This is a genomic window from Stenotrophomonas sp. TWI602, from assembly GCF_039674045.1.
GTDB lineage: Bacteria > Pseudomonadota > Gammaproteobacteria > Xanthomonadales > Xanthomonadaceae > Stenotrophomonas.
Genome location: NZ_JBDJMT010000022.1, coordinates 1 through 56,216, shown reverse-complemented (window position 1 = coordinate 56,216; position 56,216 = coordinate 1). Strand labels below are relative to the sequence as shown.

At 66.5% G+C, this 56,216-nt stretch carries 43 protein-coding genes and 1 pseudogene; 19 read left to right on the top strand and 25 right to left on the bottom strand.

Translation table 11 applies throughout. The annotated features are described in order from the left end of the window. Positions 1 to 115 precede the first annotated feature (115 nt). A complete protein-coding gene (locus ABE483_RS16050; protein WP_346482019.1) occupies positions 116 to 2,248 on the top strand; it encodes a TonB-dependent receptor in 2,133 nt (710 codons plus the stop codon). 27 nt (positions 2,249 to 2,275) lie between these two features. Here the strand turns inward: ABE483_RS16050 and ABE483_RS16045 are convergent, their stop codons facing one another. The 5 genes from ABE483_RS16045 to ABE483_RS16025 all read right to left on the bottom strand — a co-directional run bounded on the left by ABE483_RS16045 (position 2,276) and on the right by ABE483_RS16025 (position 5,335). After that, positions 2,276 to 3,043, bottom strand: coding sequence for a cyclic nucleotide-binding domain-containing protein (locus tag ABE483_RS16045; RefSeq protein WP_346482018.1), 768 nt, complete (start codon positions 3,041 to 3,043; stop codon positions 2,276 to 2,278). A gap of 207 nt (positions 3,044 to 3,250) precedes the next feature. Next, on the bottom strand, positions 3,251 to 3,472 hold the full coding sequence (locus tag ABE483_RS16040; RefSeq protein ID WP_313210733.1) for a hypothetical protein: 222 nt from the start codon (positions 3,470 to 3,472) through the stop codon (positions 3,251 to 3,253). Between the two features lie 81 nt (positions 3,473 to 3,553). Further along, a complete protein-coding gene (locus tag ABE483_RS16035) occupies positions 3,554 to 3,937 on the bottom strand; it encodes a hypothetical protein (protein ID WP_313218769.1) in 384 nt (127 codons plus the stop codon). A gap of 2 nt (positions 3,938 to 3,939) precedes the next feature. Then, the gene (locus ABE483_RS16030; RefSeq protein ID WP_346482021.1) at positions 3,940 to 4,701 is read right to left on the bottom strand and encodes an SGNH/GDSL hydrolase family protein; all 762 of its coding nucleotides are present in this window, start codon (positions 4,699 to 4,701) and stop codon (positions 3,940 to 3,942) included. A gap of 58 nt (positions 4,702 to 4,759) precedes the next feature. Then, positions 4,760 to 5,335, bottom strand: coding sequence for a TetR/AcrR family transcriptional regulator (locus tag ABE483_RS16025; protein WP_346482017.1), 576 nt, complete (start codon positions 5,333 to 5,335; stop codon positions 4,760 to 4,762). Between the two features lie 82 nt (positions 5,336 to 5,417). Here ABE483_RS16025 and ABE483_RS16020 point away from each other — a divergent pair, with 82 nt between their 5' ends. Next, positions 5,418 to 5,957 (top strand): thioesterase family protein, encoded by a 540-nt coding sequence (locus ABE483_RS16020; RefSeq protein ID WP_313210727.1) that lies wholly within the window; start codon positions 5,418 to 5,420, stop codon positions 5,955 to 5,957. A gap of 32 nt (positions 5,958 to 5,989) precedes the next feature. Here ABE483_RS16020 and ABE483_RS16015 read toward each other — a convergent pair whose 3' ends face one another. The 4 genes from ABE483_RS16015 to ABE483_RS16000 form a co-directional block, all read right to left on the bottom strand. Beyond that, positions 5,990 to 6,646: an HAD family hydrolase gene (locus tag ABE483_RS16015; protein ID WP_346482016.1), complete on the bottom strand. Its 657-nt coding sequence runs from the start codon at positions 6,644 to 6,646 to the stop codon at positions 5,990 to 5,992. A 30-nt stretch (positions 6,647 to 6,676) separates the two neighbouring features. Then, entirely contained in the window at positions 6,677 to 7,009 is a 333-nt protein-coding gene (locus ABE483_RS16010; RefSeq protein WP_346482015.1) for a hypothetical protein, read from the bottom strand. 75 nt (positions 7,010 to 7,084) lie between these two features. Then, complete coding sequence (locus tag ABE483_RS16005) at positions 7,085 to 9,382, bottom strand: patatin-like phospholipase family protein (RefSeq protein ID WP_346482014.1); 2,298 nt, start codon at positions 9,380 to 9,382, stop codon at positions 7,085 to 7,087. A gap of 266 nt (positions 9,383 to 9,648) precedes the next feature. Then, on the bottom strand, positions 9,649 to 12,057 hold the full coding sequence (locus ABE483_RS16000; RefSeq protein ID WP_346482020.1) for a prolyl oligopeptidase family serine peptidase: 2,409 nt from the start codon (positions 12,055 to 12,057) through the stop codon (positions 9,649 to 9,651). A gap of 273 nt (positions 12,058 to 12,330) precedes the next feature. Between ABE483_RS16000 and ABE483_RS15995 the strand changes: the two genes are divergently transcribed. Beyond that, positions 12,331 to 13,107, top strand: a complete 777-nt coding sequence (locus ABE483_RS15995) for a HipA family kinase (protein ID WP_346482013.1) — start codon at positions 12,331 to 12,333, stop codon at positions 13,105 to 13,107. Next, positions 13,085 to 13,477 carry a DUF3037 domain-containing protein gene (locus ABE483_RS15990; protein WP_313210715.1) on the top strand — a complete coding sequence of 131 codons (393 nt, stop codon included), beginning with the start codon at positions 13,085 to 13,087 and terminating at the stop codon, positions 13,475 to 13,477. Before ABE483_RS15995 ends, ABE483_RS15990 begins: the two co-directional genes overlap by 23 nt. Positions 13,478 to 13,560: 83 nt before the next feature. On the opposite strand, the gene ABE483_RS15985 is transcribed toward ABE483_RS15990, so the two are convergent. From ABE483_RS15985 to ligA, 7 genes are all read right to left on the bottom strand, one after another. Then, the gene (locus ABE483_RS15985; RefSeq protein ID WP_346482012.1) at positions 13,561 to 16,053 is read right to left on the bottom strand and encodes a membrane-bound PQQ-dependent dehydrogenase, glucose/quinate/shikimate family; all 2,493 of its coding nucleotides are present in this window, start codon (positions 16,051 to 16,053) and stop codon (positions 13,561 to 13,563) included. Between the two features lie 201 nt (positions 16,054 to 16,254). Beyond that, positions 16,255 to 18,954: a DNA gyrase subunit A gene (gene gyrA / locus ABE483_RS15980; protein ID WP_313210711.1), complete on the bottom strand. Its 2,700-nt coding sequence runs from the start codon at positions 18,952 to 18,954 to the stop codon at positions 16,255 to 16,257. Between the two features lie 212 nt (positions 18,955 to 19,166). Then, positions 19,167 to 20,231 carry an S-methyl-5-thioribose-1-phosphate isomerase gene (gene mtnA, locus ABE483_RS15975; protein WP_313210709.1) on the bottom strand — a complete coding sequence of 355 codons (1,065 nt, stop codon included), beginning with the start codon at positions 20,229 to 20,231 and terminating at the stop codon, positions 19,167 to 19,169. Positions 20,232 to 20,274: 43 nt separating this feature from the next. Continuing rightward, entirely contained in the window at positions 20,275 to 20,997 is a 723-nt protein-coding gene (locus ABE483_RS15970; RefSeq protein WP_313210707.1) for a DUF3011 domain-containing protein, read from the bottom strand. A gap of 109 nt (positions 20,998 to 21,106) precedes the next feature. Next, the gene (gene epmA / locus ABE483_RS15965; protein WP_313218784.1) at positions 21,107 to 22,051 is read right to left on the bottom strand and encodes an EF-P lysine aminoacylase EpmA; all 945 of its coding nucleotides are present in this window, start codon (positions 22,049 to 22,051) and stop codon (positions 21,107 to 21,109) included. Further along, positions 22,048 to 22,533 carry a GNAT family N-acetyltransferase gene (locus tag ABE483_RS15960; RefSeq protein ID WP_313210703.1) on the bottom strand — a complete coding sequence of 162 codons (486 nt, stop codon included), beginning with the start codon at positions 22,531 to 22,533 and terminating at the stop codon, positions 22,048 to 22,050. Before ABE483_RS15960 ends, epmA begins: the two co-directional genes overlap by 4 nt. Positions 22,534 to 22,547: 14 nt before the next feature. After that, the gene (gene ligA / locus ABE483_RS15955) at positions 22,548 to 25,010 is read right to left on the bottom strand and encodes an NAD-dependent DNA ligase LigA (RefSeq protein WP_313218786.1); all 2,463 of its coding nucleotides are present in this window, start codon (positions 25,008 to 25,010) and stop codon (positions 22,548 to 22,550) included. 126 nt (positions 25,011 to 25,136) lie between these two features. Here ligA and ABE483_RS15950 point away from each other — a divergent pair, with 126 nt between their 5' ends. After that, on the top strand, positions 25,137 to 26,258 hold the full coding sequence (locus ABE483_RS15950; protein ID WP_346482011.1) for a pyridoxal phosphate-dependent aminotransferase: 1,122 nt from the start codon (positions 25,137 to 25,139) through the stop codon (positions 26,256 to 26,258). 33 nt (positions 26,259 to 26,291) lie between these two features. Here the strand turns inward: ABE483_RS15950 and zipA are convergent, their stop codons facing one another. From zipA to ABE483_RS15920, 6 genes are all read right to left on the bottom strand, one after another. Beyond that, complete coding sequence (gene zipA / locus ABE483_RS15945; RefSeq protein ID WP_313218788.1) at positions 26,292 to 27,029, bottom strand: cell division protein ZipA; 738 nt, start codon at positions 27,027 to 27,029, stop codon at positions 26,292 to 26,294. A 47-nt stretch (positions 27,030 to 27,076) separates the two neighbouring features. Then, the gene (gene smc / locus ABE483_RS15940; RefSeq protein ID WP_313210695.1) at positions 27,077 to 30,580 is read right to left on the bottom strand and encodes a chromosome segregation protein SMC; all 3,504 of its coding nucleotides are present in this window, start codon (positions 30,578 to 30,580) and stop codon (positions 27,077 to 27,079) included. Between the two features lie 852 nt (positions 30,581 to 31,432). Beyond that, positions 31,433 to 31,885, bottom strand: a complete 453-nt coding sequence (gene rplI / locus ABE483_RS15935; RefSeq protein WP_123729653.1) for a 50S ribosomal protein L9 — start codon at positions 31,883 to 31,885, stop codon at positions 31,433 to 31,435. 155 nt (positions 31,886 to 32,040) lie between these two features. Beyond that, positions 32,041 to 32,271: a 30S ribosomal protein S18 gene (rpsR, locus tag ABE483_RS15930; protein WP_002804494.1), complete on the bottom strand. Its 231-nt coding sequence runs from the start codon at positions 32,269 to 32,271 to the stop codon at positions 32,041 to 32,043. Between the two features lie 11 nt (positions 32,272 to 32,282). After that, a complete protein-coding gene (gene rpsF, locus ABE483_RS15925) occupies positions 32,283 to 32,723 on the bottom strand; it encodes a 30S ribosomal protein S6 (protein WP_088434172.1) in 441 nt (146 codons plus the stop codon). A gap of 167 nt (positions 32,724 to 32,890) precedes the next feature. After that, entirely contained in the window at positions 32,891 to 33,229 is a 339-nt protein-coding gene (locus ABE483_RS15920) for an iron-sulfur cluster assembly accessory protein (protein ID WP_313210692.1), read from the bottom strand. Positions 33,230 to 33,413: 184 nt separating this feature from the next. On the opposite strand from ABE483_RS15920, the gene asnS reads away from it, so the two are divergent. From asnS to ABE483_RS15865, 11 genes are all read left to right on the top strand, one after another. Next, positions 33,414 to 34,808 (top strand): asparagine--tRNA ligase, encoded by a 1,395-nt coding sequence (gene asnS, locus ABE483_RS15915; RefSeq protein WP_313210690.1) that lies wholly within the window; start codon positions 33,414 to 33,416, stop codon positions 34,806 to 34,808. 23 nt (positions 34,809 to 34,831) lie between these two features. Further along, positions 34,832 to 35,137 carry a hypothetical protein gene (locus ABE483_RS15910; RefSeq protein ID WP_102787980.1) on the top strand — a complete coding sequence of 102 codons (306 nt, stop codon included), beginning with the start codon at positions 34,832 to 34,834 and terminating at the stop codon, positions 35,135 to 35,137. Further along, a complete protein-coding gene (locus ABE483_RS15905) occupies positions 35,134 to 35,448 on the top strand; it encodes a hypothetical protein (RefSeq protein ID WP_046273331.1) in 315 nt (104 codons plus the stop codon). The genes ABE483_RS15910 and ABE483_RS15905 overlap by 4 nt, the downstream gene beginning before the upstream one ends. Before the next feature lie 6 nt (positions 35,449 to 35,454). After that, positions 35,455 to 36,093, top strand: coding sequence for an FMN-binding negative transcriptional regulator (locus tag ABE483_RS15900; RefSeq protein WP_346465914.1), 639 nt, complete (start codon positions 35,455 to 35,457; stop codon positions 36,091 to 36,093). A gap of 74 nt (positions 36,094 to 36,167) precedes the next feature. Then, positions 36,168 to 36,830, top strand: a complete 663-nt coding sequence (can, locus tag ABE483_RS15895; protein ID WP_346462673.1) for a carbonate dehydratase — start codon at positions 36,168 to 36,170, stop codon at positions 36,828 to 36,830. 24 nt (positions 36,831 to 36,854) lie between these two features. Continuing rightward, the gene (locus ABE483_RS15890) at positions 36,855 to 37,382 is read left to right on the top strand and encodes a 3-hydroxyanthranilate 3,4-dioxygenase (protein WP_346482010.1); all 528 of its coding nucleotides are present in this window, start codon (positions 36,855 to 36,857) and stop codon (positions 37,380 to 37,382) included. Positions 37,383 to 38,067: 685 nt separating this feature from the next. After that, complete coding sequence (kynU, locus tag ABE483_RS15885) at positions 38,068 to 39,345, top strand: kynureninase (protein ID WP_346482009.1); 1,278 nt, start codon at positions 38,068 to 38,070, stop codon at positions 39,343 to 39,345. Between the two features lie 34 nt (positions 39,346 to 39,379). Then, positions 39,380 to 40,747, top strand: a complete 1,368-nt coding sequence (locus ABE483_RS15880) for an NAD(P)/FAD-dependent oxidoreductase (RefSeq protein ID WP_313218794.1) — start codon at positions 39,380 to 39,382, stop codon at positions 40,745 to 40,747. Continuing rightward, positions 40,747 to 42,186 (top strand): exodeoxyribonuclease I, encoded by a 1,440-nt coding sequence (gene sbcB / locus ABE483_RS15875; RefSeq protein WP_346482008.1) that lies wholly within the window; start codon positions 40,747 to 40,749, stop codon positions 42,184 to 42,186. Before ABE483_RS15880 ends, sbcB begins: the two co-directional genes overlap by 1 nt. Continuing rightward, entirely contained in the window at positions 42,183 to 42,869 is a 687-nt protein-coding gene (locus tag ABE483_RS15870; RefSeq protein ID WP_313210673.1) for a DUF2461 domain-containing protein, read from the top strand. Before sbcB ends, ABE483_RS15870 begins: the two co-directional genes overlap by 4 nt. 61 nt (positions 42,870 to 42,930) lie before the next feature. Then, positions 42,931 to 43,512, top strand: coding sequence for a DUF2939 domain-containing protein (locus ABE483_RS15865; protein WP_346482007.1), 582 nt, complete (start codon positions 42,931 to 42,933; stop codon positions 43,510 to 43,512). A gap of 86 nt (positions 43,513 to 43,598) precedes the next feature. On the opposite strand, the gene ABE483_RS15860 is transcribed toward ABE483_RS15865, so the two are convergent. The 3 genes and pseudogenes from ABE483_RS15860 to ABE483_RS15850 form a co-directional block, all read right to left on the bottom strand. After that, the gene (locus ABE483_RS15860; RefSeq protein ID WP_088434636.1) at positions 43,599 to 44,546 is read right to left on the bottom strand and encodes a 5'-nucleotidase; all 948 of its coding nucleotides are present in this window, start codon (positions 44,544 to 44,546) and stop codon (positions 43,599 to 43,601) included. Positions 44,547 to 44,625: 79 nt separating this feature from the next. Then, the gene (locus tag ABE483_RS15855) at positions 44,626 to 45,396 is read right to left on the bottom strand and encodes an NAD kinase (protein ID WP_070470529.1); all 771 of its coding nucleotides are present in this window, start codon (positions 45,394 to 45,396) and stop codon (positions 44,626 to 44,628) included. Between the two features lie 275 nt (positions 45,397 to 45,671). Further along, positions 45,672 to 50,564 (bottom strand): annotated as a pseudogene (locus tag ABE483_RS15850) (NAD-glutamate dehydrogenase domain-containing protein); the annotation flags it as partial. Between the two features lie 347 nt (positions 50,565 to 50,911). Here ABE483_RS15850 and ABE483_RS15845 point away from each other — a divergent pair. Genes ABE483_RS15845 through ABE483_RS15835 form a run of 3 tightly spaced genes read left to right on the top strand, consistent with a single transcriptional unit; the run spans position 50,912 to position 56,037 of the window. Next, positions 50,912 to 51,571 (top strand): TetR/AcrR family transcriptional regulator, encoded by a 660-nt coding sequence (locus tag ABE483_RS15845; protein ID WP_313210664.1) that lies wholly within the window; start codon positions 50,912 to 50,914, stop codon positions 51,569 to 51,571. Next, positions 51,571 to 52,848: an efflux RND transporter periplasmic adaptor subunit gene (locus ABE483_RS15840; RefSeq protein ID WP_346465906.1), complete on the top strand. Its 1,278-nt coding sequence runs from the start codon at positions 51,571 to 51,573 to the stop codon at positions 52,846 to 52,848. The genes ABE483_RS15845 and ABE483_RS15840 overlap by 1 nt, the downstream gene beginning before the upstream one ends. A 15-nt stretch (positions 52,849 to 52,863) precedes the next feature. Further along, positions 52,864 to 56,037 carry a multidrug efflux RND transporter permease subunit gene (locus tag ABE483_RS15835; RefSeq protein ID WP_313210660.1) on the top strand — a complete coding sequence of 1,058 codons (3,174 nt, stop codon included), beginning with the start codon at positions 52,864 to 52,866 and terminating at the stop codon, positions 56,035 to 56,037. Positions 56,038 to 56,216 lie beyond the last annotated feature (179 nt).

The following is a 56,216-nucleotide window of genomic DNA, read 5'->3' as shown; positions in this document are numbered from 1 at the left end:
ATACGCCCCACAAGGGTGACGAACGCCCCCACATCCTGTTAACTTGCGCGCCCCACATGAAGTTGACAGGGTGCCGCGGCGACGTGGGCGCTGTCCGCACTGATACCGCGCACGAATGACTGCCCTCCCGAATCGCTCCACCGCCCCTGCCCTGTCCCTGCTCGCCGCTGCCTTGCTGGCCAGCCTTGCCGCCACCAACGTCGCCCATGCCGCGCCCGCCGGTCAGGCGGTCACCCTGGACGCGGTCAACGTCACTGCTGCCGATGCCACCGATGCTGCGCGCCGCGCGCTCGACCGGGTCCCCGGTGCGGGCAACGTGGTGGATCTGGCGCAGGTCGGCCAGGGCCGCGTCGCCGGCACCGCCGATGTGCTGGCCTACCAGCCCGGCATCAGTGCGCAGAGCGCCGGCAATGAAGGCGTCAAGGTCTCCATCCGCGGTTCGGGCCTCAACCGGGCGCCGGGTGCGCATGCCTCCGGCCTGTCGGTCTCGCTGGATGGCCTGCCGCTGACCGGCCCGGGTGGCACGCCGTACGAGCTGCTGGAGCCGCTGTGGCTGAGCCGCGTCGAGGTCCTGCGCGGTGCCAACGGGTTCGAGCACGGTGCCCTGGCGCTGGGCGGCGCGATCAACTACATCACCCGCAGCGGCCGCGATACGCCGGGGCTGGAGCTGCACTACGAAGCCGGCGCACGCGGGTACCAGAAGCGAGGCATCAGCGTCGGCGGCCTGCACGACGCTGTCGACTATTTCCTGGCCTACACCGACACCGAGTACGACGGCTATCAGCAGCACGCCGCCGGCAAGGGAAAGGGTGCGGTGGCCAACATCGGCTGGCAGCTCACGCCGCAACTGGAGACGCGATTCTTCCTGCGCTACCGCGAGACCGATCACGAAACCCCGGGGCGCCTGACCCGCGCGCAGATCCGCAACGATCCCCGCGCTGCCAATCCGGCCAACCTGGCGATCGACGCGCGCCGCCCGCAGCCGGGCAGCACCTGGATCGGCAACACCACCACCTACACCATCGATGAAGATGCGTCGCTGCAGACCGGCCTCGTCTATCACAAGTACCCGATGGACTTGAACGAGAGCCTGTACCGCCAGCAGCTGGACTACGCCAACCTCAACGGCACGCTCGACTACCGCCGCCGGCACGCGCTGTTCGGGCATGACAGCGTGACCACGATCGGACTGCGCGTGACCCACGATCTGGATGCCAACGTGCGCGAGACCCTGCGCTTCGCCAGCAACGGGTACGCGGCCGGCACGCACACCCGCGACTTTGAGCATTACGGCACCGACAGCGTGCTGCACGTCGGCAATGATCTGGCGCTGAGCGACACGCTGCGCCTGCAGACCGGGCTGGCGTTGATCCACACCCGCCGCGATGTGCAGGTCACCTGGCCGGCGACGGCGGAGAAACTGTCCGAGCGCCAGTGGGACTACGCTCCGCGGCTGGGCTTCACCTGGCAGCAGACCCCGCAGACGCAATGGTTCGGCAACCTCAGCCGCTCGCTGGAACCGGCGCATCCGTGGTCGATGATCTGGGGCTCGAACCAGTACTTCGCCGCCGGCAACGGTGCCTCCACGGGCCGCCAGCGCGCACCGGTGAACCTGGACAACCAGACAGCGACCACGCTGGAACTCGGCGCGCGCGGCGACAGCGCACTCGGCCGTTGGGAGCTGACCGGCTATTACTCACGCCTCAACCACGAACTGCTCACCGTGGAAGTGCAACCGGTGCCAAACCTGTTCATCGCCGAATCCAACGCCAGCCCGACCGTGCACCGCGGCATCGAAGCTGGTCTGGACAGTGCGCTGTGGCAAGGCGTCGGCGGGCGGCTGTCATTGCGCCAGGCCTACACCTTCAGCGATTTCCGCTACCGCGATGATGCGCGCTTCGGCAGCAATCGCCTGCCCGGCCTGCCACGCCACTACTACCAGGCCGAACTGCGCTACGACCACCCGGCCGGCTTCTACGCCGGGCTGAACACCGAGTACGCGTCGAAAATGTTCGTCGACTATGCCAACAGCATGGCCGCCGACAGCCACGTAATCTTCGGCACCCGCATCGGCTACGACGCCCCCGGTGGCCGCTGGCAGGCCTGGGCGGAACTGCGCAACCTGAGCGACCGCCACTATGCCGCCACGGTGACCCCGGGCTACGACGATGCGGGCAAGGATGTCGCGCGTTCCACGCCGGGTGATGGGCGCGGTGTGTATGCCGGGGTGCGCTGGCGCTTTGACTGAGCGCCTAGGGCCGTGCGGCATGCCGCGCTAGGCTGCCTGGTTGCGGACCTGCACGCCGACTGCAGCGCTCCGCCGCATGGGGTCGGCGGCCGCCATTGCCTGCAGACGGTCGCGGCCGCGGACTTCCACATCGCGCCCCTCTACAGTCACCAGCCCTTCGGCCTGGAAGCGACGCAGCAAGCGGCTGAGCGTCTCCGGTGCCAAGCGCAGGTAGCTGGCGATATCCATCCGCGACATGGTGAGCTGCCAGCGGTTCGCGGCGTACCCCCGCGCCGCCATGCGGTCGGCCATGTCGATCAGGAACGCGGCCAGCCGCTCGTCGGCCATGCTGTTGCAGGCCAGCTGCGTGGCGCGCGCGATATCCCGGCTCATCAACCGGAACAGTTTGGCCTGCAGCGCTGGCATGCGTGTGGCCAGTTCGGCAATCTCATGGAACGGCAATCGGCACAGGGTCACGGTGTCGAGTGCGATCGCATTGCAGGAATAGCGTTGCTCGTCGATGGCGCTGAGACCGATGAAATCCCCCGGCATATGGAAGCCGAGCGTCTGCTCGCGCCCGTCGCGATCGACGGCGTACGTCTTGACCATGCCGAGGCGGATGACCGTGATGTACTGGAACGGATCGCCCTGCCGGAACAGCAGACCGCCGGCATGCACCGGCGCGGTGTGTTCGACGCGCCGCTCCAGCTCCTGCAGGTGTGCAGCGGCGAGCACACCCGGGAAGCACTCCGGGGCCACTGGACAGGAACAACACGCCCAGCAACGCGCCGACGGCGTGCCAGCGATGATGCGCATGATCGTGGGTCTCCTGCGATGCTGCGATGGCCGATTCATACTGTTTTGAGTGGCCCGGTTGTGCAATATCCAGGGGCCAGTATTTCTACTGGTTTGTTCTGCTTGCCCCTGACCGCACCGCGCATCCGGACTGAAGCATTCAGTCTGCGCCCGATAGGACGCTGTCACGCGGCGCACGCCCCATATCGCCGCTGCGCCCGCAGCCGCCTAGGTGCCAGTAATGGCCCAGGTGATGAAACCGGTGGCGACCGCGCTGACCGCCAGGCCGATCAGGAACAGCCAATCCGCCAGGCCTTCCAGGAACTGGTTGCGCTTGCGCCGGCGGGTGCGCAGCGCCCAATACGCGCTCAGGCAGGCGCCGAGGTAGATCAGCGAATTGATGCTGAGCAGATCATCGCCGAGGGTGTCGACCTGGCGCAGCCCGGCCACATGACCTGGATCAAGCCGACGCGTATTGCCGGACCAGCCGACCGTATTCAGCGGTCTTGACCGGCCGGCCGCAGGCGGCTGTCAGACCACCGCACCGATCTGGAACATCGGCAGATACAGCCCGAACACAGTCACCAGCGCGCCAGCCAGCATCGACAGCACGCCCAGCACGGCCGCCAAGTGGGGGCGATACAGACCGCCTGGACCGCGAAACCACTGCAGCAGCACCAGCATCGGCGCGATCCAGGCCCAGCCATACCCGTGGATCAGCGCGCGCGTGAGCCACGGCAGCGCCACGCCGAAGCTGGTGAACACCTCCTGGAACTGCGGCACCACGAAGAACCCGATGGCGGTCATCACGATCGCGGTCAAGCCACTGCTCAGCACGCCCACCGCCAGCAGGCCGTAGCCGCGCGAGGCAGGCGGGAGCGCGGCTCGTGCCGCCACCGAGTAGGGATTGTTCATCGTCAACGCGCCTGCGCCCGCGCGATCGCCGCTTCGGCCAACGGCACCATCTTCGCGTAACCGGCCGGCGTGGGATGCACGCCATCGGCGGCCATTTCCGGGTCGAGCCCGCCGTCTTTGTTGGTCATGGCCGTGTGGTAATCCAGATAGACCAGACCCTGCTCCTCCGCGTAAGCACGCAGCGCCCGATTGAGCGCCGTCACTTTGCCCGCGGGCTGCACGCCGGGTTGCCACGGGTAATCGCTGACCGGCAGCACCGAGGCCAGCACGATGCGGATGTTGTGCGCCTGCGCCAGTTCCACCATCGCATGCAGGTTGTCTTCGATCATCGCCTGCGTGGTCGGCCCGGTATTGCCGGCGATATCGTTGGTGCCGGCGAGGATCACCACCAGCGCCGGTGTCAGCGCGATGACGTCCTGCTGGAAGCGCAGCAGCATCTGCGCCGTGGTCTGCCCGGAAATACCGCGGTTGACGTACGGCTTGCCCGGGAAGAAACGCTCGCTGCCGGTCGGTCCCCAGCCCTCGGTGATCGAGTCGCCGTAGAACACCACGCGCTTCGTCCCCGGCGCGACCGGTGCCAGCGCGGCGTTCTCGCCGCGGTAGCGCTGCAGCTGTGGCCAGTCCAGCAGGCGCTGCTGCATCTGCGTGATCTGCGCGGGCGTCGCCTGCTCGGCAGGCACCCGATACAGCGGATTGGTCGCAGGTGATTCCTGCGCGTGCGCACTCGGATGCAGGGCGCACGCGGCGAGCGTCGCGGCGAACATGGTGGAACGGATCAAGGCGGTCAAAGCGCGGCACTCCGGTGGCGGCAGGCCGACAGTCTCAGCGATCGGCGACCAGGGAAACAAGCTGCGCTGCGACGCGATCAAACGGGCCGATGTCGCGCGTGGCCCGGCTCATCGCCACCGCACCCTCGATGCTGGCGATGATCATGGTGGCAATGCCGTTGGCCTGCTCGGGCGAGCGGCCACCGCGGGCCAGCGCTTCGGTCAGACGGGCTTCCCAGCGCGCAAATACCTCGGCCGCGGCCCGTCGTGCATCGTCGGGGGCATCGTCGATCGGCTCTTCGACCGCCGCCGCAAGCACCGGGCACCCCACGTGGAAATCCGAACGGATCAAGCGTTCGCGCCACGCTGCCAGGAACAGGTACAGCCCGTCGGGGGCCGCTCCCTGCAGGCAGGTATCGAGCAGCGCATCCACCTTGGTGCCCGCCAAGGTCGTGGCTTCGGCCAGGACCTGCTGCTTGCCGCCGGGGAAGTGGTGGTAGGTGGAGCCGAACGGCGCCTGCGCGCGCTTGGCGACCTCACGGACGCTGGAGGCATTGAGTCCGTAGGTGGCCAGCATTTCCGCGGCCGCAGCCACGACGCGCTGCGGTGCATCGGAATGACGTGCACTCATGAGCCGGACTCCTTGCTAAGACGAGTGTCATAGATTAGCGTATTTCGATTATGACACCTGTTATAGATGAGCGTCCCTGCCCATGAATCTCTGGTTCCGCCTCCTGTTCCTGCTGCTGTCCTCGCCATTCCGCCCGAAGCTGAGCGCGCCGTTCGCGGTCTCGCGCTTGAACTTCCGGGTACTGCCCAACGACATCGACAGCAACCTGCACATGACCAACGGCCGCTATTGGACGATCTTCGACCTGGGCCGGCTGGATCTGGTGTTCCGGATGGGCCTGGGCCGGGTGGCATGGCGCTCCAAGTGGGCCCCGATCGTCAGCGGAGGCAGCATCCAGTTCCGGCGGGAGCTCAAGCCGTTCCAGCGCTTCGTGCTGGAAACCCGTCTGGCCGGCTGGGTCGGCACGCGCATCATCATGGAGCAGCGGGTGCTGATCGGCGAGGAGGAAAAGGTCGCCACGCGTGCCCTGCTGATCACCGGAATCTACGACCGCCGGCATCGCCGGTTCGTTTCCACCGATCAGATGATGGAGGCCATCGGCGCGCCCATCGTGCCCTCGCCGGAACTGAGCAAGGCCGCGCAGGCGTTGCTTGCGGCGGAAGTGGCGATGAAAGAGGACTGAGGCTCGCGCTGGTCGCGCAGTGACGGGAGCGCTCAGGCGTTGCGCCAGGGAAGGATCTGCGCCTTGGTCATCATCGTCTGTTCGATCAGGCGCAGGCACTTCTCCCCCGGGCTGACCAGATACCACTGCTCGCTGTTGCGCAGTAGCGGCAGGTCCGCGCGATGATCGGTGTAGGCCGTGCGCCACGGCGGCGGATACCCGCGCTCGGTCAGCATGGGAATCTTGTTCTCACCAATGCAGTGGTTTTCGCTGACCCAACCGCCGACACACGGCCGCAGGGTCGAGGCGACCAGCGGTACGTCCTTCAGACCTTCGCGTTCCAGCAACGCGCGCGCCAACGGCTCCCAGCAGCCGGTGGCGATGACAACCTCGTCGCCCTGGGCAAGATGGTGGCGCAGTCGCTCCACGCCCTGGGGCAGGAATACAGGGTCAGGCCCGGCGAACACCTCATCGGCATGTGCCACGGCGAGCCTGGCCAGTGTCTCGTGGCTGCGTCCGAACGTCGCCATCCACACCGCGAAACGTACCGGCCTCCGTCGCGTGCGCGGTAGTGCCCAGAGCGGCACCAGCACCGGCAGCGCGAGCATGACGCCGGCCATCCGCCATGGCTGGCGTCGCAGCAGACCTTTGAAGAACCGGCTTGCCGTTTCCCAGCGGGTCAGCGTCAAGTCGAAATCGAACACCACCACGTTTCGGTGCGACATCCGTATCAGCTCCTTTCAGAAGACGCCTTGCACCAGCAGTTTGTCGTCATCGGTCGGTGTGAGCACCAACCCGTAAGCCTCGTTTCCACGATGGAAGCCTGCCGAGCAGATCGCGTCCCAGCCCTGCCCGCAATCCACCTCGGGATGCGCGGCGAAGACGGGGTCACCCTCATTGTCCGGCGCACCGGCGATCCAGCCCGCTGTGAGCAGCAATGCCTTGGCCTGCGCGTACGGCATGCCGACGGTAATACCGATCTGCGTCCAGGCTGCGGGCAACGCCGGGGCATCAGCGGCATGCACGTGGCCGGCGAACAGCAGCAGCAACAATGACAGGAACATCGGTTTCATCGGCATCACATCATGGGTGCGGCTGCACAGGATAAAGCGCGGGGCGCGCTGCGGGACGTCACTGCGCCTGTCAGCTCAGAACCCATCCAGCGTCCGCAGCAATGAGCCGAAGGTCAAATAGAACGAGTCGTGTCCACCCTGCGCGCGCCCATACCCCAGGAACACCGGCCCAAGGAACGTATCGGCACCGACGAACACGCTGCCCGCGGTCTGCATGCCATCAAGGCTGACATCCTCACGGCGCTGCCAGAATCCGCCCCACTCCACGCTGCCGCCGACGTACAGCGGGATGGTGAGCAGAGAGTCGGCGTGCGCGACGCGACGGTAATACACCACCCGGGCCAGCGCGGTCTGCGGCGCGAAGATGGATTCTTCCGGGTACCCGGACAGATTGCCCAACCCGCCCAGGAAGCCGTAGGTGGCCAGCAGATCATCGCCGCCGTGTGCCGAGGAGGCGCGCAGGCCCCCCAGCCAGCGGTTGTGACCGTGCGCCCATGCCCCATCCCACTGCACCCGCGTCACCGCCGCCGAATTGTCGGTGCCGAGCGCATCGAGATAGTGCTGGCGCGTCAGTGACACGCGCTGGCCGCGACTGGGGAAGGCCGAGCTGTCGATCGAATCGTGGCGCAGCTGCCAGCCGACGCTGCCCATGTCCGCGCGGTAATTGCCCAGCTCGGTCGGGTTGCCGACGTCCAGGCGCAGGCGCTCACGGCCGCGCTCGCCGAACAGCGCGATTTCCCAGTCCGGATGTGGCGAATATGCCCAGCGCAGTCCACCCAGCCACTGGCTGTAACGGAACTCGGCGAGTGCGCCGCCGCGCATCAGCGCCAGGTCCAGATCGGTGGCGCGGTACTTGGCATAGGTGGACAGTGCATGCCGGCCACTACTGCCGAACGGCCGGTAGTACTCGGCGAACGCCTCTTCCACTTCGCCCAGCCCCAGGCGCAGCTTGAGCTCGGCGCCCTGCTCGCTGAGGCCGGTCCGGGTCAGCTCGGTGATCAGCTGGTAATTGCTGCTGCCGTCGAAGTCGTCGGACAGGCGCAGCGCGAAGTGCAGGAAATCCGGGCCCCAGCGTTTGTCCTGCGGTGCGAGCACCAGGCCCTGCTGCCCGTCGCGCTCCTCCAGCCGCCACTGCACCTGCTGGTAGCGACCTTCGCCGTAGGCCGTGGCCACCTTCTGCTCCACGCGGTCCGGCGCCAGCGGCTGGCCGACCTCCGGCTGCAGCCGCTGCTCGATATAGCGTGCGGTACGTGTCTTATCGCGCAGCACATCGATGAAGGCCACGATCGGCGTTTCATACGCCGGCGGCCGATGCTGGCGCTGGAAGGCGGCGTAGCGAGTATCGTCCACCTGGAAGCGACGAACCGCCGCGACCTCAGCCTGCGCCGCCTGCTCACCGACACCGACGGCCTGCGGCGAGCGGTTGAAATCCTGGCTGCCCATGTCGCCCAGCGGCGGCGTGATCAGCAGATCCTGCGGGCCGAGCGTGGCCAACTGCGCCAGTACTTCGCGCTGCATCAGTACGCTGGCCATCTGGTGACTGATCGCCAACGGTGAATCCAGCTGCGCCTCGGTCATCAGCGGCGAGCCGACCCGCGACACGATCAACCGCTGCGCTCCCAGCCGCCGCGCTTCATCGATCGGGACGTTGTCGACCACACCGCCATCGACCAGCAGATGATCCTCATAGCGGACCGGCGCGAACACGCCCGGCACCGACATGCTCGCGCGGATGGCCAACGCCAGGTCGCCCTGCGCGAACACCACCTTCTCGCCGCTGACGATATCGGTGGCGATGGCCCGGAACGGAATCGGCAAATGATCGAAGTCGCGCACCTGCCAGGTCGGCAGCAGCAGGCGGCGCAGCAGCATCTCCAGCTTCTGACCCTGGATCAGGCCCTGCGGGAACGCGATCTTGCCGTTGCTCAGGCCGACTTCGACGCCGCTCAGCAGGCGCAGGTCATCTTCCTTGCGGCGCATGCTGCGCTCATCGCGTGGCGGTTTGTCGCGCAGCACCTCGGCCCAGTCGATCCGGTCCAGCACCGCCTCGATCTCATCGGCGGTGTAGCCGGAGGCATACAGACCGCCGACCACCGCGCCCATCGAGGTGCCGACGATGCAGTCGATCGGTACGCGCTCGCGCTCGAGCACCTTGAGCACGCCGATGTGGGCCGCGCCGCGGGCACCGCCGCCGCCGAGCACCAGGCAGGTGCGGGGGCGGTCGGGATCCTGCGTTGCCGAATCAACGGATGCTGGAGCGGTCTGCGCCACCGCCATGAGCGGGGCGCACGCCAGCGCTGCCAGGACGAACAGCCAGCGGCTGCACTCACGCCGCGTGGCAGTACCGGTGGGTTGTAGTGGTGACTGCTGCATTCGATCCCTCATTCCCCGGTCCACGCCCCCTGGTAATCCCACGAAGAACAGGGCGTTGGCAGCCCGGATCGTGGTGCGGTGACGGCGCCGACGACACCGCTGCCCGCCGGTCCCCACGACTGGATATCCATGCCTGCGTCCTTGTGGTCTGCCCCGAGTGTAATTCCATCACCCGCCCGGAACGCAGAACGGCCGCCCATCGAGGGCGGCCGTGGGTCTGATGCGAAGCGCAGCTGACTGATGAACGGCGCTACCGATGCCTCACCTCAGTGCTTGGCCGGCGGCGCATTCTTCACATAGGTATCGAACCAGGTCAGCATTTCCGACACCAGCTGCTCATTGGATTCCAGCGCGGTGTACCAGTGCGGTTCGTGCGGCAGCATCACCAGGCGGGTGGTGCCCCCGTTGCCGCGGATCGCCTGGAACAGCTTGCGCGACTGGAACGGCTCGGTGCCCGGGTTGGCGTCATCCTCGCCGTGGACCAGCAGCAGCGGCAGCTTGATCTTGTCGGCATAGAAGAACGGCGAGGCCTTCAGGTACACGTCCTGCGCCTGCCAGACCGAACGGCGTTCGTTCTGGAAACCGAACGGGGTGAACGTCTTGTTGTACGAGCCGCTGGTGGCGACGCCGGCCTTGAACAGGTCGGTATGCGCGATCAGGTTGGCGGTCATCAGACCCCCATGGCTGTGACCGGTGACACCGATCCGGTTGCGGTCGACCACACCCAGGTCCACCGCCTTGTCCACTGCAGCCTTGGCATCGGCCTCAAGCTGTTCCAGATACGTGTTGTAAGCGGTTTTCGGGTCGCCCACGATCGGGAACGAGGCGTTGTCGATGATCGCGTAACCGGCCAGCAGCATCAGCCGGTACGGTGCCAGGCGGGTGAAGGTCTGCTGCGAACCGGACACCTGCCCCGCCTGCGCGGCGTTGGCGAAATCGGCCGGGTAGGCGTACAGGATGGCCGGCACGCGCTGGCCTTCCTTGTAGCCCGGCGGGGTGTACAGGGTGAACGACAGGTCCACGCCGTCGGCGCGCTTGTAGGTGACCAGGCGCTTCTTGATCTGGCGCACTTCCGGGGTTGGATCCACCAGGTGGGTCAGTGCGTCCGCTTTGGACACGAACTGCGCTTCGCCCGCCCTGGCGGCCGCGACCCGCTCGCCCAGCAGGCGCACGAACGCATTCGGCGCATCGGTCACCGATTGGTGCCACGTGATCAGGTGGCCCGGGAGGGCGCTGAAGCCGATGAACTGCTCATAGGCATCGGCATCGCTGCGGAACAGGCGCTCGGTTTTCAGGCTGTCGAGGTTGAGGGCATCCAGGAAGGGACGATCCCCCTGCGGCGAAGCGCCCTGCCCGCGCAGGAACACGCTATTGCCTTCCTGGCGCACCACGTAGGCGCCGGTGGGCAGGCGCTGGTACACGAAATTGCCCGGGTCCTCGTACAGCTCATCACTGGAGAGATCCCACAGCAGGCGACCTTCCTGCTTCGGGTTGTCCACGTTGACGATGCGGGTCTGGCGCCAGTGGCGGTTCTCGTCGTTCTCGTCCAGGAAAGCGACGTCCGGCTGCGCGGTCCACGCCAGGCCTTCGAAACGCTGCGTGGTACGGGCGATCTCGGTCGGTTTGGCAGTAAACGGCGCCTTGAGCATCAGCACCCGGTCACGCTGCGGCACGGTGACTTTCCAATCGCCCTTGTCCAAGGCTTCGGCATACACCAGCGTGGCCGGATCGGTCGCGCGCCAATCGAAATCGCGCGGGCCTTCCGGTACGCCGTGAACCGGGACGCGGTCGGCCAGCGGCAGGCTGGCGATCGGCGTGCTGCGGCCGCTGGCGATATCCAGCACCGCCACGTCATTGGCGAAACGCTGGTAGGTCACCGCATGCGAGAACGGCGCCTTGAGCGTCCTGGTGAGTACGTGCACGCCATCCGGCGCGGCCCCGATGCTGTCCAACAGCGCCGGGGCACCGACGGTACGCACCGTGTTGGAGGCGGTATCCACCACCGCCAGCTGCGATTGGCCGTAATAGGCGAACAGCGCTTCATCGTAGGCACTGGTCAGCGTATCGCGGGCCTCATAGGTGCTGCTCTCACCGGCAGTCCCCAGCGACTCCTGGATGTCCGGGCCGATCGCACCGTCCGCCGACGGTGCCGGGCCCTGCCTGGCGGGAACCAGCTTGACCAGCAACTGCTGGCTGCCACCGAGCCACTGCACGGTGCTGCCGAAGATCGGGTTGAGCGCCACGTTCGGCACCTGGCGGACCTGGCCGGTGGCCGCATCGCCAACCCACAGCTGCACGCTGTCATCGGCCACGTTCTGGAACGCGAAGCGCTGGCCATCGGCCGACCATTGCGCCATGCCGGCGCACCCGTTGGGCAGCGCCACCTTGGTGGAGCGGCCGGTGGCGGTCTCCACCACGGTGAAGTCGCCCACGCACGGTGGTATGCCGTAGCCACCCGGGGTGTCGTGGCGGCTGCGGTTTTTCGGCTCCAGGCGCACACCGGCCAGCTTCAGGTACGGCTGGGCAACGCGGGTGATCGAAGGATAGGTCTGCGTGGTGGTCAGCAGCAGGCGCTGGCCGGTCGGATCGACACTGGGGGTCGGCGGCGGCGGTGCCTTGAGCACCTTGAGCAGGCTCTCCGGTGGTGTGGCGTAGCCACTGGCATGGGCGGGCATCGTGCCCAGCGTGGCGAAGGCTGTCACGGTGAACGCCGTGGACCAGAACGTACGAGCAAGCATGCGTGTCCCCTTGGATATGGTGGGAGCCGGCACGGCAGGGTCGTCGGTCGGCACGTCTCGAATCTAGCACTGCCGTCCTTCCCGAAGATGGGCCAGAAGAAATGCCCGGCGGCTTTTCACCTGATCCGGCAAAGCCTGCCGCAGGCGGCCATCGAGACCGGTATCGCGGTGCGGTACCCTTGTCGTTCAACTGCTTCCAGGTGCCCTGCCGTGCGGACCGTGCACGCCCTCCGATATGTCACCCCGCTGCGCGAAGGCGGCTCCCTGCCCGCCGTGGTCGAGACCGACGACGACGGCATGGTGGTGCTCAAATTCCGCGGCGCCGGCCAAGGGCCCAAGGCCCTGATCGCCGAACTGATCGCAGGTGAAATCGCCCGGACGCTCGGCCTGCCGATTCCGGAGATCCTGTTCGTCGAACTGGACCGCGAGTTCGCGCGGACCGAGCCGGACCCGGAGATCCAGGACCTGATCCGCGCCAGCGAAGGCCTGAACCTGGGCAGTGATTACCTGCCCGGCGCGATCAACTACGACCCGGCCGCGATGCAACCCGACGCCGAGCTGGCCTCGAAGATCGTGTGGTTCGATGCGTTCACCAGCAACGTGGACCGCACCGCCCGCAATCCCAACCTGATGGTGTGGCATCGCAAGCTGTACCTGATCGACCATGGTGCAGCGATGTACTTCCATCACGATTGGGCCAGTGCCAGCGAGGCCTGCAAGAAGCCCTTCGTGCTGATCCGCGATCATGTACTGCTGCCCGTCGCCACGCAGATTGCCGAGGTCGATGCCGGTCTCGCGGTGATGCTGCCCGATGCGGAGATCGAGCGCATCGTCGGCCTGGTGCCGGACAGCTGGCTGGTGGACGAACCCGCCTTCGACAGCCCGACCGCCTACCGCCAGGCGTACATCGATTACCTGCAACACCGTCTTCGCGTCCGCGCCGCCTTTGTCCAGGAGGCCGTCCGTGCCCACACTGCACACGTATGACTATGCGGTGATCCGCGTGGTGCCCCGCGTCGAGCGCGAGGAGTTCATCAACGTCGGGGTGATCGTGTCCTGCCCGGGCGCCAAGCACCTGGAAGCGGCGATCGAGCTGGATCTGGAACGGCTGCGCGCCTTCGCGCCGGCCCTGGATATCGAAGGCCTGCAGCCGTGGCTGGATGCCATCGTGGCAATCTGCCGCGGCGACGCGAACGCAGGCCCCATTGCGCAGTTGCCGGCGCGCGCACGCTTCCATTTCCTGACCGCCAAGCGCAGCTCGGTGGTGCAGATGTCGAGTACGCATGTGGGCCGCACCGCCGATCCGTCAGGTGTGGTGGCGCATCTGATGCGGAAGATGGTGCGGGTACCGGCGTAGCGCGTCGATCCTGACCAGCCACCGGGCAGAGCCCGGTGCTGTGTCACTGGCATTGCGGGCCGCGCGAACCGCGGCCCTGCCCCTCACCCCTTCGGCAGCGCGTAGGCAATCACGTAATCGCCTGCCGGGGTTTCCATGAAGTGGTGGCCGCCGGCCATGATGACCACGTACTGGCGCCCAGCAAATTCATAGATCATCGGGTTGGCCTGGCCGCCCGCGGGAAGCTTGGCATGCCACAGTTCCTTGCCGGTCTTCAGATCGATCGCGCGCAGCAGATCATCGGTTGCCGCCGCAATGAAGATCAGTCCACTGGCCGTCACTACCGAACCCCCGTTGTTCGGCGTACCGATTTCGATCGGCAGGCCGGAGCGGATGCCGAAGGGCCCATTGCCGCGCGCACTACCGAACGGGCGGTCCCACAGCGTCTTGCCGGTGCGCAGGTCGACGGCGCGGATGCCGCCGTACGGCGGCTGCTTGCACAGCAGCTTGGTGAACGGCAGGCGCCAGCCGGCGTTGACGTCGATGGCGTACGGCGTGCCCACCTGCGGATCGCCCGCGCCTTCCGCGCCGCCCTTGTCCGCTTTGACGTCCTCGCGCGGCAGCCAGCCCAGCTTGTCCGCCTTTTCGCGCGGCACCAGCCGGTTGTAGTTGGGCATGTCGTTGTAGTTGGCCACGATCACGCCGCGGCGCGGATCCACGGCAACGCTGCCCCAGTCCGAGCCACCGTTGTAGCCGGGATATTCGATGGAATGACGGTCCACGGTCGGCGGGGTATAGAAGCCTTCGTAGCTGGCTTCACGGAACTGGATGCGGCACACCAGCTGATCGATCGGGGTCATGCCCCACATGTCGCGCTCGGTGAGGTCCGGCTTGCGCAGCGTGTGATACAGCGAGAACAGCTGGGTCGGCGAACGCTGTTCCGGCTCGACGCCACCGGTGGGCACCTTGCGCTCTTCGGCCGGGGTCAGCAGCTTGCCGGTGCGGCGGTCGAGGATGTACATATCGCCCTGCTTGGTGGGCAGCAGCAGCGCCGGGACCTTGCCGGCGGCGGTCGGGTAGTCGATCAGGGTCGCCTGCGAGCCCATGTCGTAATCCCAGACATCCTTGCGCACCGCCTGGAAGTGCCAGGCCGGCTTGCCGGTGTTGACGTCGATCGCCACCAGCGAGGTGGCGTACCTGTTTTCGTTTTCGGTGCGCGAACCACTCCAGTAATCGCCGGCCGAGTTGCCCATCGGCAGGTAGACCAGGCCGAGTGCGTCGTCGCCGGTCGCGGTGGTCCACATGTTGGGGGTGCCGCGGGTATAGGTCTCACCCGGCGGCGGTGCGCCGTTGCGCTCCGGGCGGACCATGTCCCAGGCCCAGCGCAACTTGCCGGTGACGGCATCGTAGGCCTGGATCACGCCGGACGGCGCGTCGCGGCGCTGGCCATCCAGCACCTGGTGGCCAGTCACGATCACGCCCTGCACGATCGCCGGCGGTGAGGTGATGGAGACATAGCCGGCGGGGCTGTCGCCCATGCCGACGGTGATGTCGACCTGGCCGTTGTTGCCGAAGCCCGTGCACGGCTTGCCGGTCGCGGCATCGACTGCGATCAATCGACCATCCAGGGTGCCTTCGATGATGCGGGCGGCGCAGGCGCCGCGCGGCACCTGGGTCAGCACCGGCACGCCACTGGGGACGGCAAGATCGGCGGCGACATCGTTCAGCGCGGTGTCCTGCGCGGTAGCCGGCACTTCGTAGTAGGAGACGCCACGGCAGGCCGCGGTGTAGGGAATGGACTTGTCCTTGACCTTGGGGTCATAGCGCCAGCGCTCGGTGCCATCGGCGGCGTTGAGCGCGACCAGCTGGTTGCGCGCGGTGCACAGGTACAGGCTGTCGCCGACTTTCAGCGGCGTCGTTTCCGCGCCCCAGCGCTTCTCCGGCAGATCTCCGGTGCGGAACAACCAGGCCTGTTCAAGCTTGCCGACGTTGTCCGGGGTGATCTGCTGCAGGGGCGAGAAGCGCGTGGCGGCATTGTTGCGGCCATAGGCGGCCCAGTCGCCATCGACCGGCCGGTCGGCCGGCTGCAGGGGCGCATCGGCGGTCGGGGTCAGGCCGGTGCTGGTCATCGGTTCGGGAAACGCGCCCTGCGCGGCCGTGACGCCGTGGGGCACGAAGGCCAGGGTGAAGGCGGCGACGAACACCAGCGCGAGCACGCCGGCGATACCACGCGAGACCTTGCGCGAAACCGGACGATCCAGCGTGGGCAACAGCAGCGACAGCACGAAGCCGATGACCACGATCAGGCCCAGGCGCGGCACCCAGCGCCAGTAATTGCTGCCCGACTCCCACCACGTCCACAACAACGTGCCGACGAACACCAGCGCGAACCACAGTGCGCCGCTATAACGGCCCCGCCACAGCTGTACGCCGGAGATCAACAGGCCGACACCGGCCAGCACGTAGTACCAGGAACCACCGAGGCTGGCGAGCCAGGCGCCCCCCGCGGTGAATACAACGCCCAGCAACAGAATGACAATTGCCAGCACAGCCACCCGCCAATGGCGGCGGTGGCGGGTCTGCGTCGTGGTGGACATCGGTTTCTCCTGAAGCGCGAAGATCGCCGACGTTGCTGCCGGCCCCGCGGCTCTTATCCCACCGGGGTCGTGAACGTTGCGCGTTCTTTGCAGCGGTCGCCAACGTCGGCACAGCCGACGATGAAACCCGGCAAGTCCCTGCCCTCCAACGAAAAACGCCGGCGTAAGCCGGCGTTCTCCGTGTGACTCCCACTGGCAGGCTTACGCCTCCGGCGGTGCCACCACCGGGCTGGCCTCGACGGCTGCCGGTGCCTCTTCTTCCACACCCTCGTCCAGCGAAGCGTCCATGCGTTCAACGGCCTGGAGCTTCTCTTCCTTGGACAGTCGGATCAGGGTCACGCCCTGGGTGTTGCGGCCGACGCGCGAGATTTCCGAACCACGGGTCCGCACCAGGGTGCCACCATCGGAAATCAGCAGCACTTCGTCGCGCGGCCCCATCAGCACCGCACGCACCAGCTTGCCGTTGCGCTCGGTGGTCTGGATGCCGATCACGCCTTGGGTGCCACGGCCCTTGCGCGGGTAATCCGGCAGCGGGGTACGCTTGCCGTAGCCGTTCTCGGTCGCGGTCAGGATGTACAGCGCATTGTCGTCGTCAGCCCCGTTCTCGATCACGGCATCACCGCTGTCGATCACGGTCTCGTCGACCTGGCTCTCATCCTCGTTCTCGTCTTCACTGCCGCCCGCACTCTCGGCCACGATCAGACTGACCACTTCCTCGCCCTTGGGCATCTTGATGCCGCGCACGCCGGTAGCGGTACGGCCCATCGAGCGGACCTTGTCCTCACCGAAGCGCACGGTCTTGCCGTTGGAGGCGAACAGCAGGATGTCGCGCTCACCGTCGGTCAGGCCGACGCCGACCAGTGCGTCCCCCTCATCGAGGTTGATCGCGATCTTGCCGCGTGCCAGACGGAACGCGAACTCGCTGAGTGGGGTCTTCTTGACGGTACCGTTGCGGGTAGCGAAGAACACGAACTGGCCTTCGGCATACTCACGCACCGGCAGCACGGCCTGCACCCGCTCACCGGCTTCCAGCGGAATCCAGTTGATGATCGGGCGGCCACGGGCGTTGGAACCGGCTTCCGGCAGCTGATGCACCGGCAGCCAGAACACCTTGCCTGCGCTGGTGAAGGTCAGCAACGTATCGTGCGTGTTGACCAGCCACAGCTGTTCGATGAAATCCTCTTCCTTGGTCGACGCCGCGCTGCGGCCACGGCCACCGCGGCGCTGGGCCCGGTAGGCACTGACCGGCTGGCGCTTGGCATAGCCGGCGTGCGACAGGGTGACCACCACGTCTTCCGGGGCGATCAGGTCGAGGATGTCCAGGTCTTCTTCGCTGTGGCGGATCTCGGTGCGGCGTTCGTCACCGAACTCGGTACGCACGTTGATCAGCTCTTCGCGGATGACCTGCAGCAGACGGTCGGGATCTTCCAGGATTTCGATCAGCCCGGCGATCACTTCCAGCAGCTGCTTGTACTCGTCGGTCAGGCGGTCCTGCTCCAGCCCGGTCAGGCGGTGCAGGCGCATTTCCAGGATCTGGGTCGCCTGGATCTCGGTCAGCTGGTAGCCGCCCTCGAGCAGGCCCACACCCTTGGGCAGATCATCCGGACGCGACGCTTCGGCACCGGCGGCGCCCAGCATCGAGCCGACCAGGCCCGGCTCCCACAGACGGGCGAGCATGCGTTCGCGCGCCTCGGTGGGGTTCGGCGAGGTCTTGATCAGTTCGATCATCTCGTCGATGTTGGCCAGCGCGACGGTCAGGCCTTCCAGCACGTGCGCACGGGCACGCGCCTTGCGCAGCTCGAACACGGTGCGGCGGGTGACCACTTCGCGACGGTGGCGCACGAAGGCCTCGAGCATCTGCTTGAGGTTCATCAACTGCGGGCGGCCATCGACCAGCGCCACCATGTTGATGCCGAACACCGACTCCATCTGGGTCTGCTGGTAGAGGTTGTTCAACACAACTTCCGCCGACTCGCCACGCTTGATCTCGATGAAGATGCGCATGCCGTCCTTGTCGGACTCATCGCGCAGTTCGCTGATGCCTTCGAGCTTCTTTTCCTTGACCAGCTCGGCGATCTTCTCGATCAACCGGGCCTTGTTCACCTGGTACGGGATCTCGGTCACGATGATCGATTCGCGGCCGTTGTCGGCCACTTCGACCTCGGCCTTGGCGCGGATGCGCACACGGCCACGACCGGTCCGGTACCCGGCAACGATGCCGGCGGTGCCGTTGATGATGCCTGCGGTCGGGAAGTCCGGGCCCGGGATGAACTCCATCAGGCCATCGACGTCGATCTCGGGATTGTCGATCAGCGCGATGCAGGCGTTGATCGATTCGGTCAGGTTGTGCGGCGGGATGTTGGTCGCCATACCCACCGCGATACCGGCCGAACCATTGACCAGCAGGTTCGGGAACCGGGTCGGCATGACCGTCGGTTCCAGTTCCTTCTCGTCGTAGTTGGGCTGGAAATCGACCGTTTCCTTCTCGATGTCCGCCATCAGCTCATGGGTGAGCTTGGACATGCGGGCTTCGGTGTATCGCATCGCGGCGGCGGAGTCGCCGTCGACCGAACCGAAGTTACCCTGGCCATCGACCAGCATGTAACGCAGCGAGAACGGCTGCGCCAGACGCACCAGCGTGTCGTACACCGACTGATCGCCATGCGGGTGGTACTTACCGATGACGTCACCGACGATACGCGCCGACTTGAAGTAAGGCTTGTTGGCGTGCGCGTTGAGTTCACTCATCGCGAACAGCACGCGGCGATGCACCGGCTTGAGGCCATCGCGCGCATCCGGGAGTGCGCGCCCCACGATCACGCTCATCGCGTAATCGAGGTAACTCTTGCGCATCTCGTCTTCCAGGTTGACCTGGATGATTTCCTTGGCGGTTTCTGCCATTCGGGTTCCGTTGTCTGGTAGCGGTCCAGTCCGTCACGACCGCCCTTTCGGGGCGGTTGCGCCGGAATCTCGATTAACCGTTGGATTCTACCACAGCAGGCCATTTCCCGCCCGCTTTTACGGGGGTTTTACCGGCAAGAATCAGGAACTTACGGGAGCGTTGCCGGCCGACGGGCGCCCGGGCCGGAGCCCTGCCGAGCCACGCCCGCCCATTACCCCCCGAACGCGGCCTGCATGTTCGCCGTGGTCGGGTTCAGGATCACCCCACGCTCGGTCACGATGGCATCGATCAGGCTGCCCGGGGTGACATCGAACACCGGGTTCCAGGCGGCGATGCCCTCGGCCACGGTGCGGGTGCCGCCCACGCCGTACAGCTCGCCCGGGTCACGCTGCTCGATCTCGATCTGCTCGCCGTCGGCGGTGTCCATATCCACCGTGGAGGACGGCGCCACCACCATGAACTTCACGCCGTGGTGGCGGGCGGCGATGGCCAGCTGGTAGGTGCCGATCTTGTTGGCGGTGTCGCCGTTGGCGCAGATGCGGTCGGCGCCAACGATCACCCACTGCACCGCGCCGGTCTTCATCAGGTGCGAGGCCGCCGAATCGGCGATCAGGGTGGCATCGATGCCATCCTGCTGCAGCTCCCAGACGGTCAGGCGCGCGCCCTGCAGCCACGGCCGGGTTTCCCCGGCGAAGACCTTGGCGATGCGGTGCTGGGCCATGCCGGCGCGGATCACGCCCAGCGCGGTGCCGAACCCGGCGGTGGCCAGCGAGCCGGTGTTGCAATGGGTCAGCACGCCGCTGCCCGCCTCGATCAAGCCAGCGCCCAGCGCGCCCATGTGACGGTTGGCGGCCAGGTCCTCCTCGGCGATCGCCTGGGCCTCGGCGGCCAGCAGCTCACGCCAGTCGGCACCGGCCGGGCCCAGCGCGCGGCGCATCCGGGCCAGCGCCCAGGCCAGATTCACGGCGGTCGGGCGGGAGGCATTGAGGCGCTGGAGGGCCGGTTCCAGCTTCAGCAGCGCCTGGGCGCCATCATCGGCCTGGACCTCGTTGGCCGCCAGCACCACGCCCCAGGCGGCGGCAATGCCGATGGCCGGCGCGCCGCGTACGGTGAGCGCGTGAATGGCCTCGGCCACGGCGTCACTGTCGCGGCATTCCACGTGCTCCACCACGAACGGCAGCTTGCGCTGGTCGAGCAGTTGCAGGGTATCGCCGGTCCACAGGATCGGGCGGATATGGTCGTAACGGGCGTAGTCGATGTCGGTGGATGCGTTCATCGGGCCATTGTAGCGGCGCGCCGATGCGGGCGGAATCGCGTGCTCAGTTGACCGCGAACTCGGCGCGGCAGCCCTTGTCCACCCACACCCCGCGGCTGTCCCAGCCCCAGCTGCTGCCCTGCTCGCAGGGCGTGCCGGAGAGCTGCTTGTTGAGCGTGGCACCGTGGGTGATCCCGGCACCACAGAAGCGGCGCTGACGGGATTTGGATTCGCAGACGAGAATGCGCGGCACGTTGAGGAAGCCGCTGCCATCGGCGGCACCGACCTCGAACTCACCCTGGCAACCGCGGGTCACCCAGATCTCGTTGCGGCGGTAGCCCCAGCTGTGGCCTTCGCGGCAGGGCAGCGAGGTGAGCTGGCGAAGCAGACGCACCGGCGCACCCTGCAACACCACCGGACAACTCTGCGGGCGGCCATTGGATTCGCAGCGCACGACGCGGCGCGTGCGACGCTCTCCATCGCTGCGGGTCGCCGCCACGGCCGTGCGTGCGCGGAACTCGGCGCGGCAGCCCAGCGTGACCCAGACGCCGGAGCGATCGGTGCCCCACTCCGAGCCACGCACACAACTGTTGTCGGAGAGCTGACGGATCAGATCCACGCCGCGCTCGGTGGGAATATCGCAGTGCACCCATCCCATATCGCGCGATTCGCAGCGCACCACTTCGCCGGCGTAGCCGCCCGCCTGCGCGAGGGCCGTCTCCGGCATCAGCGCAGTCCACAGCAACACCGGCCACAAGGGCATGCCCGCGCCTACCAACAGCTTCATCAACTCGATCCCTGCCACGCCTGAACGATCACCTGACCACCTTCGGACATCCGGTGTGATCAGAGCATCATCATGCAGGCCGCGCAAGACGCGAATGCGTCAAAACGCCTCAAGCGTGGGCGAAATCCAGGGCCAGTACATCGGCGATCCGGCCGGTGCGGTTCATCGCCATCAACAAGCGGTCCACACCGACCGCGACACCCGCGCAATCTGGCAGTTCCGGCAAGGCCGCGAGCAGGTGTTCATCCACCGGGGGCAGCACATCGCCACGTGCGGTGCGTATCGCATGGTCGCGCTCGAAGCGAGCGCGTTGTTCAGCCGCATCGTTCAGCTCGTGATAGCCGTTGGCCAGCTCCACATTGCCCAAGTAGAGCTCGAAACGCTCGGCCAACGCGGGCGTGCCGGGGCGGATCCTCGCCAGTGCCGCCTGGGTGGCCGGCCAGTCGTGCACCACCGTCATCGTGTCGTCACGGAAGTGCGGCTGGATGCAGTGGGTCATCAGTAGATCGAGCCAGTCGTCGCGGGTGAGCCCATCGGCATCGATGCGGATCTCGGCCAGCGGCGCCTGCAGCTGTTCCAGGCTGGCCTCGAACGGGTCCAGCCCGATATGCCGCTGGTAGAGACCGCGGTAATCGATGACCTCCAACGTGGCCTCGCGCTGGACCAGCTGCAGCGCGGCGCGCACCAGCTCGGCGGTCTCGCCCATCAAGCGGCGGTGATCCCAGCCGACCCGGTACCACTCCAGCATGGTGAACTCGGGGTTGTGGCGGCCACCGGCCTCGCCATTACGGAACACGCGGCCGAGTTCGTAACAGTCCCCCACCCCGGCGGCGAGCAGCCGTTTGAGGGGAAACTCCGGCGAGGTGCGCAGCCATCGCTGCGGCGTGCCTGCATCCACGTGCCCACTGAAACGGGTGTGGAAGCTGTCGATGTTCGGCTCGGTATTGCCGGCGGCGGAGAGGATCGGCGTTTCCACCTCCAGGACATCGCGCGCGGCGAAGAAGCTGCGGATCAGCGCGTTGAGCACGGCTCGCTGGCGCAGCGCGGCGATCATGCGCGCGCGTCCTTCAGGCGCTGGGCCAACGGCAGCGTCAGCAGATCGCGGGTGTCATCCACATAGCCGGTGGCCAGGTACAACCGGCGCGCCAGTTCGTTGTGGTGGTTCACTTCCAGGCGCATGCGTTCCACGCCCCGCGCATTGGCACGCTGCTCCAGAATCGCCAGCGCCTGCTTGCCGCGCCCGCGGCCGCGCGCGGCATGGGCCAGGTAGAGCTCGTCCAGCAGCGCGAAGTGACCGCCCTGCTCGAGGCTGAAGCCCATCGCCAGGGCACCGTAGCCCACCACCGTGCCCGCCTCGTCCAGCCACAACAACACTTCGCCATTGCGCGGATCTTCCAGCAGTGCGGCCAAGGCAGTGCGCACGCGGGTGTCGTCGAAATCGAGTTTGTCCTCGGCGTAGAAATCGCGCATCAGCCCGATCAACAACGCGGTGTCAGCCACGGTGGCCAGACGGAAATCAAGGGGAATGGTCTGCATGCGATCTCTCTTGTTCAATACTTCGCGAGGAAAGCGACCAGCTGGTCTTCATCCCAGACCGGCACGCCCAGTTCCTGTGCCTTGGTCAGCTTGGACCCGGCCTCGGCACCCGCCACCACGAACGAGGTCTTCTTGGAGACACTGCCGGCCACCTTGGCACCCAGTGCTTCCAGGCGCGCCTTGGCCTCATCGCGATTCATCTGCGACAACGTCCCGGTCAGCACAGCGGTCTGGCCCTCCAGCGGACCTGCTGCCTGCTCGGCCTGTTCCGGCGCCAGCGCCAGCAGTTTCTGGCGGTAATCCTCGGCCTTGAGCAGCATCGGCCCATGGCCCTCGCTGTCCAGCCAGTCGGCCAGGCCCATGGCCACCTCGTTGGGCAGGCCGGCGGCCACAAAGCGCACCGGCTCGGCATCCAGCACCGCGGCAGCGTCCGGCAGCATGGCGACCAGCTTCTCGGCGCGCAGGCGGGTGATGCCCGGAATCTCCGCCTCGACCAGCAACTGCGCGAAATCCAGACCCTCGCGCAGCTTGGCGATCGGCGGGTGCACATCGCTGATGCGTACCTGACCGACCTGCAGCAAGGCATCGATCGCCTCCTGGTTGCCGGCCTGCTCGAAGAAGTGGCCGAGCGAGCGCGCGACTTCGCCGCCAATATCGGGCACGCGCTTGAACAGCGGCCACGGCAGGTGGCGGATCAGCTGCAGATCGCCGAACCAGGTGGCCAGGGCCTTGGCGGTGCTTTCGCCTACGTGCTCGATGCCCAGCGCGAACAACAAGCGCTCCAGCGTGGTGGTGCGGCTGGCGTCGATGGCGGCGATCAGGTTGTCGGCCCACTTGGTGGCGATCTTTTTCGTGTTCCAGGTGAACGTGGTCGGCATCGCCAGCGCCTGCGCGCGCCATCCCGCATCGCTGCCATCCAGCTTGAGCAGACCGCGCAGATAGTCACCGCTGCCTTCCGGCGGCAGATGCAGGCCGATCTGGCTGGCCAGCGCCTCGGGCGACTCGGCATCCAGCACCAGCTTGAGCTGCAGCAGTTGATCGCGCTGCAGGCGGTACAGATCCGCCACGCCGCGCACGATGCCGGCATCGACCAGCGTCTCGATGTACTTCCCGCCCAACCCGTCGATATCCATCGCACGGCGCGAGGCGAAGTGCGCGATGGCTTCCTTGCGCTGCGCCGGGCAGCTCAACTCACCCGAGCAGCGCCAGGCGGCCTCGCCCTCTTCGCGGACGATCTCCGAACCGCATACGGGGCACTGCGAGGGCATCTGCCACGGCGTGGTACCGGCGGGGCGGCGATCGGCGATGACGCTGACCACTTCCGGGATCACATCGCCGGCGCGGCGCACGATCACCGTATCGCCGACACGTACATCCAGACGCGCGATCTGATCGGCGTTGTGCAGCGTCGCGTTGGACACGATCACGCCGGCCACGGCCACCGGTGCCAGCCGCGCCACCGGGGTCGCCGCGCCGGTCCGGCCGATCTGGATCTCGATCGCCTCCACCGTGGTGGTCTGCTCCTGTGCCGGGAACTTGTGTGCGATCGCCCAGCGCGGAGCACGCGCGACGAAGCCCATCTGTTCCTGGCCGGCACGGTCATCGAGCTTGTAGACCACACCGTCGATATCGAAGGCCAGGCCATCGCGGCGCTCGCCAATGTCACGGTAATAGGCGAGCAGCCCGTCCGCACCTTCCACCACCTGGCACAGGTCGCTGACCGGGAAGCCCCATGCACGCAGCTGGGCCAGCGTGGCCGAATGGGTGGGCGGCAGTTCACCGCCGTCGACCTGGCCGATGCCATAGGCGTAGAAACTGAGCTTGCGCCTGGCGCTCATCTTCGGATCCAGCTGGCGCAGCGAGCCGGCCGCGGCATTGCGTGGATTGGCCAGCACCTTGCCGTCATGCAGCCGGGCATCGGCGTTGTAGGCCTCGAAATCAGCGCGGGCCATGTAGACCTCGCCGCGTACTTCCAACACCTCGGGCCAGCCTTCGCCTGTGAGCGCCTGCGGGATCACGCTGATCTGGCGCAGGTTGGCACTGACATCCTCACCGGTGGCGCCATCACCCCGGGTTGCGCCTTGGACGAAGCGGCCATTCTCGTAGCGCAGGCTGATCGCCAGGCCGTCGAGCTTGGGTTCGGCAGAGAAGTAAAGCGTGCGCCGGCGCAGGCGCTCGCCGATGCGGCGCACGAAATCCTGGACTTCCTCATCGCTGAAGGCGTTGCCCAGCGACAGCATCGGCACCGCATGGCGGACCTCGGCGAAGCGCGAAGAGGCTTTGCCACCCACCTGCCGGGTGGGCGAGTCTGCGGTGATGAGCTCGGGGTGCGCCTGCTCGATCGCTTCCAGCTCGCGCACCAGCCGGTCGTACTCGACGTCGGGAATCAGCTGCTCGTCGCGCTCGTGGTATGCCTTGCCGGCATCCTCGATCTGGCGGCGCAGGACGTCGGCACGTGCGGCGGGGCTGGGGGTCATGCGGAAGGCGATCCTGGTGGGGCATTCAATTTTACCCCTCCCCCCGCTCCTGCGCGCAGTGAAGAATGCTTGCCGCCGATTCGCAGTGGCGCTAGGTTGCGTCGAACCCCTCTTTGCCGGTGCACCGTGAGCCCTGCCCTTGCCGCTTCCCGTCGCTCGTTTCTGCAACTGGCCGGTACCGGCCTGGCGTTGTCCGGCCTGGGCGTACTGCCTGCGTCGGCCACGCCGTCGCGCGCGCTCCCCGCCAGTGCGGGACCGGTGCTGCTGAACTTCAACGAGTGCCCCTATGGGCCATCGCCTGCCGCGCAGGCCGCGGCACGCGACATCGTCGCCAGCAGCGGGCGGTATCTGTTTGCTCTGGCCGGCGAGCTGCGCGATCTGTTCGCCCAGCAGGAAGGCATCGGCAAGGATCACGTGCGGCTGTATCCGGGCTCCAGCGAGCCACTGAACCGGGCGGCAGTGCTCTGGACCTCGCCTGGTGCGGGGCTGGTGGTCGCCGATCCCACCTTCGAGGCGCTGGGCGATCTTGCCGCTGCGCGTGGGGCCACGGTGGTCAAGGTGCCGCTGCGCGCCGACGGGGCACACGACGTGCGTGCGATGGCGGCGGCTGCCGCGACGGTCAATGCCGGCCTGCTGTACCTGTGCAACCCCAACAATCCCACCGGCTCGATCACCCCGACGGCCGACATCGCCTGGCTGCTGGCCAACACGCCTGCGCAGACCCGGGTGCTGGTCGATGAGGCCTACCTGCAGTACAGCGAACAACGCTCGGTGATCGCCCAGGTGATGCAGCGCGATGACGTGATCGTGCTGCGCACCTTCTCCAAGCTCTACGGGATGGCCGGACTGCGCCTGGGCGTGGCGGCTGCGCATCCGGATAGGCTGAAGGAACTGGCCAGCCTGGGCGACAACCCGTTGCCGGTCACGGCGGTGGCCGCCGGGCTGGCGAGCCTGCGCGATCCCGGGTTGATCGCGCAGCGCAACGCGGAGAATGCCCTGGTGCGGCAGGAGACCATCGGCTGGCTGGGCAAGCGCGGTTTTACCTGCATGCCTTCCGAAGCGAACTGTTTCGTGGTCGATGTGCAGCGTGACGGCGCAGCGTTTTCCGCAGCGATGGCCAAGCGCGGCGTGGTCATCGGCCGCAGCTGGCCGATCTGGCCGCAGCGGGTGCGGGTAACGGTCGGCACCGAGGCCGAGATGGCGCGGTTCCGCGAGGCGTTCGAGGCGGTGGTCAGCCGCAACGGGTAAATGGAGAGCCGACCGTTGGTCGGCTCTCCTTGATCACCAGCGCGGCGCTTTGGTGAGCGGCGGGGCCTGGTGCTGGCGGTCGTAGGCGCGCAGCTCGTCGCGGATGTGCGCGATGCGCTGGCGGCCCAGGGCGTTGCGGCTGTCATCGAGCACCACGCCGTCGAGCAGTTCGCCCATGCGCTGCACGGTCGGCAGCATCTTTTCCCAGGCGTCCAGCGCGGTCAGCGGCGCCGGCAGGGTCAGGAAGAAGGCGATCGCCGGCGTTTCCATCTCGCGGATGTTGGCCATGTCGAAACTGCCCGGCTTCATGATGCTGGCCATCGAGAAGATCGGGCCGCGCTCAGGATGGCCTTCGACCAGACGGTGGAAGACATTCATGTGGCCGAACACCAGGCCGGTCTTTTCCGCAGCGACGACGATGTCTTCGCCACGCAGCTGCTCACCAGCACGGGCGGCCACGAACAGCGAGACGATCTTGTCGAAATCCTGGGTGGTGCGCTTGCCAAGGTCACTGGCCGCACCGGCATCCACCTCGGGCAGGCCGAGTTCGGGCTGGGTCACGCCGTCTTCGCCCACCACGGGCGCGGCGCCGTCGGCCGGGCTCTCGCCCTCGCCCAGCACGGGCTCGCGGCGCTGGCCGTTGGCGCCTTCGGCACCCTCGACGCGGCGGCCTTGCACTTTCTTTTTCGGACGGCCAAACAGGAAGATCGCAGCGATCAACAGCAGGCCGGCGGCCAGGATGCCGATGCGGAGCAGTGCCATGTCGGACATTCGGGAGGTTCTCCGGCTAAATCATTCAGGTACTTAAGGATGGCACGTCACGCCGCGCCCGCCAATCGTGCGGCTTCCTCCAGGTCGACACTGACCAGTCGGCTGACGCCCGGTTCGCGCATGGTCACGCCGGAAAGCTGGTGCGCCGCCTCCATCGTGGCTTTGTTGTGGCTCACAAACAGGAACTGAACCTTCTCGCTCATTTCCTTGACCATGTTGGCCAGGCGGCCGACGTTGGCTTCGTCCAGTGGCGCGTCCACCTCGTCCAGCAGGCAGAACGGCGCCGGGTTGAGCTGGAAGATCGCAAACACCAACGCCACCGCGGTCATCGCCTTCTCGCCACCGGACAGCAGCGAGATGCTCGACACCCGCTTGCCCGGCGGCCGCGCCATGATCGCAACACCGGTGTCGAGCAGGTCTTCACCTGTCAATTCCAGATAGGCGTGACCACCCCCGAACAGACGCGGATAGAGCTGCTGCACGCCGGCGTTGACCCGGTCGAAGGTGTCCTTGAAGCGGCCGCGGGTCTCGCGGTCGATCTTGCGGATCGCGTCTTCCAGGGTTTCCAGCGCGGTGGTGAGGTCGGTGTTCTGCGCGTCCAGATACTCCGAACGCTGCGAGGCCTCGCCGTATTCCTGGATGGCGGCCAGGTTCACCGGCTCCAGGCGGCGCATGCGGCCGTCGATCTGATGGACCGTCTGCTCCCAGTCGGTGATGCGTGCATCCTCGGGCAGGCCGTTGATCACATCCTGCAGCACGAAGCCGGCCTTCTCCACCGAGGCCGACAGCTGGTCGGCGCTGAGCACCAGCGCCTGCTGGTCGAGCTTGCGCTGGGAAATCCGCTCGCGTTGGGCAAGCGCCTGTTCGTCGCGCTGATGGCGGGTCTGTTCAAACGTGCGCAGCTCGGCATCGATGCCATCCAGCAGCGTGCGCGCCTCGCCCAGCACCCGGTCGGCACGCACGCGCTCACCCAATGCGTTCTGGTGTTCGGCTTCGAGCGTCTTGACCGGCGAATCGCCTTCGTCGAGCTGCGAATGCAGTTCGCCCAGGCGCGTATCCAGCTGCCCGCGCTGCGTACTCATGCGCTCCAGTGCCTGGCTCAGCGAGGCGATCTGCGCCCGCTGTGATTCCAGGGTCAGTGCCAGCGAGTGCGCCGCTTCGCGTACGTTGCGGGCCTGGTCACGCGCCTGGTCGCGCGCATCGGTGAGCTGGCGGCGCTCGCCTTCCAGCGCCGCGCGAACCGATTCCAGATCCCCCATGCTGGTGACCGCATCGTCCAGGCGCGCGCGTGCTTCACGCACCTGCTCACGGCCGGCATCCAGCGTTTCCAGCAGCTGCACCAGTTCGCCTTCGATACGATCGATGCGGGTTCGGGCAGCTTCCACCTTGCCCTGCTGGCTCTGCAACTGCCCACCAAGTTCGGACACGCTGCGATGCGCCAGATACAACTGGCGCTGCGCGTCTTCGCGCTGCTGCTCACCGGCCAGCAACTGGTCACGGAAACCGGACAACTGCTGTTCCAGGGCCGCTTCGCGGTCCTGCAACGTTTCAATCTGCTCGCGCAGGGTGACGATCTCGCGTTCACGCAGCAGCGCGCCCTGCTTGGCCGCGCCGGAGCGCGACACGCGCACCCAGCCTTCACCCAGGCGCTCGCCACCTCGGGTAATGACCGAATCGCCCTCACCCAGCGTCGCCTGCAGTGCACGCGCGGCCTCGAGATCCTCGGCGGCATGCAGGCGCGCAAGCAGGCGACGGATCGCGGTGGGGCCCTGTACTTTCGCGGCCAACGAGGTCGGCGCGACGTCCAGCGCGTCCTGCTCGGCCGAGACCAGCGCGATGCGGCCTTCGCCGAGTTCGCCCAGCGCATCCACCAGCGTTTCCGGTGCATCGACCAGCACACCTTCGATCAGCTGACCGAGCGCGCTTTCCACGGCGTTTTCCCAGCCACTCTCCACGGTCAGGCGCTCACCGACGCGCGCGCCGGAGTCCAGCCCCCGCGCCTTCAGCCATGCCACCGCCGCGCCCTGCTCCTGGCCCAGCGCGGCCTGCTGCAGGGTTTCCAGCGAAGACAAACGGCCGCGTGCGGCCTGGGCCTGCTTGCGGATCTCAGCCAGCTCGGTCTGCCCGGTGCGCTGGCGATCCTGCAACCCGGCCACGGCGTGTTTGCGTTCTTCGACCTGCTCGTTGAGCGTGTCCAGCGAGGCCTTCTGGGTCTCGTGCTGGATGTGCAGCTCCTCGAACACCTCGGCCAATGCGTCCAGATCCAGCCCGGCACGTTCGGCCTGCAGCGACTCGCGGCGACGGTCGGCTTCCAGCACCTGGCGGTCCAGATAGTCCACGCGGGTGCGCTCGACTTCCCCGGCACGCGAGGCCTCGGAGGTGCTGCGGGTGTGGCTTTCCCAGCGCTGCTGCCAATCGGCCAGGCGCGCCTCGGCATCGCGCAGGGCTTCCTGTTTGATTTCGTTCTCTTCCTGCAGCTGCTCCAGGCGCGGCTCGGCGTCATCGACCGCCTCGCGCAGCACCATCAGCTTGGCCTCATCGCCACTGATGTGCTGGCCCAGATCGGCCAGCGCCTGCTGGGCTTCATCGCGCGCCTTGTTCAGTCGCTGCGACATCTCGCGCTGATGCTGGATCTGCTGCTCCAGGCGCGCCAGGGTGCTGCCGACCTGGTACACCTCGGCCTGCGCGGTGTTGAGCGCATCGGAGGCTTCTTCTCGGCGCAGCCGGCTGGTTTCGATGCGCGCTTCGGCGTCGCGCTGTTCGGCGATCAACTGCTGCAGGCGCGTTTCCTCGCGCGACAACGCTTCGCGCAGCCCGCCCAGGCGCCCATCCAGGCCGCGGTACTCCAGCGCCTTCCACTCGGCATCCTTGACCTTGCGCTCTTCCTGCAACGCCTGGTACTGCTCGGCCTGGCGCGCCTGGCGCTTGAGGTGCTCGAGCTGCTTGCCGATTTCCTCGCGCAGGTCGCCCAGGCGATCCAGGTTTTCGCGGGTATGCCGGATGCGGGTTTCGGTTTCCTTGCGGCGCTCCTTGTACTTGGAGATGCCGGCGGCTTCTTCCAGATACACACGCAGATCTTCGGGCCGGGCCTCGATGATCTTGCTGATCATGCCCTGCTCGATGATCGAATAGCTGCGCGGCCCCAGGCCGGTGCCGAGGAACAGATCGGTGATGTCGCGGCGGCGGCACTTGGTGCCGTTGAGGTAGTAGTTGCTGCTGCCGTCGCGGCTGACGGTGCGCTTGACCGAGATCTCGTTGAACGAGGCGTACTCACCGGTGATGGTGTGGTCGGTATTGTCGAAAATCAGTTCGACGGCGGCCTGCGAGACGGGCTTACGGGCGGAGGAGCCGGAGAAGATGACGTCGGTCAGCGAGTCGCCGCGCAGGCGGCTGGCGGAGCTTTCGCCCATGACCCAGCGCACGGCGTCGATGATGTTGGATTTGCCACAGCCATTGGGGCCCACCACGCCGGTCATGTTGGTCGGCAGGTGCAGCGTGGTCGGATCGACGAAGGATTTGAATCCGGACAGCTTGATCGTGGACAGACGCATGGCGTGATGGTTTTCCGGGCGAAGGCCTGAAGCGACCCCCACCATGGTGGATTACGGAGCGGATTTACCCTTCAAGCCATTGATGTTGCAAGGTTTCAATGGCCCCGGGGGCGACGCGATAGCCCGAGTATAACGGGGCGGGTGTTCGGCGGGCTGCGTGGCTGGTGTTGGCCGTGGCCGTGTAGCGGTAGGCAGAGCCAGAGCAGAACCGGCATTTCAGGTTGGTGCGTGGCGGGACGGCGTGGGTGGGGTCGCGGGACCCGCCGTGAACCCGTCCATGGGGGCTCGAAATGCGCCATCCATGGCGCATTACGGTCCCGCAACCCCACCCACGCCATCCCGTAGACACATGGCTGGTGTGCAGGCTGAGAGCCAAGGCATGGCAGCCTTGGATTGACCTGGCCTGGCCTGACCCGAGCGGAATGACTCAAATCGAGCTGAGCCGCCATCGTCTGTGCGTCGGAACGGCGCGGGAGAGCCACGCCATGCGTGGCTGGGGGACGGGGAAGCAAGAACATCCACGCATGTCGTGGATCTACCTGGGCCTGGACCCGGAGCATGCCGGCTTGGGTACCGCCCGCCCCAGCCGGCGGACGCCAGCTCTTCCAACCGCCCGGACCGGACATTTGGCTGGAGGGTGCCGGGTAGCGCCTGGGCCGGGACCGTAATGCGCCATGGATGGCGCATTTCGAGCCCCCATGGACGGGTTTACGGCGGGTCCCGGCCCAGGCTACCCGGCGCCCTCCCACCGATGTCATCAAGGCGCCAAGCCGTTGCCGTTGCCGTTGCCACAAACAAAAACGGGCACCCTCGCGGGCGCCCGTTTCAGTGACTCCCGCCTTTCGGCAGGGATCAGGCCTTTTCGGCTTCCACAACCACCTTGACGGTGGTTTCCACGTCGGCGTGCAGGTGAACAGTCACCTCGTACTCGCCCACGTTGCGGAAGGCGCCTTCGCCCAGGATCACTTCGCTCTTTTCCAGCGGCAGGCCGGCAGCGGTGAAGGCTTCGGCGATATCGCGCGGGCCAACCGAACCGTACAGCTTGCCTTCGGTCGAAGCGTTCGCAGCGATCGTGACGCTCTTGCCTTCCAGCTTCGCCTTGCGGGCTTCGGCGTCAGCGTGGATCGACTGGGCCTTGGCTTCGTAATCAGCGCGCTTGGCTTCGAACTCCGCCACGTTGGTCGCGGTGGCCGGAACGGCCTTGCCGGTCGGGACGAGGAAGTTGCGGCCGTAGCCCGGCTTCACGTCGACCAGATCGCCCAGACCGCCGAGGTTGGTGACCTTCTGAAGAAGAATCAGCTTCATGGTGTAGCTCCAAATATGTATTCGTTAGCGAGGCTCAGGCCCCGCAGCGGATGGCTGTCCGAATATCCGAACGGCGAATCCTGAAACCGCCCGACGCTTTACAGCGCGGGCGGCAGGATCCGCGAAAGCGGCGGCCGGAAGGCCGCCTGCCTTCATCAGACGTCGTGGTTGTCGGTGTACGGAATCAGGGCCAGGAAACGGGCGCGCTTGACGGCCGTTGCCAGCTGGCGCTGGTACTTCGACTTGGTACCGGTCACGCGGCTCGGCACGATCTTGCCGTTCTCGGTGAGGTACTGGCGCAGGGTGTTGAGATCCTTGTAATCGATCTCCTTGACACCTTCGGCCGTGAACTTGCAGAACTTGCGACGACGGAAGAACTTGGACATGTCAGTGCTCCTTAAGCGGCCGAAGCGGCGTCATCGCCGGCATCGGTGTCAGCGGCGGCGGGGGTGGTTTCACCTTCTTCGTCATCACGACGACGACGCTCGCCACGCTCGGGCTTGTCACCCTTCTCGTCCTTGCTCTTCATGATCAGCGACTGCTCGGTGTCAGCTTCGTCACGCTTGATGACGAGGTTGCGCAGCACGGCGTCGTTGAAGCGGAAGCTTTCCACCAGCTCGCTCAGCACGGCCTGGTCGCACTCGATGTTGAGCATGACGTAGTGGGCCTTCACCAGGTTCTGGATCGGGTAAGCCAGCTGACGACGGCCCCAATCTTCCAGACGGTGGATGGTGCCGTTGCCGTTCTCGACCAGCGCCTTGTAGCGCTCGATCATGGCCGGGACCTGTTCGCTCTGGTCCGGATGGACCAGGAACACGACTTCGTAATGACGACTCATGTGTTTTTACCTTTCGGATGTGGCCCTTTGAGGGCCGGACAGCCCCCCGCAGGTGAACGCGGTGGGGCAAGGGTCCTGCCCGGAATCAGGCAGGAAGCCGCGCATTGTGGCAGCAGAAGGGGTTGCAGGCAAGCCGGGCGGGCGGAACAGGCCCGGCTCGCGGGCGATCAGGCCTTGTCGGCCTCGGTCGTGAAGCTCTCGCCGCAGCCGCATTCGGCGGTCGCGTTCGGGTTCCTGAACGTGAAGGTCTCGCTCAGCCCGTGCTTGCCGAAGTCGATCTCGGTGCCGTCCACCAGCGCCAGGCTGGTGGCATCCACATAGATGCGGACCCCATCCTGCTCGAAAACGGTGTCGCCTTCGCGCTCATCGCGGGCCAGATCGGTGATGTGCCCCCAGCCGGAACAGCCGGTGCGGGTCACGCCGAAACGCAGGCCCAGCGCACCGGGGGTCTGTTCGACGAACTTCTGCACACGGGCAAAGGCAACAGGGGTAAGGCTTACGGCCATGACGGGCAACTCCAGCGGATCGTGATCATTATAGAGGGTATGGCGCGGCCGGGCCTCGGCGGCCGCAGCTGCGGTTCACACGGCGCGCAGCCCCGGGGGACGCGAGAAATGCCTCGCAAGCCGAACACCGCACCCGTTAAACTCCGTGTTCAGAGATCGAGTCGATCAATAGAGGATTCAAGTCATGACGGTGGTCAGCGTTGAACATGCGCTTGCCGGGAAGATCCCGGAAGGCGGCGAGGCAACAGTACGCGGATGGGTCCGCACGGTGCGCGGCTCTGCGGCGCTTGCCTTCGTCAATGTCACCGATGGCTCCTGCTTCGCCCCCATCCAGGTGGTGGCCAATGACACCCTGGCCAACTTCGACGACATCAAGAGCCTGACCCCGGGCTGCTCGGTGATCGCCCGCGGCACCCTGGTCAAATCCCAGGGCAAGGGCCAGTCCTTCGAGATCCAGGCCAGCGACATCGAGATCGTGGGCCTCGTCGAAGACCCGCTGACCTACCCGATCCAGCCCAAGCCGATGAGCCCGGAATTCCTGCGGGAAGTGGCGCACCTGCGCCCCCGCACGAACCTGTTCGGTGCGGTCACCCGCATCCGCAACTGCCTGGCCCAGGCCGTGCACCGCTTCTTCCACCAGAACGGCTTCAACTGGATCAGCACCCCGATCGTGACCACGTCCGATGCCGAAGGTGCCGGCCAGATGTTCCGGGTCTCGACCCTGGACATGGCCAACCTGCCGCGCAACGAAAAGGGCGAGGTGGATTTCAGCCGCGACTTCTTCGGCAAGGAAACCTTCCTGACCGTGTCCGGCCAGCTGAACGTCGAGGCCTACTGCCTGGCGCTGAGCAAGGTCTACACCTTCGGCCCGACCTTCCGTGCCGAGAACTCCAACACCACCCGTCATCTGGCGGAGTTCTGGATGATCGAGCCGGAAATCGCCTTCGCCGATCTGGCCGAAGACGCACGCCTGGCCGAGCAGTTCCTGAAGTACCTGTTCCGCGCGGTGCTCGATGAGCGTGGCGACGACCTGGCCTTCCTGGCCGAGCGCGTGGACAAGAACGCGATCACCAAGCTGGAAGGTTTCATCAACGCACCGTTCGAGCAGATCGACTACACCGAAGCGGTGAAGCTGCTGCAGAACTCCGGCCGGAAGTTCGACTTCCCGGTCGAATGGGGCCTGGACCTGCAGACCGAGCACGAGCGCTGGCTGACCGAAGAGCACATCGGCCGCCCGGTGGTGGTGACCAACTACCCCGAGCACATCAAGGCGTTCTACATGCGCCTGAACGATGACGGCAAGACCGTCGCGGCGATGGACGTGCTGGCCCCGGGCATCGGCGAGATCATCGGCGGCAGCCAGCGCGAAGAGCGCCTGGATGTGCTGGACGCGCGCATGGCGCAGTTCGGCCTGGATCCGGCGCATTACGGCTGGTACCGCGATTTCCGCCGCTACGGTTCGGTGCCGCACGCCGGCTTCGGCCTGGGCTTCGAGCGCCTGGTGGTCTACGTCTGCGGGCTGAGCAACATCCGCGACGCGATCCCCTACCCGCGCGCACCGGGCAGCGCCGAATTCTGATCGACCTACGGAGGCACTGAACCATGACCCTGTTCTTCGCGCTGTGTTTCGTCGGCGTGGCGATCGCCGGGTTCAGTGCCTTCGTGATCTTCTGGCCGCTGACCCTGGTCCACATCCGCGACCGCCACCCGGCGCTGGCGGATCGTTTCGGCACGGGCGCGTTCCTGCGCCCGGATGCGCTGCGCTGGCTGCTCGGCCGCGACTATCGCCAGAGCACCGACCGCTCGCTGACCGGCCTGGCCGCGCCGGCCTGGCTCTCCCTGCTTACGCTTCTTGCTGGACTGGGCATGGCTGCCCTGCTCTGGCTGCTTTCGATGGTAATCACATGAACGACGACACTTCCCACCACGACGAGTGGTTCCTGGCCAGCCTCGGCAACACCCTGATCTGGGCCCGCCTGCGCGTGCGCCCGGCCGGCACCGCCGAGGTGCTGGACAGCGACGGCAACACGCTGAGCTATGACAGCGAAGACACCGCGCGCTCGCAGCTGTTCGACGCCGAGTTCGTCGCCTACGATGGTCTGGATGAAGAAGACGCCCTGGTGCGCGGCTTCTCGCTGCATGAAGTGCAGCCGCCACAGGCCGACAGCGATGACGCCCTGCACGGCCGCATGATCCAGAGCCTGGGCGCCCGCGCGTAACCGACGATGTTCATCCCGTCCGCCTTCGTCGAGACCGACCTGATCTGGCTGGACCGGCTGCTGGCGCGCGATGCCTTCGTCACGCTGGTCACCACCGGGGCCGACGGCCTGCCGCAGGCCACGCGGATGCCGGTGCTGTACCGGCGCGATGCCGACGGCATCCTGATCGAAGGCCACTGGGCCAAGCCCAATCCGCAAGCCGGCCATGCCGGCCCGGCGTTGATGCTGGTGCAGGGCCCGCACGCCTACGTATCGCCTGGCTGGTATCCCGATAAGGCTGCGCAGGCGCGCGTACCGACCTGGAACTACGCCGCCGCGGAACTGCGCGGCGTGCTGGAACCGGTCACCGATGACGAGGCACTGATCGCCATGCTGGACGGCCTGAGCGCGCACTATGAAGCACAGGTCGGTGGCGACTGGGAGCTGCTGCCGATCGAGCCGCGCCAACAGCGCATGCTCGGCGGCATCGTCGGTTTCCGCTTCCGCCCGGCGCAGGTGCAGATCAAACTCAAGCTCAGCCAGAACCACCCCGAGGCCAACCAGTCCAGCGTGATCGACGCGCTGTCGGCACTGGACGCCCCGGCATCTCGCGAGCTGGCGCAGTGGATGCGCTGGCGCCGCGAGGGCGGCGCTGCCGCCGATTGACCTTCCCCGCTCCTGCGACGACGCGGCCACCCTGGCCGCGCCTTGCCCCCACCCGACGTCAGGGACCCCGCACGATGAAAGACATCCACAAGCTGCTGCAGAACAACCGCGAATGGGCGGACCGGATCGAGAAAGAAGACCCGGAGTTCTTCCACCAGCTGGCCAAGCAGCAGCACCCGGAATACCTGTGGATCGGCTGTTCCGATTCGCGCGTGCCGGCCAACCAGATCATCGGCATGGCACCGGGCGAAGTCTTCGTGCATCGCAACGTGGCCAACGTGGTGGTGCATACCGATCTGAACTGCCTGAGCGTGATCCAGTACGCCGTGGATCAGCTGAAGGTGAAGCACATCCTGATCGTGGGCCATTACGGCTGCGGCGGCGTGCACGCCAGCTTGAACAACACACGCGTGGGCCTGGCCGACAACTGGCTGCGCCATGTCGGCGATGTCGCGCAGAAACATTCGGCGATCATGGAGGCGATCGAGGATCCGGCGCTGAAGCATGCGCGCCTGTGCGAGTTGAACGTGATCGAGCAGGTGGTCAACGCCTGCCGCTCGACGATCGTGCAGGACGCCTGGGCACGCGGCCAGAAGCTGATGGTGCACGGTTGGGTATACAGTCTGAAGGACGGCCGGGTGCGCGAGATGGGCATTGACGTGGGCGCACCGGAAGACCTGCAGCCGGCCTACGAGAAGGCACTGTCCTACGTGCCGCGCCACGGTCGGCGCGACTGATTCTTCCTTTTACGGACATCTCCCATGCTTGCCTCGCCCATCAATCTGCTCGCTTGGATCGAAGAGAACCGGCATCTGCTGAAGCCGCCGGTCGGCAACAAGATGATCGAGAACGGCGATTTCATCGTGATGGTGGTAGGCGGCCCGAACAGCCGCACGGATTTCCATTACGACGAGGGCCCGGAGTGGTTCTATCAGCTTGAAGGGGAGATGACGCTGAAGGTGCAGGAGGATGGCGCGGTGCGCGACATTCCGATCCGCGCGGGCGAGATTTTCCTGTTGCCGGGCGGTGTGCCACATTCGCCGCGCCGCCCGCCAGGCGGTGTGGGCCTGGTGGTGGAGCGCAAGCGGCTGGCGCATGAGCGCGATGGGTTGATGTGGTTCTGCGAGCGGTGCAATCACAAGTTGTACGAGGAGTTTTTCGCGCTGGAGAACATCGAGACGGATCTGCCGAAGGTGTTCGATCGCTATCACTCGTCATTGGCGTTGCGCACGTGCGATGCGTGCGGGCATGTGGATCCGCTGCCTGCGAAGGTCGCTGTTGGGGGGTGATGGCTGGGTCGCTCCAGGGCGTCAGGACTTGAAAGCCTGAGAGCTTTAGAGCTTTAGAGCTTTAGAGCGTTAGAGCTTTAGAGCCCGCGGTTGAGGCGCCTGGGGGTGGGCCGGCTTGCAAGGAAAGAGCAGCGTCAACGGCAACTGCTGCTCTGCTGCGTCAGGGGCAGCTTCGAAAGTTGAAACCAACACCGGCCAAATGGGGGAGCAAGTGCCGCCGTTGTGTTCGATCACGTCCAGAGAGACGCCGCTGTAGCGAGTCGATGCACCCTCCACCGCTGCTGGCTCGCCCTCAGCTCTCAAGCCGCACGCCAACACAATCAAAGACGTAGCCCCGCCCCCGTTTCCCCGCGCGCCCCAGCCAATTGTCAGCGGGTCGGTGTGGGTGGGTCTGCAGGACCGTGTGCGGCATGGATGCCGCACTACGAGCCTACATGGACGTACTTGCGGCGGGTCCAGCAGGCCCACCCACACCGGCCCGTACACTGGAACGTCACTCCGTACGCTTTGGCTTTGGCTTTGGCTTTGGCTTTGGCTTTGGCTTTGGCTTCGGCATTGGCGCTGGGTCCCTTGAGCGCCAGCTGCCAATCACCAGCCCCCGCCAAATCAGCACCGCAAGCCAGATTCAGCCCACGCCCCCACCACCCGGATAAACTGTCGGCTCACTGACACCGCCGGTTGCACCATGTCCGAACTCCTCAGCCGCACCCATGCCGTTGCCCTGGACGCCGCCGACCCGCTGCGCGCCCTGCGCAACGAATTCGTCTTCCCGCAGCACAACCATCGCGACCAGACCTACTTCGTCGGCAACTCGCTGGGTCTGCAGCCGCGCGGGGCACGTGCCGCCGTCCAGGAAGTCATGGACAAATGGGCCTCGCTGGCGGTCGAAGGCCACTTCACCGGCGACACCCAGTGGCTGCACTACCACCGCCTGGTCAGCGAACAGCTCGCCCGCGTCGTCGGCGCCTTGCCCAGCGAAGTCGTGGCGATGAACACCCTCAGCGTCAACCTGCACCTGATGATGGTCAGCTTCTACCGGCCCACCGTCGAGCGCCCCGTCATCCTCATGGAGGCCGGCGCCTTCCCGACGGATCGGCATGCGGTGGAATCGCAGATCCGCTTCCATGGCTTCAACCCGGATACCGATCTGATCGAAGTGCAGCCCGACGAGCCCAACGGCACGATCTCGCTGCAGGCCATCGAACGCGCCATCACCGAACACGGCCCGCGCCTGGCGCTGGTGCTGTGGCCTGGCGTGCAGTACCGCAGTGGCCAGGTGTTCGATCTGGACGCCATCACCCGCATGGCGCGCCTGCAGGGCGCCCGCGTCGGCTTCGATCTGGCGCATTCGGTCGGCAATGTGCCGTTGCAGCTGCACGATATCGCGCCGGATTTCGCCGTGTGGTGCCATTACAAGTACCTCAACGCCGGCCCGGGCGCCGTGGCCGGCTGCTTCGTGCACGAACGCCATCACCGCGATGCCACGCTGCCGCGCTTCGCCGGCTGGTGGGGCCATGAAGAAGCCACCCGCTTCAAGATGGCGCCACAGTTCGTGCCCGCTGTCGGTGCCGAAGGCTGGCAGCTCAGCAATCCGCCGGTGCTGGGCCTGGCCCCGCTGCGCGCGGCCCTCGATGTTGTCGACAAAGCCGGCGGCATCGATGCGCTGCGGACCAAATCGCTGCGCCTGACCGGCATGCTGGATGCGCTGGTGCGTGCGCGCCTTTCAGGCGTGCTGGAGGTGCTGACGCCTTCGGAGCCGGATCGCCGCGGCTGCCAGCTGTCGCTGCGCGTGGCCGGTGGCCGCGAGCGCGGCCGCAGCCTGTTCGAGTACCTGCAGACCGTGGGTGTGCTCGGCGACTGGCGCGAGCCCGACGTGATCCGTATCTCGCCGACACCGCTGTACAACCGCTATCTCGACCTGCACCACTTCGTCGAGGAAGTGGACGCCTGGGCCGGTCGCTGACCCGGCCGCCCTCCCCGCCCCCACGGACATCGCCTTGATCGCTACCCCCTCCCGCTCGCTGAGCATCATCGGCGCTGGCCTGGCCGGTTCACTGCTGGCCATCCTGCTGTCCCGCCAGGGCTGGCAGATCACCTTGTATGAGCGCCGCGGCGATCCGCGCGTGAGCGATTACGAGTCCGGTCGTTCGATCAATCTGGCGCTGGCCGAACGCGGCCGGCACGCACTGCGCCAAGCCGGCGTGGAAGACGCGGTCATGGCCAAGGCGGTGATGATGCGCGGGCGCATGATCCACCCGCGCGAAGGCGAGCCGCAGCTGCAACGCTACGGGCGCGACGACAGCGAAGTGATCTGGTCGATCCACCGCAAAGACCTCAACACCACGCTTTTGCAGCTGGCCGAGGATGCCGGTGCGACCGTGCACTTCCACCGCCGCCTGCACACGGTGGATTTCGATGCCGGCTACGCGCGCTTCATCGACGACCGCGACGACCAGCCGCACGATATCCGCTTCGACACCCTGATCGGGGCCGACGGTGCCGGCTCGGCGCTGCGCGCGGCGATGAACCGCAAGCAGCCGCTGGACGAGCGCATCGACTTCCTGGACCACTCCTACAAGGAGCTGGAAATCCCGCCGACCGACGATGGCGGCTTCCGGATCGAGGCCAATGCACTGCACATCTGGCCGCGCGGGCACTACATGTGCATCGCGTTGCCGAACGACGAAGGCACGTTCACGGTCACCCTGTTCCTGCCCAACGAGGGCGATCCGAGCTTTGCCACCACCAACAGCGGGGCCGAGGCCGAAGCGCTGTTCGCGCGCGACTTCCCCGATGCGCTGGCGCTGATCCCGAACCTGCGCCGCGACTGGGAGCAGCATCCGCCGGGCCTGCTGGGCACGCTGCATCTCAAGCACTGGCATATGAAGGGCCGCGCGGTGCTGATCGGCGACGCGGCGCACGCGATGGTCCCGTTCCACGGCCAAGGCATGAACTGCGCCTTCGAAGACTGCATCGCCCTGGCCGCGCATCTGCTGGAGCAGGATTCGCTGGGCGAGGCCTTCGCTGCATTCGAAGCGGACCGCAAGCCGAACGCCGAGGCGATCCAGCAGATGGCGCTGGAGAACTACCTGGAGATGCGCGACCGCGTGGCCGATCCGCAGTTCCTGCTGCAGCGCGAACTGGAACAGGCGCTGCAGGCGCGCTGGCCGACCCGCTTCGTGCCGCACTACACGATGGTCACCTTCCTGCGTACCCCGTACGCCGTGGCGCTGGCGCGCACCGAGCTGCAGCGGCGCATGCTGGAGCAAGCCACTGCCGGGCACGACAGCCTGGCGCATATCGACTGGGCCGCACTGGAGCGGCTGGTCCACGAACAACTGCCCGTCCTGGAAGGTGCGCACTGATGGCCGACAGCTTCCTGTTCTATGACCTGGAAACCTTCGGTCAGGACCCGCGCCGCACGCGCATCGCGCAGTTCGCCGGTATTCGCACCGATGCCGATCTGAACATCATCGAAGCACCGGTCAGCTTCTACGTCAAACCGGCCGATGATCTGCTGCCCTCCCCGATCGCCACCCTGATCACCGGCATCACCCCGCAGCACGCGCTGAGCGCCGGCGTCACCGAGGCCGAAGCGTTCGCGCGGATCAACGACCTGATGGCGCAGCCGGGTACCTGCTCGCTGGGCTACAACACGCTGCGCTTCGACGATGAGTTCGTCCGCCACGGGCTGTTCCGCAACTTCTACGACCCCTATGAACGCGAGTGGCGCAACGGCAATTCGCGCTGGGATCTGCTGGACATGATGCGATTGCTGCATGCGCTGCGCCCGGACGGAATTGTCTGGCCGCAGCGCGAAGACGGCGCCACGTCATTCAAGCTCGAGCATCTGGCCACGGCCAACAACGTCCGCCAGGGCGAGGCACATGAAGCGCTGTCCGATGTGCACGCGACGATCGGCCTGGCGAAGCTGTTCAAGCAGGCCCAGCCGCGGCTCTGGGACTACGCGCTGAAGCTGCGTGACAAGCGCTTCGTGGGCAGCCTGCTGGATGTGGATGCGATGCAGCCGGTGCTGCACATCTCGATGCGCTATCCGGCCCAGCGCATGTGCGCGGCACCGGTGCTGCCACTGGCGCGCCATCCCTTCATCAACAACCGCATCATCGCGTTCGATCTGGAGGGCGATATCGAGCCGCTGCTCGATCTGCCACCGGAAACCATCGCCGCGCGCCTGTACACCCGCGCGGCCGACATGGCCGAGGGTGAGCAGCGCGTGCCGCTCAAGGAAGTGCATCTCAACAAGGTCCCGGCGCTGGTCGCCTGGAACCATCTACGCCCGGCCGACCATGCGCGGCTGGGCATCGACCCGGCCGCGATCGAAGCCAACGCCGAGCGCCTGCGACAGATCGGCCCGGCCCTGGCCGAAAAAGTTCGCCAGGTGTATTCAGGTGAGCGCTCGCTGGCGCCGAGCGATGTGGACGCCTCGCTCTACGACGGCTTCCTGGCCGACGGCGACAAATCCCTGATGGCACGCATCCGCACCAGCCCGCCGGCCGAACTGGCCAGCTTCGCCGAGCGCCTGCGCGACCCGCGCATGCCCGAGCTGCTGTTCCGGTACCGCGCCCGGAACTACCCGGACACCCTGGACACCACTGAGCGCTCACGCTGGAACGACTATCGTCGCCAGCGCCTGCTCGGCGATGCATCGCTGGGCGAACAGACCCTGCCGCAGTTCACCGCGCAGCTGGATGCACTGGCCGCAGAGCACGCCGACGATGCCGGCAAGCTCGCCCTGCTGCAGCACCTGCGCGACTGGGGCACCCACCTGCAGAGCAGCCTATGAGTACGTATTTCAGCCCGGCCACCTTCACCTTCCTGCGCGGCCTGGCCCGCAACAACGACAAGACCTGGTTCAACGAGCACAAGCCGAAGTACGAAGAGCACGTCCGCCAGCCGTTCCTGCGCCTGATCACCGATCTGCAGCCGGACCTGGCCGCAGTCAGCGAGCACTTCCGCGCCGATCCGCGCACCGTGGGTGGGTCGTTGTTCCGCATCTACCGCGATGCGCGCTTCTCCAACGACAAGTCGCCCTACAAGAGCTGGCAGGGCGCACGCCTGTTCCATGAGCGGCGCAAGCAGGTGCCAGCCCCGTCGTTCTACATCCACCTGCAGCCGGGCGAGAGCTTCGTCGGCGCCGGCCTGTGGCATCCCGAGCCGGCCACGCAGCGCAAGGTGCGGCATTTCATCGTCGACAACCCGGGCAGCTGGAAGGCCGCCGCGCATTCGCCGGTGCTGCGCAAGAAGTTCGATTTCGAGGAAAGCGAAAAGCTGGTGCGGGCCCCGCGCGGGTTCGAGCCGGAGTTCGAGTTCATCGACGATCTCAAGCACCGCAACTGGGTGTTCTGGCGCTCGCTGGACGACGCCACGATGACCGGGCCGCGACTGCGCCAGACCATCGCAGCCGACCTGGTCACGCTGGCCCCGTTCGTGGATTACCTGTGTGCGGCGCTGGACCTGGAATTCTGAGCTTCACGTGCGCTGACGCCCGGTGGGTCAAGCTGGGCACCATGACGACAAGGCAGATCCGATGAAGAAGCTGCTGTGGTTGCTGGTCACCGTGCTGCTGGTGCTGGCCGGCATCGTGTTCGGCGGCCCCTACGTGACCGTGCATGGCCTCAGCCGCGCGATCGAACAGCGCGACACCGCCAGACTCGACCGTTACGTGGATTTCCCGATGCTGCGCGCCAACCTGCGCGCCCAGCTGAGCGATTACGTGGTGCGCCGCGCGGGTCCGGACATGCAGTCCAGCCTGTTCGGTGCGTTGCTGCTCTCGGCCGGTGACCGGCTGAGCGCGACCGCCGTGGACGCACTGGTGACCCCCACCGGCATCGGTGCGCTGCTGGAGGGCCACACCCTGTGGAAGCGCGCCAGCAGCGACCTGGACAGCCCCAGCAACGATGCCTACGCGGCGCCACGGCCGGCACGGCCGCTGAACGGCGCCACCCACCATTTCGAGTCGCTGTCGCGGTTCACCGCCACCACCCATACCCCGCAGGGCGCGCCGGTGGTCTTCATCCTGCAGCGCTCGGGGCTGCGCTGGCGCCTGGTCGACATCCGGCTGCCATTGAACCCCGAAAGCACCGCCCCGTCGGTCCTGCCGATCCAGTAGGTACCCACCGTTGGTGGGTACATAGGCGCCACCGTTGGTGGGTACATGGGCGCCACCGTTGGTGGGTACATGGCCCCCACGCACCATCAGCCGTCGTTGGCGACCCCATGCGGCACGTGCCCGGCGGCCACGCTCTGGTGTTGCAGCGCGCTGTCGATGTTGTGCTGGGAATCGTCGAAGAAGATGTCCGCGCCGAACGCTTCCAGGAACGGGCCCTTGTGGCGGCCGCCCAGGAACAGCGCCTCGTCCAGGCGCACGCCCCACTCGCGCAGCGTGCGGATGACCCGCTCGTGCGCCGGTGCCGAACGCGCAGTGACCAGCGCGGTGCGGATCGGCGCATCTTCGCCCGAGGGGAACACGGCCTGCAGGGTGTGTAGGGCCGAGAGGAAATTGCGGAACGGACCGCCACTGAGCGGCTCACGGGCGTTCTCACGCTCATGGCGGCCGAACGCTTCCACGCCCTGCTCGCGCGAAATGCGTTCGCTCTCATCGCCGAAGATCACCGCATCACCATCGAAGGCGATGCGCAGCTGGCCCAGCGGACGGCCCAGATCGACCTGTTCGGCTGCGGCGATGGTCTCGCCCGGCGGCTTGGGCAGGATGGTCGCGGCAGCGATCCCGTGCAGCAGCGCGCGCCGCACCGACTCCGGGTTGGCCGACAGGAACAGATCAGTGCCGAACGGCTTCACATACGGCCAGGTCGGCTCGCCCGCGGTGAAGGTCGCGCGGATGATGCCCAGGTCGTAGTGCTGGATCGAATTGAAGATGCGCAGGCCGGTATCGGCGGAGTTGCGCGACAGCAGGATCACTTCCACCCGCGGCTGTTCCGGCGACTGGCCCTGGTTGAGCGCGAGCAGCTTGCGTACCACCGGGAAGGCCACGCCGGGGCGCAGCACATCATCTTCGTGCTTGCGCTGGTACTCGGCATAGGCATCGACGCCTTCGGCCTCGAACAGCGCGTGGCCCTCTTCCAGATCGAACAGGGCCCGCGACGTCACGGCAACGGTCAGCAAACGGGGGGTGTTGTCGCCCATGGCAATCAGCAATCCAATGCGGCCGCAGCGGCCGGCCAGCCATTCTCCCACAGTGCATGGCCAGCACGGCCGTGCGCCGTCAGAACATGAACTGTTCGCTCAGGATCCGGTCTTCCAGATTGTGCTCCGGGTCGAACAGCATGGTGACGCGGCGTTCGCGCGATTCGCGGATGGTCACTTCCACCACATCGCGGGTTTCGTGCGAATCGGCGGTGACGCTGACCGGGCGCTTGTACGGGTCGAGCACCCGGAAGCGCACTTCGGTGTCCGCCTTGAGGATCGCACCCCGCCAGCGGCGCGGACGGTACGGCGCCAACGGCGTCAGCGCGATCGTGTGCGAGCCCAGCGGCAGGATCGGGCCATGCGCGGAATAGTTGTAGGCGGTGCTGCCGGCCGGGGTGGCGACCAGCACCCCGTCGCCGATCAGCTCGGCCACGCGCTCCTGGCCATTGAGGTCGATGCCGATATGCGCGGCCTGGCGGGTCTGCCGCAGCAGCGAGACGTCGTTGTAGGCCAGCGAGCCGGTGGTGGTGCCGGACTCGGTCAACGCCAGCATCTCCAGCGGCCGCAGGTTGGCCGGCTCCGCGGCCGCCAGGCGCGCGGGCAGATCATCATCACGGAACTGGTTCATCAGGAAGCCCACCGTGCCCAGCTTCATGCCGAACACCGGCTTTTCCAGCGCACCATAGCGATGCAGCGTCTGCAGCAGGAAGCCATCCCCCCCCAACGGGCACAGCACCTCGGCCTGCTCGGGCGTGTAGTCGCCATAGCGGGCCCGCATCTGTGCCAGGGCGAGCTGCGCCGCTTCGGTGGAGCTGGCCATGAAGGCGATACGGGGGGTGTCGCTCATCGGTGAATCCGGGTGGGGTATGCCGGCAAGAGCATAACCGTTCGTGCCGGTCGCGGGCCGGCACGGACGGAAACGAAAACGGCCCCGCCGAAGCGGAGCCGTGTGTTTCTCATGCAATGCCGTTACCGGCCCCCGCCCATCCCTCTGGAGCAGAGCCCCCCTGAGTCAGGGGGGCGCGCCGAAGGCGCGGGGGTCTGGAAGCATCGTTTGCATGGGGCCCACGGTTTGCAAGGCAAACCGTGGGGCGTCAGCGCGAATGCGCCAACGCACCATGCTTACGCACCATGCGAAGCCAGCTGACCCAGGCGCTGGACCGCGACCGAAACGGTCGGGTAGTCCAGGGTCTTCTGCTCGGCCAGCTCGGCCAGCATCGCCAGGGTGAAGCGCAGGCTGCTGTCATCGCGGCCCATCCAGGCGGCGACCTTGGCCTCGGCGCTGCTGCCCTTCATCGACAGGACCTGGGCAGCCAGGTTGCGATGGTGAGCGGCCAGCTCGTCGCGCAGCACGCCGCGGGCCACGGCGTGCCAGCGGCCGTTGACCTCCAGCGCGTCGATCTGCTCGAACAGCCACGGCAGCTGCAGGGCGTCGCCCAGGCGGAAGTGGACCTTGGAGACGTCCACCGGCTTGAGCTTGCGGGTGCGGGCCAGTTCGATGATGTCGAACGCCGGCTCCAGGAACTGCAGTTCCGAGAGCTGCTGCGACAACGCCGGCGGCAGGCCCTTGTCCTTCCACTCCTGCACGCTGGCCTCGTAGGCCGGGCGCTGCGAATCCGGCAGCACGCCCGAGGCGTCGCGGATGTCGTTGAACGCGGCCTGGTAGCGGTTGACGGCTTCGGTGATGCCCGGCATGGCGCCCGGGCGCGAGAGCAGCCAGCGCACGAACGAACGCTGCAGCTTCCAGATCACTTCCAGCGCATCGATCTGCACCGACTCCGGCAACGTGCCATCGAGGGCGTCGATCTGTGCCCACAGTGCACGTGCATCCAGCGTTTCACGGCTGATCGTGTACGCCTTGGCGACCTCGGCCACGGTGCGGCCGGTGTCTTCCTGCATGCGCATCAGGAAGGTGGCGCCCATGCGGTTGATGGTCTGGTTGGTCACGGCCGTGGCGATGATTTCGCGCTTCAGGCGGTGACGCTCCATCGCATCGGCGTACTTCTTCTGCAGCGGCGTCGGGAAGTAGCGCTGCAGCTCCTTGGACAGGTACGGATCTTCCGGAATGTCCGACTCGAGCAGCTGCTGGAAGGCCACCAGCTTGGAGTAGGACAACAGCACCGACAGTTCCGGACGGGTCAGGCCCTGGCCACGCGCCTTGCGTGCGGACAGTTCCGCATCCGAGGGCAGGTACTCGATCTGGCGATCCAGCAGGCCCTGCTGTTCCAGCGTGCGGATGAAGTGCTGCTTGGACCCCAGGCGCTTGACCGCCATGCGTTCCATCAGGCTCAGCGCCTGGTTCTGACGGTAGTTGTCCATCAGCACCAGCGCGGCCACTTCGTCGGTCATCGAGGCCAGCAGCTTGTTGCGCTGTTCGACGGTCAACTTCTTGGCCCGCACCACATCGTTGAGCAGGATCTTGATGTTGACTTCGTGATCGGAGGTGTCCACACCGGCCGAGTTGTCGATGAAGTCGGTGTTGAGCAGCACGCCGGCCTGGGCGGCTTCGATACGGCCCAGCTGGGTCATGCCCAGGTTGCCGCCCTCGCCCACCACCTTGCAGCGCAGCTCGCCGCCATTGACGCGCAGCGCGTTGTTGGCGCGGTCGCCGACATCGCTGTGCTGCTCGCTCGCCGCCTTGACGTAGGTACCGATGCCGCCGTTCCACAGCAGGTCGACCGGCGACTTCAGGATCGCGCTCATCAGGTCGTTCGGGGTCATCGCCTTGATGCCCTCGTCCAGGCCGAGTACCTCACGGACCTGCGGGGTGATCTCGATGGACTTCAGCGTACGCGGGTACACGCCACCGCCCTTGCTGATCAGCTTGGCATCGTAATCGGCCCAGCTGGAGCGCGGCACGGTGAACAGACGCTCACGCTCGACGAAGGTCGTGGCCGCATCCGGGTTCGGGTCCAGGAAGATGTGGCGGTGATCGAATGCCGCGACCAGGCGGATATGGCGCGACAACAGCATGCCGTTGCCGAACACGTCGCCGGACATGTCGCCCACGCCGACCGCGGTGAAGTCCTGGCTCTGGCTGTCACGGCCCAGCGCACGGAAGTGGCGCTTGACCGACTCCCACGCACCGCGGGCGGTGATGCCCATGCCCTTGTGGTCGTAACCGACCGAGCCACCGGAGGCGAACGCGTCGCCCATCCAGAAGCCGTGCGCCACGGCCAGGCCGTTGGCGATGTCGGAGAAGGTCGCGGTGCCCTTGTCGGCGGCCACCACCAGATACGGGTCGTCCATGTCGTGGCGGACCACGTCCACCGGCGGCACGATCTTGTTGTTGACGATGTTGTCGGTGATGTCCAGCAGGCCCTGGATGAACAGCTTGTAGCAGGCCACGCCGTTGGCGAACACCGCATCACGGTCACCGTTGACCGGCGGCATCTTGGCGAAGAAACCGCCCTTCGCGCCGACCGGCACGATCACCGTGTTCTTGACCATCTGTGCCTTGACCAGGCCCAGCACCTCGGTACGGAAATCTTCGCGACGATCCGACCAGCGCAGGCCACCACGAGCCACGGCGCCGAAGCGCAGGTGGGTACCTTCCACGCGCGGGCCGTACACGAAGATTTCGCGGTACGGACGCGGCTTGGGCAGGTCCGGCACCAGCGCCGAATCGAACTTGAAGCTGATGACGTGGCCCGGACGGCCCTCGGCATCGGTCTGGTAGTAGCTGGTGCGCAGGGTCGCATCGATCACGCCCATGAAGCTGCGCAGGATGCGGTCTTCATCGAGGCTGGAGACGCGGTCCATCAGCTTGAGCAGCGCATCGCGCGCGGCGTCCATCTGCACGGTGCGGTCGCCCTTGCGCGCATCGACCACGGTCTTGAGCACTTTCAGGGTGGCTTCGTCACCGCCGGCGAGCACGGTCAGATGCGCGCGCAGCTGGGCCTGGCCCTCGGCGATCGCGTCCTTGCTCTCGTGGCCGGTGGCCGGATCGAAGCGCGCTTCGAACAGCTCCACCAGCAGACGGGCCAGCAGCGGGTAGCGGGTGAAGGTGCCTTCCACATAGGCCTGCGAGAACGGCACGCCGGTCTGCAGCAGGTACTTGCAGTAGCCACGCAGCATCGCCACCTGGCGCCAGTGCAGGCCGGCCGCGAGCACGAGGCGGTTGAAGCCGTCGTTCTCGGCATCGCCGTGCCACACGCGGGCGAAGGTTTCACCGAAGGCGGCATCGACGCTCGGCGCATCGATCGCACCAGCCACCGATTCCACTTCGAAGTCCTGCACATACACCGGGGCGTTATCGACCGTCAGACGGTACGGACGCTCGGCGATGACACGCAGGCCCATGTTTTCCATCATCGGCAACGCATCGGACAGCGGAATATCGTCCAGCTGGCGGTACAGCTTCAGGCGCAGCCCATCGCCGCCTTCGCGCTGCACGGCCTGCAGGCTCAGGCGCAGGTCGTCCGGGCCGGTCAGCGCGTCGAGCTGGCTGACGTCGTTGGCGGCGATCTCGGTGCTGGAGTCTTCGATGTAACCGGCCGGCAACGCCTTGCCGATACGCGCCGCGATGCGCAGGCCTTCGCCCTCACCGTGACGGGCCACCAGCGCTTCGCGCAGATCGTCCTGCCAGTTGCGCAGCACCTGGGCCAGTTTCTGCTCCAGTGCGCTGGTATCCACTTCCAGGGTCTGGCCAGCCTTCGGGCGCACGATCAGGTGCACCTGGGCCAGCGGCGACTCACCGAGCACGACCGAGCTGTCCACGTACTCGCCCTGCAGGGCATCCTTGAGCATGGCTTCGATGCGCAGGCGCACATCGGTGTTGAAGCGTTCGCGCGGCAGGTACACCAGCGCGGAGATGAAACGGCTGTACTTGTCACGGCGCAGGAACAGACGGCTGCGCACGCGCTCCTGCAGGCCCAGCACGCCCATGGCGGTGCGGAACAGCTCATCTTCGCTGGACTGGAACAGCTCTTCGCGCGGCAGGGTTTCCAGAATGTGGCGCAGGGCCTTGCCGCTGTGGCTGCTCGGTGCCAGGCCGGACTTGCTCATCACGTATTCGTGGCGCTGACGCACCAGCGGGATCTCCCACGGGCGGCGGTTGTACGCGCTGGAGGTGAACAGGCCCAGGAAGCGCTGCTCGCCGATGATCTTGCCCTTGGCGTCGAATTCGAGCACGCCGATGTAATCCATGTAGCCGGCGCGATGCACGCGCGAGCGGGCATTGGTCTTGGTCAGGATCAGCGCGTCCTTCAACCCGGTGGTGGCATTGAGGCCCTGCGCAGCGAGCGTCTTGACCGGACGGGCGGCGGACTTGTCCTGCCCGCGCATCAGGCCCAGGCCGGTGTCGTTGAGCGGAGCCAGCACGTCTTCCTTGCCCTGCTTCTCCACGCGGTACTCGCGGTAGCCGAAGAAGGTGAAGTGGTTGTCGGCGGCCCAGCGCAGGAATTCCTGCGCTTCGGCGCGCGAGGCGGCATCCACCGGCAGCTGGCGGCTGCCCAGGTCGTCGGCCAGGCTCTGCGCCTTGGCACGCATCGCGTCCCAATCGCGGACGATGGCACGCACCTCGTCCAGCGCCTTGATGATGGCCTTCTCGACGTCGGCCATGGCCTCGGCCGGCTGGCGGTCGATCTCCAGCAGCATCACCGATTCGGCGGTGCCGTCGCTGACACCGGTCAGCTTGCCGGCCTTGTCACGGGCGAAGCGGATCACCGGGTGACCCAGTACATGCACGCCCACGCCATGCTCGGCCAGCGACATCGTCACCGTGTCGACCAGGAACGGCATATCGTCGTTGACGATCTGCAACACCGTGTGCGGCGACTCCCACCCGTTGCTCTTCAGCGTCGGGTTGAACACGCGGACGTTGGCCTTGCCGGACTTGCGCACACGCGCGAATTCCAGCGTGTCCGCTGCCAGTGCGGCCCACTCCTCGGCGCTGTGGTGCGGGAACTCGTCCGCCTCCATGCGCTTGTAGAAGTCGGCGGCAAAAGCCACTGCCTCGGCCTGCCCGGCCGCCGGGTAGCGCTTGCGCAAGGCCGTGTACACCGGCTCCAGCGAGAAGCCCACTGGCGAAACAGTCTGCGTATCGGCTGGTTTGGATTTGTTTTTCACGGTCTTGGCTGCTGGTTTTTGCGGTTTCATGACGGAGCGGTGCGTGATGCTCAGTTGGGAAAATGAAATTGTAGGCCTACCGCACAGAAATACCTTGCTGCAGGACGGAATAAGGTCTTTCGGGTTGGGTCCCGTTTACATCGGCACGATCAATTCGGCCGAGTACGGATCAACGCATCGGGGTTTCCTCCGACGCAGCATCGGCCGCTTCCGTTGCCACTTGACGTTGGCTATCAAACGCCGCTGAAAAACAAGGCTTCTACAATTCTGAACTGGACGGTATAGTCCACCCCGTGACTCCCCCACCCCCCGCCGCCAGCACCCTGGACGCGCGCGATCACCGCGTGTTCGATGCCGTGCGCGAACTGCTTGCCAGCCAGGGCATGCAACTGAGCATGGACGCGGTGGCACAGCACGCTGGATGTTCCAAGCAGACCCTCTACAGCCGTTATGGCAATAAACAGGAACTGCTGAAGCGGGTGATGCAGCGGCACGTCTGCCGCGCCACCGCCGGGCTGCGCTCACTCGACGGTGACGACCTGCGCGGCAGTCTGCTGCGGTTCGCCAACGACTATCTGGATCACTTCAACCAGCCGCATGTGGTCCAGGCCCGCCGCCTGATCGCCGCCGAGTCCAGTCAGTTCCCGCAGGAAGCCCGTACGCTCTACCAGAACGGGGCCGGAGCCTTGGCACTTCATGTTTCTGAATGGCTGGCAACGCGTTCCGCCGAGGGTCAGCTGAGGCATGACGACCCGCACTTCATGGCTGAACTGCTATTGAGCATGATCGCCGGCTTGGATTTCGAGAAACAGCGTTTCCACATCCCCCACCGCGATGACGCCGCCGTGCGCCGCCGCTGGGCAGAATTCTCCGTCGACAGCTTCCTGCGCGCATTCGCTGCGCCCGATGCGGCCACGGCTTCGTATTCAAACCAACACCGGAGCTTCTCCTGATGATCGCCCCACTCCGCACCCTTGCCCTGACGTGCGCAGTCGCCCTTGCGTTGACCGCCTGCAAAAAGGAAGAGCAGCAGGCCCCGCCGCCGCCGGAGGTGGGCGTGATCGAGGCCAAGCCGCAGACCCTGCCGCTGCAGCGTGAGCTGGTCGGCCGTCTGTCGCCGTTCCGCAGCGCCGATGTGCGCGCCCGCGTCCCAGGCGTGCTGCTCAAGCGCGTCTATCAGGAAGGCTCGGATGTGAAGGAAGGCCAGGTGCTGTTCCTGATCGACCCGGCGCCGCTGCGCGCAGCACTCAATGCCTCCCAGGCCGAGCTGGCGTCGGCGCAGGCCACCGCCGCCAACGCCAAGGCCGCCGCCAACCGCGCCCGCTCGCTGGCCCCGCAGGCTTACGTCTCCAAGTCCGACCTGGATGCGGCCGAAGCCACCGAGCGCACTGCCGCTGCCGCCGTGCAGCAGGCCCAGGCCTCGCTGGCCAGCGCGCGGATCAACCTGGGCTATGCCGAAGTGCGCTCGCCGATCAGCGGCCGCGCCGGCAAGCAGCAGGTCACTGAAGGTGCGCTGGTTGGCCAGGGCGATGTGACCCTGCTGACCACCGTGGATCAGCTCGACCCGCTGTACGTGAACTTCTCGATGAGCGTGGACGAACTGACCCAGATGCGCGCGGCCCAGGCCAAGGGCGCCCTGGCGCTGAGCGGGGACGGCAAATCCACGGTGCAGGTGAAGCTGGCCGACGGCACGGTCTATGACCAGCCGGGCACGCTGGACTTCTCCTCGACCACGGTCGACCCGGCCACCGGCGCGGTCTCGCTGCGCGCGGTACTGCCCAACCCGCAGCAGATCCTGCTGCCGGGCGCCTTCGTCAGCTTCCAGGCGACCCTGGGTGAGCGCAACAACGCCTACCTGGTGCCCCTGCAGGCGCTGCAGCGCGACACCACCGGCGGCTACGTGCTGGTGGTGGGCAAGGACGGCAAGGTCGCCCGCAAGAATGTGAAGAGCGAAGGCCAGCAGGGCAGCAACTGGCTGCTCAGCGGCGGTCTGGATGCCGGTGATCAGGTCATCGTGGCCGGCGTACAGAAAGTCAAGGAAGGCGAACCGGCCAAGGCTGCCCCGTGGAACCCGGCCGCCGGCAACGGCAATGGCCAGGCCCCGGCGGGGGCTGCTCCGGCAGGGGCCGCTCCGGCGGCTGCCGCCAAGCCTGATGCCGCGGCCGCCCCGGCCGATGCCGCCGCCGCAAAGTCCGACGCCGCTCCGGCTGCCGAACCGAACAAGCAATAACGGGAAGCCTCCGTCATGCCTAAATTTTTCATTGAACACCCGGTATTCGCCTGGGTGGTCGCGATCCTGATCTCGCTTGCGGGCGTGATCTCGATCCTGGGTCTGGGCGTGGAGTCCTACCCGAGCATCGCGCCTCCCCAGGTGACGGTGAGCGCCACCTACCCCGGCGCCAGCGCCGACACCGCTGAAAAGTCGGTCACCCAGGTGATCGAGCAGCAGCTGACCGGTATCGATCACCTGCTGTACTTCAGCTCGTCCTCGGCCTCCAACGGCCGCGTCACCATCACCCTGACCTTCGAAACCGGCACCGATGCCGATATCGCCCAGGTCCAGGTGCAGAACAAGGTCTCGCTGGCAACGCCTCGCCTGCCCACTGAAGTGACCCAGCAGGGCGTGGTGGTGGCCAAGGCCAACGCCGGCTTCCTGATGGTGGTGGCCCTGCAGTCCGACAGCGCCTCGATCGACCGCGATGCGCTCAACGACATCGTCGGTTCGCGCGTGCTCGACCAGATCTCGCGTATCCCCGGCGTGGGCAGCACCCAGCAGTTCGGTTCCGAGTACGCCATGAACATCTGGCTCAACCCGGAAAAGATGCAGGGTTATGGCTTGTCGGCCACGCAGGTGCTGGCCGCGATCAAGGACCAGAACGTGCAGTTCGCGGCCGGTTCGCTGGGCTCGGATCCCTCGCCCGAGGGGCACTACTTCACCGCGACCGTGTCGGCCGAAGGCCGCTTCAGCTCGCCGGAAGAGTTCGAGAACATCATCCTGCGCGCCAATGCAGACGGCTCGCGCGTGCTGCTCAAGGACATCGCCCGGATCGCCTTCGGTGCGAACAACTACGGCTTTGACACCCAGTACAACGGCAAGCCGACCGGTGCGTTCGCGATCCAGCTGCTGCCGGGCGCCAACGCGCTGAACGTGGCCAATGCGGTCACCTCGAAGATGGACGAGCTCAAGCCGAGCTTCCCGGCCGGTGTCAGCTGGTTCTCGCCGTACGACAGCACCACCTTCGTGAAGATCTCGATCGAGGAAGTGGTCAAGACCCTGATCGAAGCGGTCGTGCTGGTCTTCCTGGTGATGCTGATCTTCCTGCAGAACTTCCGCGCCACGCTGATCCCGACCCTGGTCATCCCGGTCGCACTGCTGGGCACGTTCCTGGGCATGAGCATCATCGGCTTCACCATCAACCAGCTGACGCTGTTTGCGATGGTGCTGGCAATCGGCATCGTGGTCGATGACGCGATCGTGGTCATCGAGAACGTCGAACGCATCATGACCGAGGAGAAGCTGCCGCCCAAGGCCGCCACCCAGAAGGCCATGACCCAGATCACCGGTGCAGTGGTGGCCATTACCGTGGTGCTGGCAGCGGTGTTCATTCCGTCGGCCCTGCAGGGCGGCGCCGCCGGTGAGATCTACAAGCAGTTCGCGCTGACGATCGCCATCGCGATGGCCTTCTCGGCCTTCCTGGCCCTGGGCTTCACCCCGGCGCTGTGCGCGACGTTCCTCAAGCCGACGCACAACGACAACCCGAACATCGTCTACCGCACCTTCAACAAGTACTACGACAAGGTCAGCAACACCTACGTGGGCCACATCACCTCGGCGGTGAAGCATGCCCCGCGCTGGATGATCCTGTTCGTGGTGCTGACCGCGCTGTGCGGCTTCCTGTTCACGCGCATGCCGGGCAGCTTCCTGCCGGAAGAAGACCAGGGCTATGCGCTGGCGATCGTGCAGCTGCCGCCGGGCTCGACCAAGTCGCAGACCAACCACGCCTTTGCCCAGATGCGCGGCATCCTGGAAAAGCAGGATGGCTTCGAAGGCATGCTGCAGGTGGCGGGTTTCAGCTTCGTCGGCTCCGGTGAAAACGTGGGCATGGGCTTCATCCGCCTCAAGCCCTGGGCGGACCGCGACATCACGGTGCCCGAGTTCATCAACAACATGAACGGCGCGTTCTTCGGCATCAAGGAAGCGCAGATCTTCGTGGTCAACCTGCCGACCGTGCAGGGCCTGGGCCAGTTCGGCGGCTTCGACATGTGGCTGCAGGACCGTGGCGGCGTGGGCTATGAGCAGCTGACGCAGGCCCGCAACATCCTGCTCGGCAAGGCAGCGCAGGAAAGCGACCTGCTGACCGGCGTGCGCCCGAACGGCCTGGAAAACGCCCCGCAGCTGCAGTTGCACGTGGATCGCGTGCAGGCGCAGACCATGGGTCTGTCGGTCTCGGACGTCTACAGCACCATCCAGCTGATGCTGGCCCCGGTGTACGTCAACGACTTCTTCTATGAAGGCCGCATCAAGCGCGTGACCCTGCAGGCCGATGGCCCGTACCGCACCGGTGCGGAGTCGTTGAACAGCTTCTACACGCCCAGCACGCTGCAGACCAACGCCGACGGTACGCAGGCGATGATTCCGCTGAGCACCGTGGTGAAGTCCGAGTGGGTGTCCGCCCCGCCGTCGCTGAGCCGCTACAACGGTTACTCGGCGGTCAACATCGTCGGTTCGCAGGCGGAAGGCCGCAGCTCGGGCGAGGCGATGCAGGCGATGGAACGGATCGTCAACGACGACCTGCCGGCCGGCTTCGGCTACGACTGGTCGGGCATGTCCTACCAGGAAATCCTGGCCGGCAACGCCGCGACCCTGCTGCTGGTGCTGTCCATCGTGGTGGTGTTCCTCTGCCTGGCCGCACTGTATGAAAGCTGGTCGATCCCGGTGGCGGTGCTGCTGGTGGTGCCGCTGGGTGTCCTCGGCGCCCTGGCCTTCTCGCTCGCCCGTGGCCTGCCGAACGATCTGTACTTCAAGATCGGCCTGATCACGGTGATCGGCCTGGCGGCGAAGAACGCGATCCTGATCGTGGAGTTCGCGGTGGAACAGCGGGCCGCGGGCAAGAACCTGCGCGAGGCGACCATCGAAGCCTCCCGCCTGCGCTTCCGCCCGATCCTGATGACCTCGTTCGCCTTCATCATGGGCGTGGTGCCGATGGCCATCTCCACCGGTGCCGGCGCCAACGCGCGTCACGCGATCGGTACCGGCGTGATCGGCGGCATGGTGTTCGCCACCTTCCTCGGTCTGCTGATGATCCCGGTGTTCTTCGTGGTGGTCCGCCGCATGCTGGGTGACAAGCTGGACGAACCCTCCAAGGAGTTCCTGGAGCGCCAGGGCGAAGCCAACACGGCGCACCGTCCGGATCGTTGATCTGGCGGTGACGCCCTGAAACGGAAAAGCCCCGGCGCGAGCCGGGGCTTTTTTGTGGGCGGTGCATGACGGGTAGCAACTGTCTTATCAGGTGCAGACCAACGCGGCCTCGGCGTCCCGCTTGCGGGCGTTGAGGATGACCAGCATCTTGCGCATGACCGCTACCAGCGCCACCTTGC

What these genes read in the sequence shown, in the direction of transcription:
- ABE483_RS16050 (WP_346482019.1), top strand. Translation starts at nt 116, where the DNA reads ATGACTGCCCTCCCGAATCGCTCCACCGCCCCTGCCCTGTCCCTGCTC.
- ABE483_RS16045 (WP_346482018.1), bottom strand. Translation starts at nt 3,043, where the DNA reads ATGCGCATCATCGCTGGCACGCCGTCGGCGCGTTGCTGGGCGTGTTGT.
- ABE483_RS16035 (WP_313218769.1), bottom strand. Translation starts at nt 3,937, where the DNA reads ATGAACAATCCCTACTCGGTGGCGGCACGAGCCGCGCTCCCGCCTGCC.
- ABE483_RS16030 (WP_346482021.1), bottom strand. Translation starts at nt 4,701, where the DNA reads ATGTTCGCCGCGACGCTCGCCGCGTGCGCCCTGCATCCGAGTGCGCAC.
- ABE483_RS16025 (WP_346482017.1), bottom strand. Translation starts at nt 5,335, where the DNA reads ATGAGTGCACGTCATTCCGATGCACCGCAGCGCGTCGTGGCTGCGGCC.
- ABE483_RS16020 (WP_313210727.1), top strand. Translation starts at nt 5,418, where the DNA reads ATGAATCTCTGGTTCCGCCTCCTGTTCCTGCTGCTGTCCTCGCCATTC.
- ABE483_RS16010 (WP_346482015.1), bottom strand. Translation starts at nt 7,009, where the DNA reads ATGAAACCGATGTTCCTGTCATTGTTGCTGCTGCTGTTCGCCGGCCAC.
- ABE483_RS16005 (WP_346482014.1), bottom strand. Translation starts at nt 9,382, where the DNA reads ATGCAGCAGTCACCACTACAACCCACCGGTACTGCCACGCGGCGTGAG.
- ABE483_RS16000 (WP_346482020.1), bottom strand. Translation starts at nt 12,057, where the DNA reads ATGCCCGCCCATGCCAGTGGCTACGCCACACCACCGGAGAGCCTGCTC.
- ABE483_RS15985 (WP_346482012.1), bottom strand. Translation starts at nt 16,053, where the DNA reads ATGTCCACCACGACGCAGACCCGCCACCGCCGCCATTGGCGGGTGGCT.
- gyrA (WP_313210711.1), bottom strand. Translation starts at nt 18,954, where the DNA reads ATGGCAGAAACCGCCAAGGAAATCATCCAGGTCAACCTGGAAGACGAG.
- mtnA (WP_313210709.1), bottom strand. Translation starts at nt 20,231, where the DNA reads ATGAACGCATCCACCGACATCGACTACGCCCGTTACGACCATATCCGC.
- ABE483_RS15970 (WP_313210707.1), bottom strand. Translation starts at nt 20,997, where the DNA reads ATGAAGCTGTTGGTAGGCGCGGGCATGCCCTTGTGGCCGGTGTTGCTG.
- epmA (WP_313218784.1), bottom strand. Translation starts at nt 22,051, where the DNA reads ATGATCGCCGCGCTGCGCCAGCGAGCCGTGCTCAACGCGCTGATCCGC.
- ABE483_RS15960 (WP_313210703.1), bottom strand. Translation starts at nt 22,533, where the DNA reads ATGCAGACCATTCCCCTTGATTTCCGTCTGGCCACCGTGGCTGACACC.
- ligA (WP_313218786.1), bottom strand. Translation starts at nt 25,010, where the DNA reads ATGACCCCCAGCCCCGCCGCACGTGCCGACGTCCTGCGCCGCCAGATC.
- zipA (WP_313218788.1), bottom strand. Translation starts at nt 27,029, where the DNA reads ATGTCCGACATGGCACTGCTCCGCATCGGCATCCTGGCCGCCGGCCTG.
- smc (WP_313210695.1), bottom strand. Translation starts at nt 30,580, where the DNA reads ATGCGTCTGTCCACGATCAAGCTGTCCGGATTCAAATCCTTCGTCGAT.
- rplI (WP_123729653.1), bottom strand. Translation starts at nt 31,885, where the DNA reads ATGAAGCTGATTCTTCTTCAGAAGGTCACCAACCTCGGCGGTCTGGGC.
- rpsR (WP_002804494.1), bottom strand. Translation starts at nt 32,271, where the DNA reads ATGTCCAAGTTCTTCCGTCGTCGCAAGTTCTGCAAGTTCACGGCCGAA.
- rpsF (WP_088434172.1), bottom strand. Translation starts at nt 32,723, where the DNA reads ATGAGTCGTCATTACGAAGTCGTGTTCCTGGTCCATCCGGACCAGAGC.
- ABE483_RS15920 (WP_313210692.1), bottom strand. Translation starts at nt 33,229, where the DNA reads ATGGCCGTAAGCCTTACCCCTGTTGCCTTTGCCCGTGTGCAGAAGTTC.
- asnS (WP_313210690.1), top strand. Translation starts at nt 33,414, where the DNA reads ATGACGGTGGTCAGCGTTGAACATGCGCTTGCCGGGAAGATCCCGGAA.
- ABE483_RS15910 (WP_102787980.1), top strand. Translation starts at nt 34,832, where the DNA reads ATGACCCTGTTCTTCGCGCTGTGTTTCGTCGGCGTGGCGATCGCCGGG.
- ABE483_RS15905 (WP_046273331.1), top strand. Translation starts at nt 35,134, where the DNA reads ATGAACGACGACACTTCCCACCACGACGAGTGGTTCCTGGCCAGCCTC.
- ABE483_RS15900 (WP_346465914.1), top strand. Translation starts at nt 35,455, where the DNA reads ATGTTCATCCCGTCCGCCTTCGTCGAGACCGACCTGATCTGGCTGGAC.
- can (WP_346462673.1), top strand. Translation starts at nt 36,168, where the DNA reads ATGAAAGACATCCACAAGCTGCTGCAGAACAACCGCGAATGGGCGGAC.
- ABE483_RS15890 (WP_346482010.1), top strand. Translation starts at nt 36,855, where the DNA reads ATGCTTGCCTCGCCCATCAATCTGCTCGCTTGGATCGAAGAGAACCGG.
- kynU (WP_346482009.1), top strand. Translation starts at nt 38,068, where the DNA reads ATGTCCGAACTCCTCAGCCGCACCCATGCCGTTGCCCTGGACGCCGCC.
- sbcB (WP_346482008.1), top strand. Translation starts at nt 40,747, where the DNA reads ATGGCCGACAGCTTCCTGTTCTATGACCTGGAAACCTTCGGTCAGGAC.
- ABE483_RS15870 (WP_313210673.1), top strand. Translation starts at nt 42,183, where the DNA reads ATGAGTACGTATTTCAGCCCGGCCACCTTCACCTTCCTGCGCGGCCTG.
- ABE483_RS15865 (WP_346482007.1), top strand. Translation starts at nt 42,931, where the DNA reads ATGAAGAAGCTGCTGTGGTTGCTGGTCACCGTGCTGCTGGTGCTGGCC.
- ABE483_RS15860 (WP_088434636.1), bottom strand. Translation starts at nt 44,546, where the DNA reads ATGGGCGACAACACCCCCCGTTTGCTGACCGTTGCCGTGACGTCGCGG.
- ABE483_RS15855 (WP_070470529.1), bottom strand. Translation starts at nt 45,396, where the DNA reads ATGAGCGACACCCCCCGTATCGCCTTCATGGCCAGCTCCACCGAAGCG.
- ABE483_RS15840 (WP_346465906.1), top strand. Translation starts at nt 51,571, where the DNA reads ATGATCGCCCCACTCCGCACCCTTGCCCTGACGTGCGCAGTCGCCCTT.
- ABE483_RS15835 (WP_313210660.1), top strand. Translation starts at nt 52,864, where the DNA reads ATGCCTAAATTTTTCATTGAACACCCGGTATTCGCCTGGGTGGTCGCG.